The sequence below is a fragment of the Paraburkholderia sp. IMGN_8 genome (genome assembly GCF_038050405.1).
Taxonomy (GTDB): Bacteria; Pseudomonadota; Gammaproteobacteria; order Burkholderiales; family Burkholderiaceae; genus Paraburkholderia.
Window position 1 is genome coordinate 451,747 of sequence record NZ_CP150900.1, and the last position, 57,671, is coordinate 509,417.

The 57,671-nt window shown below is 61.2% G+C and carries 48 protein-coding genes, 2 tRNA genes and 3 rRNA genes (2 of these 53 only partly in view); 33 read left to right on the forward strand and 20 right to left on the reverse strand.

What is annotated here, in order from left to right:
* Positions 1–138, forward strand: the 3' portion of a protein-coding gene (locus WN982_RS02260) for an NAD(P)H-dependent oxidoreductase (protein ID WP_341314192.1). Its footprint begins 459 nt before the window's first position; the window shows 138 of its 597 coding nt (coding positions 460–597); the start codon falls outside the window, past its left edge; its stop codon occupies positions 136–138.
* A 104-nt stretch (positions 139–242) separates the two neighbouring features.
* Here WN982_RS02260 and WN982_RS02265 read toward each other — a convergent pair whose 3' ends face one another.
* The 8 genes from WN982_RS02265 to rpe all read right to left on the reverse strand — a co-directional run bounded on the left by WN982_RS02265 (position 243) and on the right by rpe (position 7,679).
* Positions 243–1,079 (reverse strand): uracil-DNA glycosylase, encoded by an 837-nt coding sequence (locus WN982_RS02265; protein WP_341314193.1) that lies wholly within the window; start codon positions 1,077–1,079, stop codon positions 243–245.
* A gap of 195 nt (positions 1,080–1,274) precedes the next feature.
* On the reverse strand, positions 1,275–1,901 hold the full coding sequence (locus WN982_RS02270) for a CYTH domain-containing protein (RefSeq protein ID WP_341314194.1): 627 nt from the start codon (positions 1,899–1,901) through the stop codon (positions 1,275–1,277).
* A gap of 37 nt (positions 1,902–1,938) precedes the next feature.
* On the reverse strand, positions 1,939–2,724 hold the full coding sequence (gene trpC, locus WN982_RS02275) for an indole-3-glycerol phosphate synthase TrpC (RefSeq protein ID WP_341314195.1): 786 nt from the start codon (positions 2,722–2,724) through the stop codon (positions 1,939–1,941).
* An 18-nt stretch (positions 2,725–2,742) separates the two neighbouring features.
* Positions 2,743–3,774, reverse strand: coding sequence for an anthranilate phosphoribosyltransferase (gene trpD, locus WN982_RS02280; RefSeq protein WP_341315698.1), 1,032 nt, complete (start codon positions 3,772–3,774; stop codon positions 2,743–2,745).
* A gap of 17 nt (positions 3,775–3,791) precedes the next feature.
* On the reverse strand, positions 3,792–4,385 hold the full coding sequence (locus WN982_RS02285; RefSeq protein WP_341314196.1) for an aminodeoxychorismate/anthranilate synthase component II: 594 nt from the start codon (positions 4,383–4,385) through the stop codon (positions 3,792–3,794).
* A 13-nt stretch (positions 4,386–4,398) separates the two neighbouring features.
* Complete coding sequence (trpE, locus tag WN982_RS02290; RefSeq protein ID WP_341314197.1) at positions 4,399–5,892, reverse strand: anthranilate synthase component I; 1,494 nt, start codon at positions 5,890–5,892, stop codon at positions 4,399–4,401.
* 371 nt (positions 5,893–6,263) lie between these two features.
* Entirely contained in the window at positions 6,264–6,980 is a 717-nt protein-coding gene (locus tag WN982_RS02295) for a phosphoglycolate phosphatase (protein WP_341314198.1), read from the reverse strand.
* Between the two features lie 15 nt (positions 6,981–6,995).
* Positions 6,996–7,679 (reverse strand): ribulose-phosphate 3-epimerase, encoded by a 684-nt coding sequence (gene rpe / locus WN982_RS02300; RefSeq protein ID WP_341314199.1) that lies wholly within the window; start codon positions 7,677–7,679, stop codon positions 6,996–6,998.
* Between the two features lie 276 nt (positions 7,680–7,955).
* On the opposite strand from rpe, the gene apaG reads away from it, so the two are divergent.
* Positions 7,956–8,330 (forward strand): Co2+/Mg2+ efflux protein ApaG, encoded by a 375-nt coding sequence (apaG, locus tag WN982_RS02305; RefSeq protein ID WP_341314200.1) that lies wholly within the window; start codon positions 7,956–7,958, stop codon positions 8,328–8,330.
* 46 nt (positions 8,331–8,376) lie between these two features.
* Here the strand turns inward: apaG and WN982_RS02310 are convergent, their stop codons facing one another.
* On the reverse strand, positions 8,377–8,622 hold the full coding sequence (locus tag WN982_RS02310; protein WP_341315872.1) for a hypothetical protein: 246 nt from the start codon (positions 8,620–8,622) through the stop codon (positions 8,377–8,379).
* Here WN982_RS02310 and WN982_RS02315 point away from each other — a divergent pair.
* A complete protein-coding gene (locus WN982_RS02315; RefSeq protein ID WP_341314201.1) occupies positions 8,567–9,691 on the forward strand; it encodes an MltA domain-containing protein in 1,125 nt (374 codons plus the stop codon). The genes WN982_RS02310 and WN982_RS02315 overlap by 56 nt on opposite strands.
* Positions 9,692–9,815: 124 nt before the next feature.
* On the opposite strand, the gene paaK is transcribed toward WN982_RS02315, so the two are convergent.
* The 5 genes from paaK to paaN form a co-directional block, all read right to left on the reverse strand.
* Complete coding sequence (paaK, locus tag WN982_RS02320) at positions 9,816–11,120, reverse strand: phenylacetate--CoA ligase PaaK (protein WP_341314202.1); 1,305 nt, start codon at positions 11,118–11,120, stop codon at positions 9,816–9,818.
* A 110-nt stretch (positions 11,121–11,230) separates the two neighbouring features.
* A complete protein-coding gene (paaI, locus tag WN982_RS02325; protein WP_341314203.1) occupies positions 11,231–11,692 on the reverse strand; it encodes a hydroxyphenylacetyl-CoA thioesterase PaaI in 462 nt (153 codons plus the stop codon).
* 1 nt (position 11,693) lies between these two features.
* Positions 11,694–12,485, reverse strand: a complete 792-nt coding sequence (gene paaG, locus WN982_RS02330) for a 2-(1,2-epoxy-1,2-dihydrophenyl)acetyl-CoA isomerase PaaG (protein WP_341314204.1) — start codon at positions 12,483–12,485, stop codon at positions 11,694–11,696.
* A gap of 49 nt (positions 12,486–12,534) precedes the next feature.
* The gene (gene pcaF / locus WN982_RS02335; protein WP_341314205.1) at positions 12,535–13,737 is read right to left on the reverse strand and encodes a 3-oxoadipyl-CoA thiolase; all 1,203 of its coding nucleotides are present in this window, start codon (positions 13,735–13,737) and stop codon (positions 12,535–12,537) included.
* Between the two features lie 127 nt (positions 13,738–13,864).
* Positions 13,865–15,565 carry a phenylacetic acid degradation protein PaaN gene (gene paaN, locus WN982_RS02340; protein ID WP_341314206.1) on the reverse strand — a complete coding sequence of 567 codons (1,701 nt, stop codon included), beginning with the start codon at positions 15,563–15,565 and terminating at the stop codon, positions 13,865–13,867.
* 131 nt (positions 15,566–15,696) lie between these two features.
* On the opposite strand from paaN, the gene WN982_RS02345 reads away from it, so the two are divergent.
* The 6 genes from WN982_RS02345 (at position 15,697) to rrf (ending at position 22,317) form a co-directional block, all read left to right on the forward strand.
* A complete protein-coding gene (locus tag WN982_RS02345) occupies positions 15,697–16,473 on the forward strand; it encodes an enoyl-CoA hydratase (protein ID WP_341314207.1) in 777 nt (258 codons plus the stop codon).
* A gap of 501 nt (positions 16,474–16,974) precedes the next feature.
* A 16S ribosomal RNA gene (locus WN982_RS02350) occupies positions 16,975–18,505 on the forward strand.
* Between the two features lie 63 nt (positions 18,506–18,568).
* Positions 18,569–18,645 (forward strand) — tRNA-Ile (locus WN982_RS02355).
* 70 nt (positions 18,646–18,715) lie between these two features.
* A tRNA-Ala gene (locus WN982_RS02360) sits at positions 18,716–18,791 on the forward strand.
* A 328-nt stretch (positions 18,792–19,119) separates the two neighbouring features.
* A 23S ribosomal RNA gene (locus tag WN982_RS02365) occupies positions 19,120–21,998 on the forward strand.
* Positions 21,999–22,204: 206 nt separating this feature from the next.
* A 5S ribosomal RNA gene (rrf, locus tag WN982_RS02370) occupies positions 22,205–22,317 on the forward strand.
* The 16S, 23S and 5S rRNA genes sit together here with 2 tRNA genes alongside, the layout of an rRNA operon.
* Positions 22,318–22,495: 178 nt before the next feature.
* Here rrf and WN982_RS02375 read toward each other — a convergent pair.
* Positions 22,496–23,689 (reverse strand): M20 aminoacylase family protein, encoded by a 1,194-nt coding sequence (locus tag WN982_RS02375; protein ID WP_341314208.1) that lies wholly within the window; start codon positions 23,687–23,689, stop codon positions 22,496–22,498.
* Between the two features lie 179 nt (positions 23,690–23,868).
* On the opposite strand from WN982_RS02375, the gene WN982_RS02380 reads away from it, so the two are divergent.
* Together WN982_RS02380 and WN982_RS02385 are read left to right on the forward strand one after the other, a co-directional pair.
* Positions 23,869–25,947, forward strand: coding sequence for a molybdopterin oxidoreductase family protein (locus WN982_RS02380; protein WP_341314209.1), 2,079 nt, complete (start codon positions 23,869–23,871; stop codon positions 25,945–25,947).
* Between the two features lie 146 nt (positions 25,948–26,093).
* A complete protein-coding gene (locus WN982_RS02385; protein WP_341314210.1) occupies positions 26,094–27,767 on the forward strand; it encodes a long-chain fatty acid--CoA ligase in 1,674 nt (557 codons plus the stop codon).
* Positions 27,768–27,934: 167 nt separating this feature from the next.
* Here the strand turns inward: WN982_RS02385 and WN982_RS02390 are convergent, their stop codons facing one another.
* Positions 27,935–29,104: a porin gene (locus WN982_RS02390; RefSeq protein ID WP_341314211.1), complete on the reverse strand. Its 1,170-nt coding sequence runs from the start codon at positions 29,102–29,104 to the stop codon at positions 27,935–27,937.
* A gap of 301 nt (positions 29,105–29,405) precedes the next feature.
* Between WN982_RS02390 and coq7 the strand changes: the two genes are divergently transcribed.
* From coq7 to lpxC, 18 genes are all read left to right on the forward strand, one after another.
* Positions 29,406–30,038 carry a 2-polyprenyl-3-methyl-6-methoxy-1,4-benzoquinone monooxygenase gene (coq7, locus tag WN982_RS02395; RefSeq protein ID WP_341314212.1) on the forward strand — a complete coding sequence of 211 codons (633 nt, stop codon included), beginning with the start codon at positions 29,406–29,408 and terminating at the stop codon, positions 30,036–30,038.
* A 410-nt stretch (positions 30,039–30,448) separates the two neighbouring features.
* A complete protein-coding gene (gene mraZ / locus WN982_RS02400) occupies positions 30,449–30,877 on the forward strand; it encodes a division/cell wall cluster transcriptional repressor MraZ (protein ID WP_073431291.1) in 429 nt (142 codons plus the stop codon).
* 15 nt (positions 30,878–30,892) lie between these two features.
* Positions 30,893–31,846, forward strand: a complete 954-nt coding sequence (rsmH, locus tag WN982_RS02405) for a 16S rRNA (cytosine(1402)-N(4))-methyltransferase RsmH (RefSeq protein ID WP_341314213.1) — start codon at positions 30,893–30,895, stop codon at positions 31,844–31,846.
* Positions 31,843–32,193 (forward strand): cell division protein FtsL, encoded by a 351-nt coding sequence (gene ftsL / locus WN982_RS02410; protein WP_341314214.1) that lies wholly within the window; start codon positions 31,843–31,845, stop codon positions 32,191–32,193. Before rsmH ends, ftsL begins: the two co-directional genes overlap by 4 nt.
* Positions 32,190–34,055: a penicillin-binding protein 2 gene (locus WN982_RS02415; protein WP_341314215.1), complete on the forward strand. Its 1,866-nt coding sequence runs from the start codon at positions 32,190–32,192 to the stop codon at positions 34,053–34,055. The genes ftsL and WN982_RS02415 overlap by 4 nt, the downstream gene beginning before the upstream one ends.
* Complete coding sequence (locus WN982_RS02420) at positions 34,052–35,599, forward strand: UDP-N-acetylmuramoyl-L-alanyl-D-glutamate--2,6-diaminopimelate ligase (protein WP_341314216.1); 1,548 nt, start codon at positions 34,052–34,054, stop codon at positions 35,597–35,599. Before WN982_RS02415 ends, WN982_RS02420 begins: the two co-directional genes overlap by 4 nt.
* Positions 35,596–37,008, forward strand: coding sequence for a UDP-N-acetylmuramoyl-tripeptide--D-alanyl-D-alanine ligase (gene murF / locus WN982_RS02425; RefSeq protein WP_341314217.1), 1,413 nt, complete (start codon positions 35,596–35,598; stop codon positions 37,006–37,008). Before WN982_RS02420 ends, murF begins: the two co-directional genes overlap by 4 nt.
* A gap of 17 nt (positions 37,009–37,025) precedes the next feature.
* Entirely contained in the window at positions 37,026–38,195 is a 1,170-nt protein-coding gene (gene mraY / locus WN982_RS02430) for a phospho-N-acetylmuramoyl-pentapeptide-transferase (protein WP_341314218.1), read from the forward strand.
* 23 nt (positions 38,196–38,218) lie between these two features.
* Positions 38,219–39,760 carry a UDP-N-acetylmuramoyl-L-alanine--D-glutamate ligase gene (murD, locus tag WN982_RS02435; RefSeq protein WP_341314219.1) on the forward strand — a complete coding sequence of 514 codons (1,542 nt, stop codon included), beginning with the start codon at positions 38,219–38,221 and terminating at the stop codon, positions 39,758–39,760.
* Positions 39,757–41,046, forward strand: a complete 1,290-nt coding sequence (gene ftsW / locus WN982_RS02440) for a putative lipid II flippase FtsW (RefSeq protein WP_341314220.1) — start codon at positions 39,757–39,759, stop codon at positions 41,044–41,046. The genes murD and ftsW overlap by 4 nt, the downstream gene beginning before the upstream one ends.
* Positions 41,043–42,173, forward strand: coding sequence for an undecaprenyldiphospho-muramoylpentapeptide beta-N-acetylglucosaminyltransferase (gene murG, locus WN982_RS02445; RefSeq protein WP_341314221.1), 1,131 nt, complete (start codon positions 41,043–41,045; stop codon positions 42,171–42,173). The genes ftsW and murG overlap by 4 nt, the downstream gene beginning before the upstream one ends.
* Entirely contained in the window at positions 42,170–43,573 is a 1,404-nt protein-coding gene (murC, locus tag WN982_RS02450) for a UDP-N-acetylmuramate--L-alanine ligase (RefSeq protein ID WP_341314222.1), read from the forward strand. The genes murG and murC overlap by 4 nt, the downstream gene beginning before the upstream one ends.
* 1 nt (position 43,574) lies before the next feature.
* Positions 43,575–44,516, forward strand: coding sequence for a D-alanine--D-alanine ligase (locus WN982_RS02455; protein WP_341314223.1), 942 nt, complete (start codon positions 43,575–43,577; stop codon positions 44,514–44,516).
* 35 nt (positions 44,517–44,551) lie between these two features.
* Positions 44,552–45,304: a cell division protein FtsQ/DivIB gene (locus WN982_RS02460; RefSeq protein ID WP_341314224.1), complete on the forward strand. Its 753-nt coding sequence runs from the start codon at positions 44,552–44,554 to the stop codon at positions 45,302–45,304.
* Positions 45,305–45,331: 27 nt separating this feature from the next.
* Complete coding sequence (gene ftsA / locus WN982_RS02465) at positions 45,332–46,564, forward strand: cell division protein FtsA (RefSeq protein WP_341314225.1); 1,233 nt, start codon at positions 45,332–45,334, stop codon at positions 46,562–46,564.
* Positions 46,565–46,694: 130 nt separating this feature from the next.
* A complete protein-coding gene (gene ftsZ, locus WN982_RS02470; protein WP_064269249.1) occupies positions 46,695–47,891 on the forward strand; it encodes a cell division protein FtsZ in 1,197 nt (398 codons plus the stop codon).
* Positions 47,892–48,140: 249 nt separating this feature from the next.
* Entirely contained in the window at positions 48,141–48,644 is a 504-nt protein-coding gene (locus WN982_RS02475; protein ID WP_341314226.1) for a peroxiredoxin, read from the forward strand.
* Positions 48,645–48,933: 289 nt separating this feature from the next.
* On the forward strand, positions 48,934–49,851 hold the full coding sequence (gene lpxC / locus WN982_RS02480; RefSeq protein WP_085487919.1) for a UDP-3-O-acyl-N-acetylglucosamine deacetylase: 918 nt from the start codon (positions 48,934–48,936) through the stop codon (positions 49,849–49,851).
* Positions 49,852–49,930: 79 nt separating this feature from the next.
* Here lpxC and WN982_RS02485 read toward each other — a convergent pair whose 3' ends face one another.
* On the reverse strand, positions 49,931–50,416 hold the full coding sequence (locus tag WN982_RS02485) for a DciA family protein (RefSeq protein WP_341314227.1): 486 nt from the start codon (positions 50,414–50,416) through the stop codon (positions 49,931–49,933).
* A gap of 291 nt (positions 50,417–50,707) precedes the next feature.
* Here WN982_RS02485 and secA point away from each other — a divergent pair, with 291 nt between their 5' ends.
* The 4 genes from secA to WN982_RS02505 all read left to right on the forward strand — a co-directional run bounded on the left by secA (position 50,708) and on the right by WN982_RS02505 (position 56,239).
* Positions 50,708–53,515, forward strand: coding sequence for a preprotein translocase subunit SecA (gene secA / locus WN982_RS02490; RefSeq protein WP_341314228.1), 2,808 nt, complete (start codon positions 50,708–50,710; stop codon positions 53,513–53,515).
* A gap of 153 nt (positions 53,516–53,668) precedes the next feature.
* Positions 53,669–54,910: a bifunctional glutamate N-acetyltransferase/amino-acid acetyltransferase ArgJ gene (argJ, locus tag WN982_RS02495; protein ID WP_341314229.1), complete on the forward strand. Its 1,242-nt coding sequence runs from the start codon at positions 53,669–53,671 to the stop codon at positions 54,908–54,910.
* 40 nt (positions 54,911–54,950) lie between these two features.
* On the forward strand, positions 54,951–55,820 hold the full coding sequence (locus WN982_RS02500) for an ATP-binding protein (protein WP_341314230.1): 870 nt from the start codon (positions 54,951–54,953) through the stop codon (positions 55,818–55,820).
* Entirely contained in the window at positions 55,817–56,239 is a 423-nt protein-coding gene (locus WN982_RS02505) for an NUDIX domain-containing protein (protein WP_341314231.1), read from the forward strand. The genes WN982_RS02500 and WN982_RS02505 overlap by 4 nt, the downstream gene beginning before the upstream one ends.
* Before the next feature lie 73 nt (positions 56,240–56,312).
* On the opposite strand, the gene yacG is transcribed toward WN982_RS02505, so the two are convergent.
* The 3 genes from yacG to coaE form a co-directional block, all read right to left on the reverse strand.
* Positions 56,313–56,510, reverse strand: a complete 198-nt coding sequence (gene yacG, locus WN982_RS02510) for a DNA gyrase inhibitor YacG (protein WP_341314232.1) — start codon at positions 56,508–56,510, stop codon at positions 56,313–56,315.
* Positions 56,511–56,612: 102 nt separating this feature from the next.
* Positions 56,613–57,368: a cell division protein ZapD gene (gene zapD / locus WN982_RS02515; protein ID WP_091798841.1), complete on the reverse strand. Its 756-nt coding sequence runs from the start codon at positions 57,366–57,368 to the stop codon at positions 56,613–56,615.
* Positions 57,369–57,605: 237 nt separating this feature from the next.
* Positions 57,606–57,671 carry the 3' portion of a dephospho-CoA kinase gene (gene coaE, locus WN982_RS02520; RefSeq protein WP_341314233.1) on the reverse strand. 537 nt of this gene lie beyond the right edge of the window, so the window shows 66 of its 603 coding nt (coding positions 538–603); the start codon falls outside the window, past its right edge; it ends in the stop codon at positions 57,606–57,608.

Consider the following 57,671-nt stretch of genomic DNA (forward strand, 5'->3'; position numbering starts at 1 on the left):
ACCCCGTACCTGAAGAGCTTCCTCAGCTTCCTCGGCATGACCGACGTGAACTTCATCTACGCCGAAGGCCTGAACATGGGCCCGGACGCAGCTGGTGCAGCGCTGGCGAGCGCGCGCGAAGCGATCGCTGCTGCGTAAGGATTGCTCTGCCGCGTCAGTTTCATAGCGGTGAATGAAAAAACGCCACGGAATGTGAGTTCCGTGGCGTTTTTGTTTTTGCTTCAGCGCTGACGAACGCGGCTTTACGCGAGCATTTGCGCTTCGTCGGGCAAGCGCCAATCGATCGGTTGGCGGCCGTGGCTGGCGAGATACTCGTTGGCCGACGCAAAATGCCCGCACCCGAGGAAGCCGCGATGCGCTGACAGCGGCGACGGATGCGGCGCTTCCAGCACGTAATGCGACTTGCCACCGAGCAGCGCGCGCTTCGCTTGCGCGTGCGCGCCCCACAGCATGAAGACGAGGCTGTCGTGGCGCATCGCCAGTTCGTGAATCAAGGTGTCCGTGCATTTCTCCCAGCCGCGTTTCGCATGACTCGCGGCCGAATTGCGCTCGACCGTCAGCACCGTGTTCAGCAGCAGTACGCCTTGCCTGGCCCACGCGTCGAGGCAGCCGTGACGCGGCGGCTCGTAACCGAGGCTCGCGGCGATTTCCTTGAAGATGTTGCGCAGCGACGGCGGCGGACGCACGGCCGGCGGCACGGAAAACGCGAGTCCGTGGGCTTGCGGCGTGCCGCGGTCTTCGCCGTGGTACGGGTCCTGGCCGAGGATCACGACTTTTACTTCGTCGGGACTGGTCAGGCGCAGCGCGCGAAATACGTCGGCGGGGTAGACGGTTTTGCCGGCCGCGCGCTTACCGTCGACGAAGCGGCACAGCGGCGCGTAGGCGTCGCTTTCGGTGAACGGGCGGAGATGCTCGCGCCATGCGGGTGGCAGCGCGGCGAACTGGGCTTCTAGCGTTGGCGGGGCATCGGTGCTGGCTGATTGCATCTGCATTGCCGTTGCGTTGACGGGCGTGGCGGTGGCGTCGCCGAACAACGAGGCTTGCGACGGATTGGAGCGGTTGCGGGAAGCTGAGGTCATGGCGGGCAAGTGTCGCAGCAAACGCGCCGTTGCTCAAGATGCGTCTGCTGCGCGGCGTTGGGGCGCATAGGGCAGTCTGACGGGAAGCGGGCGGAGCGGGTGTCACGCGGCGGCGCGTGGTTGGCGTGTAAGGCGGAGACCCGAACTGCAGCCGGGCCGACAAGCGCGCCGCGTCGTCGCGCATGTCACCACCGCTCAGGCTGCCCGCAACTGATACCCGCGTTGTGCCTTGCTGATGTTGTCCGGCGCAAGGCCGGCGACCCGTTTGCCGAGTTCGCTCGCAAGCGTGTTGAGCGCGCCTTCGTCACCGGATTTCAGTTCGAGTTCGACTTCCGAGATCGGCGCGCGGCGGGTTTCGCCGTTCACTTCGGCGAGCACGTCGCCTTGGTCGATCGCGGCTTCGACTTCGGAGCCGTCCAGTTCGATATGCCAGAGCGTGCGCGTGAAATTCGTGCGGAACAGTTCGATCAACTCCGGCGCTGCCTGACGCAAAGCCTCAGCAGCAGCGGGTTCGTCGCACGCGTGCAGTAAAGCGTCGATCTCCAGTTTTTCACCGGCCACCGGCATTTCCCATTCATGCCGGCTGTGCAAACCATTCTTCGCATTGCCCACCGTCTTGAAGGTTTGCAGCCAGCCGTCCGGCGTGTGCCGCAGGCGCAGCGCGCTCTTTGCACTCGCTAAAGCCAGTTTGGGCGTATCGAAGTAAATATTTGCCAGTTTGATCGGGCAGCCCTCGTCGCCGGTGCGCGCGACGAACCATTGCGTCGCCGCTGTCACCTGCGCAGCCGGCAGCGCCAGCTTGATTTCACGTTCCATGCCCATGATTTGTTCCGCTACATGCTGCGTGTTGAAGCTGCGTTCAGAAAAACATCCGCGCCAGTTCTGCCCCCGGCTCTTCTGCGCGCATGAACGCCTCGCCGACGAGGAACGTATGCACGTTCAGCGCCCGCAACCGTTCGACATCGCCGCGTGACAGGAGACCCGACTCGGTGACGACGATCCGGTCGTCCGGGATCGAGTCGAGCATGCCGATGGTCGTGTCGATCGACGTCTCGAACGTGCGCAGATTACGGTTGTTGATGCCGATCAGCGGCGTCTTCAGCGTGAGCGCTTCAGCCAATTCGTTGCCGTCGTGCACTTCGACCAGCACCGCGAGACCCAGCGAATGCGCGAGCGCTTCGAGGTCCTGCATTTCCGAGGTGTCGAGCGCGGCGGCGATCAGCAGGATCGCGTCGGCGCCCATCGCGCGGGCTTCGACGATCTGATACGGATCGACGATGAAGTCTTTACGCAGCACCGGCAGGCTGCAGGCGGCGCGCGCTTGTTCGAGATACGCGACGCTGCCCTGGAAGAACTGCACGTCGGTGAGAACGGAGAGACAGGCTGCGCCGTGTTTTTCATACGAGCGGGCGATATCCGCCGGCACGAAATGCTCGCGCAGCACGCCTTTGGATGGGCTCGCCTTTTTCACCTCGGCGATCACGGCGGCAAGACCTGCTGCGTGTTTCGCGCGCAATGCGCCGACGAAATCGCGGATATCGCGCGACGACGCCTCGAGGCGCAGTTCTTCAAGCGGCGCGCTCTGTTCGGCCGCGCGGACTTCTTCGCGTTTGACCGCGATGATGCGGTCGAGGATGTCGCTCATGAGTGTCTCGCTACGTAGTTACTGCTTGAATTGCTGGGTGAAGCGGATCAGTTCGTCGACCTTCGCGCGTGCTTTGCCGCTCGCGATCGCTTCCCGCGCCAATTGGATGCCGTCCGCAATCGATGCCGCCACGTTCGCCGAATACAGCGCCGTGCCCGCATTCAGCGTGACGATTTCGCGCGCGACGCCAGGTTTGTTGTCGAGCGCTTCGAGCAGCATGACTTTGGATTCGGCCGCGTCGGCCACTTTCAGCGTGCGGTTCGACACCATCTGCATGCCGAAGTCTTCCGGATGGATCTCGTACTCGTGCACCTCGCCGTCGCGCAGTTCGCCGACTTGCGTGGCTGCGCCGAGCGAGACTTCATCCATGCCGTCCATACCGTACACCACCAGCACGTGTTTCGCGCCGAGGCGCTGCATCACGCGCACCTGAATGCCGACGAGGTCGGCGTGGAATACGCCCATCAGCTGATTCGGCGCGCCGGCCGGATTGGTCAGCGGCCCGAGAATGTTGAAGATGGTCCGCACGCCGAGTTCGCGGCGCACCGGCGCGATGTTCTTCATGGCCGGATGATGGTTCGGCGCGAACATGAAACCCATGCCGGTTTCCGCAATCGACGCCGCCACCTGTTCCGGCTGCAGGTCGATATTCACACCGAGCGCTTCGAGCACGTCCGCGCTGCCGGACTTGCTCGACACGCCGCGATTGCCGTGCTTCGCAACCTTCGCGCCGGCTGCGGCGGAGACGAACATCGTCGCCGTGGAAATGTTGAAGGTGTGCGAACCGTCGCCGCCGGTGCCGACAATATCGACGAAGTTCGAGTTGTCCTGCACCTCGACGTGCCGGGCAAATTCACGCATCACCGTGGCGGCAGCGGTGATTTCGCCGATGGTCTCTTTTTTGACGCGTAAGCCGGTGATGATCGCCGCCGCCATCACGGGCGACAGTTCGCCGCGCATGATGAGGCGCATCAGGTGCAGCATTTCGTCGTGGAAAATTTCGCGGTGCTCGATCGTGCGCTGCAACGCTTCCTGGGGCGTAATCGTCATGATGTCGTCTCTCTTCATCAAGCGTTGCGTGGTGTTGCGGCGGCCTTCGACTGCTTCAAGAAATTCTCGAGCAGCGCGTGGCCGTGTTCGGACAGGATCGACTCCGGATGGAACTGCACGCCTTCTACAGCCAGTTCCTTGTGACGCACGCCCATGATTTCGCCGTCCTCGGTCCATGCGGACACTTCGAGGCAGTCGGGCAGCGATTCGCGTTCGATCGCGAGCGAGTGGTAGCGAGTTACGACGAAATGCTTCGGCAGGTCGGCGAATACGCCTTTGCAGTCGGTTTCGATAGTGCTCACCTTGCCGTGCATGATGGTTTGCGCACGCACCACGCGGCCGCCGAACGCTTCACCGATCGCCTGATGGCCGAGGCAGACGCCGAGAATCGGCATCTTGCCGGCGAATTCGCGCAGTACGTCCAGCGTAATGCCCGCGTGTTGCGGGTTGCTCGGGCCAGGCGACAGGCAGATGCGCTCGGGGTTGAGCCTGGCGATTTCGTCCAGCGTGATTTCGTCGTTCCGATAGGTGCGCACGTCTTCGCCGAGTTCGCCGAAGTACTGCACCAGGTTGTAGGTGAACGAGTCGTAGTTGTCGATCATTAGCAGCATGGTCTGTCTCCGGTCAGAAGTCGCTATCGAGGCCGTCTTGCACTTGCTCGGCGGCGCGCAATACCGCACGCGCCTTGTTCTCGGTCTCTTGCCATTCGGATTCCGGCACCGAATCCGCGACCACACCCGCTGCCGCCTGCACATACAGATTGCCGTTATGGATCACGCCGGTGCGAATTGTGATGGCCATGTCCATTTCGCCCGTGAACGACAGATAGCCGACCGCGCCGCCATACAAACCGCGCTTCACGGGTTCCAGTTCGTCGATCAACTCCATTGCGCGGACCTTCGGCGCGCCGGACAGCGTGCCGGCCGGGAAGGTGGCGCGCAGCACGTCGAAATTGGTGGTGCCGGGCTTCAGCTTGCCTTCGACCGAACTCACGATGTGCTGCACGTGCGAGTACTTTTCGATCACCATCTGATCGGTGACGGTCACCGAGCCGATCTGCGAAATACGGCCGACGTCGTTACGCGCGAGGTCGATGAGCATCACGTGCTCGGCGATTTCCTTCGGATCGTTCAGCAGTTCGGTGGCGAGTTCCGCATCGCGTTCCGGCGTATTGCCGCGCGGCCGCGTGCCGGCGAGCGGGCGGATCGTCACGATGCGGTCTTCGCCGCGCTTTTCCTGGCGCACCAGGATTTCCGGCGACGCACCGACCACGTGGAAGTCGCCGAAGTTGTAGTAATACATATACGGCGACGGATTCAGCGAGCGCAGCGCGCGATACAGCGACAACGGATTGTCGCGATACGGCTTGGTCAGACGCTGGCCGACCTGAACCTGCATCAATTCGCCGGCGGCGATGTATTCCTTCGCCTTGCGCACGGCGGCCAGATAGTCGTCTTTCGCGAATTCGCGGTAGGTCTCGGTGCGCACGCTGGCCGACGTGACCGGCGGCTGCACGGTCGTGCGCAAACGCTGACGCAATTCACGCAGACGTTGTTTGGCCTTTGTGTAGGCCTCGGGCTGCGTCGGATCGGCGTAGACCACCAGATAGAGCTTGCCCGCGAGGTTATCGATCACGGCGACTTCTTCGGTCAGCAGCAACTGGATATCGGGCAGGTTCAGATCGTCTTTCGGCGCGGTGTGAGCGAGCTTTTTTTCGATGTAGCGCACTGCGTCATAGCCGAAGTAACCAGCGAGCCCGCCCGCGAAACGCGGCAAGCCCGGGCGTTGCGCGACTTTGAAGCGGCTCTGGAATTGCTGGATGAACTCGAGTGGATCGCCTTCGTGCGTTTCGACGATCTTGCCGTCCCGCACCACTTCCGACACGCCGTTGCGGGTGCGCAGCAGCGTGCGCGCCGGCAGGCCGATGAACGAATAGCGGCCGAAGCGTTCGCCGCCCACCACCGATTCCAGCAGGAACGAGTTGGCGCCGTTGCGTTCGCTTTGCGCGAGCTTCAGGTAGAGCGAGAGCGGCGTTTCGAGGTCGGCGAGCGCCTCGGCGATCAGCGGAATGCGGTTGAAACCCTCGTTGGCGAGGGACTGGAATTCGAGTTCGGTCATGTTCCGATCCTGTTCGTACGTCCGGCGGCGGCGTGCGTCGGACAAAGCGGGGCGTTGCGCGGCCGGTCAGGCGTTCGTTCGACGTTTCGACACGATCATACCGACCGGCGCGAGTTTCCCATCGACGCATGCAACGGGTTTCAGCACATAGCGGTACTTTGCGGGTACACGAAGGCCGAATCAACCGATACAGCGAAACAAGGTGATGGAAAAAACGCGTGAGCGCAGCGAAGTAAAAAACGGTTGCCGAAGACGAGCTTCAGCGTACCTCAGGCGAGGTTAGCGCGACCAGCGACGCCAGGGCCAGGCTCCCCGGTCGATGCTAATCAGACTCCGTTTTTTATTCAGAAACATGAGGATGAAGGGACTTTTCAAGTCGTGGATTGGTGCGCTGCGATAGCCTTCGCGGCATCGAGCAGCGAGGCAACTATACCATCGGATTTTATTGTTTGTATAGCTTGGCCGTGGTTGTAGCCGTAAGGCACCGTCAGCGTCGCCATGCCCGCGGCGCGGCCCGCCAGCGCGTCGTTTTCCGAATCGCCGATGGCTACCGTGGCTTGCGGCTCGACACCTAACTGTGCCGCGGCGGTGAGCATCGGCAACGGATCCGGTTTCTTTTTCGGCAGGCTGTCGCCGCCGAGCACGACGTTGAAATACTGGTTGAGCCCGTACTGCTGGAGCAATTCAACCGCGAAACGATGCGGTTTGTTGGTGACGCAGGCGAGCTTGAGGCCGGCATCGCGCATGGCGATCAGGCCGGCTTCGACGTCGGGATACAGCCGCGTGTGCAAGCCATTGATCTTCGCGTACTCCGCCTGATAGATCGCAAGCGCCTCGTCGAAACGGTCCTGCGCATGGGCCGTTTCGAAGCGTGGCGCCAGCACGCTGCGGATCAGATGCTCCGAACCCTTGCCGACATAGCCGACCACTTCCTCGCGCGAAGTCTCTGTCGCGTCGAGTTGCGCGAGCATGCCGTTCAGGCCGGCGGTGAAATCGTCGGCGGTGTCGATCATCGTGCCGTCGAGATCGATGAGCGCGGCTTGCAGGCGCGGACCGGTGAAAGTCGGGGCAGGGAATGCAGACGTCATGCTCAGTATTCGATCTCAGTGCTGGATGTTGGCGAGCGCGCTACGCATCTTGTCGATCACGGCCTTGTGATCCGGCGCGCCGAAGATCGCCGAGCCGGCCACGAACGTGTCCGCGCCAGCCGCCGCGATTTCGGCGATGTTGTCGACCTTCACGCCGCCGTCCACTTCGAGATGAATCTCGCGGCCGGTCTTTTCCTTGTACGCGTCGATCCGCTTGCGTGCCTCGCGTAGCTTGTTGAGCGCCTCGGGAATGAACGATTGACCGCCGAAGCCCGGGTTCACCGACATGATCAGCACCAGGTCGAGCTTGTCCATCACGTGATCCAGATAATTCAGCGACGTAGCCGGATTGAACACGAGACCGGCCTTGCAGCCGTGGTCGCGAATCAGCGACAGCGTGCGGTCGATATGGTCCGAGCCTTCGGGATGGAAGCTGATCAGGTTGGCGCCGGCCTTGGCGAAATCCGGCACGATGCGGTCGACCGGGCGCACCATCAGATGCACGTCGATCGGCACGTCCACGTGCGGGCGGATCGCTTCGCAGACGAGCGGGCCGATCGTCAGATTCGGCACATAGTGGTTGTCCATTACGTCGAAGTGAATCCAGTCGGCGCCGGCGGCGACAACGTTACGGACTTCTTCGCCGAGGCGCGAAAAATCGGCGGAAAGGATGCTGGGAGCGATGCGGAATTGCGTCATGGCAGGGGCGGAGGCAGGCGGGAAAACGCCATTTTACCGGTTTGCGCGGTTGCGAACTGGCTCGCGGGCGCTTCGATGTGGGTTTCGAATGGCGTGCCGCACGTGACAAAACACCCTAAAACCCCTTGGCCGAAGGGATTTGTCCGGTTGCGGGCGTGCCGCGCATCAAGCAGAATGCCAAACCATAAGCGCCGCTTCGCCTATGTGCCCGCAAACCATTGGCGTTCGGGCCTCCCCGCGATTTTCCCGCCCCCGTTTCACTAGACCGGAATCAGGATGAGCCAGTACGAATTCAGCGTCTCGGCGCAGGTGCAGTATCTGCCCGAAGAGTCGGACCCGGAGCGCCGCCAGTATGCGTTTGCATACACGCTGACTATCCGTAACAGCGGCCAGGTGCCTGCGCAACTGATTGCGCGCCACTGGGTGATCACCGATAGCGACAAGAACGTGCAGGAAGTGAAAGGTCTTGGCGTGGTCGGCCATCAGCCGCTGCTCAAACCCGGCGAGCAGTTCGAATATACAAGTTGGGCGGTGATCGCCACACCCGTTGGCACGATGCGCGGCGAGTATTTCTGTGTGGCTGAGGACGGTGAACGCTTCGACGCACCCGTGCCCGAGTTCATCCTGCGCATGCCACGCACGTTGCATTGAACCGAGGGCGCGGCCCGCGGTCTTTAAAGAGCTTTACTGTGCAGCGTTACTGCGGTTTTTGCTGCTTTTGCTGTTCACTACTGTTGGCGCGCGCGGCTTTTTTCTTGCCGGACGACGTCCACACAACGATAAAGACGAGCAGGAAGAGCGCGAGGAGCGATTCCAGCGCGAAGATGAGCATCGGGTATTCGTCGAACAGATCAGACATGGCGGTTTCCATCAAGAACGAACATTGTATGCGTTTTGTCCGCACGGCCGGGGCATGGCTCGGGGCGCTTTCGGTTGCTGTCATGCTGGCTTCCTGCGGCGGCGGCGGTGCAGTCCGGCCTTCAGTTTCGCCACCCACAGGCGCCGCGATCATACCCGGACAGATTGCCCCGGCGCGGCTCACAGCAGTGGCCTGGCAGCAAGTGCCGGGCTGGCAGGACGACTCGCTGATCGGCGCAACGGCCGCGTTACGGCAAAACTGTCTGAGGCTGGCGCGACAACCGAACTGGGCGCGCGCATGTGCGGCGGCCGCGCAGATCGACGACCTCGACGTCACCAGCGCGCGTGCATTTTTCGAGGCCTATTTCACGCCTTTCCAGCTAGCCAACAACGACGGCACGCTCGACGGTCTCGTCACCGGTTACTACGAGCCGTTGCTGCGCGGTTCGCGCACGCGGCACGGCGTGTACCAGATTGCGCTGTATCGCTGGCCGTCCGGTTATCGCGCCGGCGCGCCGCTGCCGGCGCGTGCGCAACTCGAGCGCGCGGGCGTGCTAAACGGGAATGAACTGGTGTGGGTCGACGATCCGATCGAAGCGTTCTTCCTGCAAGTGCAAGGGTCCGGGCGCGTCGTGATGGAAGACGGCAGCGTGATGCGGGTCGGCTTTGGCGGCACGAACAATCAGCCGTACAAGTCGATCGGACGCTGGCTGCTCGATCGCGGCGAACTCACGCCGGCGCAGGCGACCATGCAGGGCATCAAGGCATGGGCTCGTGCTAATCCGGCACGGGTCGACGCGCTGCTCGACACGAATCCGCGTTTCGTGTTCTTCCGCGAAATGCCGTCCGGCGAGAGCGTACCGAGTGGTGGCGCCGACGGTCCGATCGGTGCGTTGGGCGTGCCACTGACGCCGGAACGGTCGATTGCCGTTGACCCGTCTTCGATTCCGCTCGGTACGCCGGTGTTTTTGCAGACCACGCGTCCGTTGACGAACTCGCCGATGAATCGCCTCGTATTTGCGCAGGACACGGGTTCCGCGATCAAAGGCGGCGTGCGCGCCGATTACTTCTGGGGCCTCGGCGACGACGCGGGCGATCTGGCCGGCAAGATGAAGCAGGGTGGCCGGATGTGGTTGCTGCTGCCGAACTCCTGAGGGATTGGCGGCGCGCGGGCGGCATTGTCCTGATTGGAAATGCCGCCCTTGCCCGATCTTTTACTCTGGTGTGTTGCGGTTGCGGTTGCCTTCTGCTTTCACTCACCAGCGGCCGTCCGCCGGTTCAAGGCCCGGACTTGCGCTTGTCCACGACTCGTCGCGCCTTGCCCACCGAACGCTCGATCCCGTTCACAGCCAGCACATTGACTACCGCGCTGACGCCGATCAGCGCCTTGATGTCATAGGTCAGCGCTTGTTTTGCCGTGTGCAGCGCGGCTGTATCCGGCGCTGTTTCCGGGCAGGGCTCGACGTTCAGCGTCAATACATCGAGCGGACCCTCCTTCGTCAGCACGATTTGATAGTGAGGCGCAAGGGCGTGCTGCTTGAGCAGCAATTCTTCGATCTGCGTGGGGAACACGTTGACGCCGCGTACGATCATCATGTCGTCCGAGCGGCCGGTGATCTTTTCCATCCGGCGCATGGTGCGGGCGCTGCCCGGCAAGAGGCGCGTCAGATCGCGCGTCCGGTAACGGACGATGGGCAGTGCTTCCTTGGTCAACGATGTGAACACCAGTTCGCCGAGTTCACCGTCCGACAACACCTCGCCGGTTTCGGGATCGATGATCTCGGGATAGAAATGATCTTCCCAGATGGTCGGGCCGTCTTTGGTCTCGACACACTCCGATGCCACGCCAGGTCCCATTACTTCGGATAAACCGTAGATATCGACCGCGTCGATACCCATGCGTTTTTCGATTGCATGCCGCATGTCGTTGGTCCACGGCTCCGCGCCGAAGATGCCGATGCGCAGCGAGCAGCTGGCCGGATCGACGCCTTGCCGCTCGAGTTCATCGGCGATCGACAACATGTAGCTCGGTGTCACCATGATGATGTCCGGGCGGAAATCCTGGATCAGTTGCACCTGCTTTTCAGTCTGGCCGCCGCCGAACGGGATCACTGTCAAGCCCGCGCGCTCAGCACCGTAGTGCGCGCCGAGGCCGCCCGTGAACAGGCCATAGCCGTAGCTCACGTGTACCTTGTCGCCACGCTTCGCGCCGGCGGCACGGATCGAACGCGCCACGAGATTCGCCCACGTGTCGATATCGCGCGCGGTGTAGCCGACCACCGTCGGCTTGCCCGTCGTTCCCGACGATGCGTGAATCCGCGATATCTGTTCCTGCGGCACTGCGAACATGCCGAAAGGGTAGTTGTCGCGCAGATCCTTCTTGGTTGTGAAGGGGAAGCGCGACAGGTCGGCGAGGGTCTTCACGTCGCTCGGATGAACGCCAGCTTCATCGAATTTGCGCCGATAGACTGGCGAATTTTCGTAAGCGTGGTTCAGCGACCATTTGAGCCGTTCGAGCTGAAGCGCAGCAAGTTCGTCACGGCTGGCTGTCTCGATAGGATCGAGTGGGAGGGCGGTAGTCATCGAATGTCTCCTTGCTGCTTCAATGCTTGAGTCTGGTGAGCGGTGCGCGATCGGGTGTGAAAATCGGGGCTGGTCGGCGGGCTGTTATGCATGCGCGATTAATGTGCCGTTCAGTCACCCGTAGGAATCAGGTGGCCTTTGATTCGCGCCGATTTGCCGCGAAACATCGCCACGGTTTCCTGAGCGCGATTCGTCACGCGAATATCGTAAATGCCGGTGCGGCCGCTCAGCGTTTGCTCGATGGCTTCAGCCGTCAGCACGTCGCCGCCGTGTACCGGCCGTAGAAACTCAATCGAGCAGCCCGCCGCGACTGTGTTGATGTTGTACGTGTTGCAGGCGAAGGCGAACGTGGAATCAGCGAGTGTGAAAATCAGGCCGCCATGGCAGATCTGATGGCCGTTGAGGAAGTCGTCGCGCACGGCCATGCGCAAGCGCGCATATCCTGCGCGTACTTCCTCCACTTCTAGTCCGAGCGCACGGCTGCACGTGTCGTTTTCGTACATCGCAGCAGCGGTCGCGCGGGCGAGTTCGTCCGGCGTCATGTGGGCGGGGCGGTTCGGTTGTGTGGACATGTCAGCGCCCCTCGAAGCGCGGCGCACGCTTTTCCACGAACGCTTGCACTCCTTCGGCATAATCGTGCGACGCACCGAGTTCGCGCTGCAAATCGCGTTCGAGATCGAGCTGCTGGTCGAGGGTTTGTGTTGCACCCGCACGCATGGCCTGCTTGATCGCGGCGATGGCGCGCGTGGGCTGCTGTGCGAGTTGGGCCGCTAGCCTGGCCGCGGCGGCGGCGAGCTCCGCGTCATCGACCGTCTGCCAGATCAGCCCCCAGCTTTCGGCCTTCTCCGCGCTCAGTTTGTCGCCGGTGATGGCGAGGCCCAAGGCGCGCGCCATGCCTACACGCTGCGGTAGAAACCACGTGCCGCCCGAGTCCGGCACGAGACCAATCTTCACGAACGCCTGAATGAAGCTGGCCGAGCGAGCGGCAAGCACGAGATCGCAAGCCAGCGCGAGATTGGCGCCGGCGCCGGCAGCCGTGCCGTTGACCGCTGCGATCACCGGCAACGGCAGCGCCTGCAGCCGGCGAATCAGCGGATTGAAATGCTCGTCGATCAGCTCGCCGAGATCGGTCATCGCGCCCGGCGTGAAGTCGAGATCCGCGAGATCCTGCCCGGCGCAGAAGCCGCGCCCCGCGCCGGTCAGCACGAGTGCGCGTGCGCCGGATGTTTCGACCTGGCCGAGCGCGACAGTCAGTTCCTGATGCATCGCGCGCGTAAAGCTGTTGAGCTTGTCCGGGCGGTTTAGCGTGATGGTCGCTACGTGGCTCGAGGCGTCGACGTCGACGCGAATCGCTTCATATGACATTGGGTGTCTCCTCAAAGTCTCTTTGACCGGTGGTCGCGGCGGCTCGATGTCAGAGCCGCTCGATCACCAATGCGATGCCTTGGCCGACGCCGATGCACATCGTGCAAAGCGCAAAGCGGCCGTTGGTTCGTTCCAGCTGATACAGCGCTGTGGTAATCAAACGGGCGCCCGACGCGCCAAGCGGATGGCCGAGTGCAATCGCTCCGCCGTTCGGATTGACCCGTGGATCGTCGTCGCGCAGCCCAAGCGTGCGTAGAACTGCAAGTCCTTGCGATGCGAAGGCCTCGTTCAGTTCGATCACGTCGAATTGGTCGAGCGACATGCCCAGTTGCTTCAGCAGCTTTTGCGTGGCCGGCGCCGGGCCGATGCCCATGATGCGCGGCTCGACCCCCGCCGTTGCCATGCCCACCACGCGTGCGCGGCGACGCAGTCCGTATTGATCGGCAGCCTCCTGATTCGCGAGCAACAGCGCGCAGGCGCCGTCGTTCACGCCCGATGCGTTGCCGGCGGTCACGCTGCCGTCGGCGCGGACCACGCCTTTGAGCTTGCCGAGGCTTTCGAGCGAAGTCTCGCGCGGGTGTTCGTCAAGCGTTACGCGCACGGGGTCGCCTTTCTTCTGCGCGATTTCGACGCCGACGATTTCCTGAGCCAGCGTGCCGTCGCGCTGCGCGCGAGCCGCCTTTTGCTGGCTCGATAGCGCAAAGGCATCCTGATCCGCGCGGCTTATGCTGAATTCGACGGCGACGTTTTCCGCGGTCTCCGGCATCGAATCGACGCCGTATTGGCGCTTCATCAGCGGATTGATAAAGCGCCAGCCGATGGTCGTGTCGTGAATTTCAGCTTGCCGCGAAAACGCGCTACCGGCCTTGCCCATCACGAACGGCGCGCGCGTCATGCTTTCGACGCCGCCCGCGATCATCAGACGCGCTTCGCCCGCCTTGATGGCGCGCGCTGCAGTGCCGACCGCGTCCATGCCCGAGCCGCACAGGCGGTTGATGGTCGCGCCGGGCGCGTTGGTCGGCAAACCAGCCAGCAATGCCGACATACGGGCAACGTTGCGATTGTCTTCACCGGCCTGATTGGCGCAGTCATAGATCACGTCGTCCAGCGCGAGCCAGTCCACCCCTGGATTGCGTTCGATCAGCGCCTTGATCGGTACCGCACCGAGATCATCGGCGCGGACATCCTTCAGGGCGCCGCCGTAGCGGCCGATAGGGGTGCGAATCGCGTCGCAAATGAAGGCGTCGTTCATGTGAAGTTCCTGCTGGGACGGATCGGCGCGAAATGTCAATCCGATGTCTCATGTTAGTTGGGGGGCACGGTGCGGTCCATTCGGCCAAACGGCATAGGACGACAGCCGCGCTTTTGTCTTACGCCGTTCAGCTAGCTACCGCGGGTGCCGCTTTCGGTTCAACATGAACGCGGCTCTGAACTACGCGGAAGCGGTTCGCGACGAATGCGGCGTCGGCTAGCGCGGCGTTTGCTGCCGGATTCGCACCCGTGCCGTGGAAGTCGGAGAAGGCCGCCGATTGATTGACGAATACGCCACCCGTCAAGTTGATCGACAGTGCCACGCCGCCGCGAATCGACGCTTCATGAGCCTCGTCGAGCACAGCTTCGTCCGTGCTGTAGACCGACAGCGTCAGCGCGCCGTGTTCGGCGGCAATCGCGCCGGCGAGATCGAGCGACTGCGCTGTCGAGTCCGTCGCGATTACGAACGAGATCGGGCCGAACCATTCCTTGGTGAACTGTGCCTGGTCCGTGGCGGCATCCAGTTGGAGCACGAGTGGTGTGCGCACGCGTGCGCCGGCAAAAGCAGGGTGCTCGAGCGACTGGCTCGCTACGAGAACGCGGCCGAGCTTGCTCGCTTCGTCGATACGTTGGGTTACGCCGTCGTTCTGAATAGCGCCGAGCAGTTCCACGGCACGGGCTGGGTCGGCAACCAGTTTTTGCACGGCGCCGGCAATGGCTTGAGCGACTTCGTCGAAACCGAGTGCGCCGTCAGCGGTGCGGATGCCGTCGCGCGGCACATAGATGTTTTGTGGTGCAGTACACATCTGGCCCGAGTACAGCGCGAGCGAGAACGCGATATTGCGGGCGGCGGCTTTGATGTCGTCGACCGAGTCGATCACGATCTGGTTGACGCCGGCTTTTTCGGTGTAGACCTGCGCCTGATGCGCATTGCGCTCGAGCCAGGTGCCGTTTTGCGTGCTGCCCGTGAAGTCGATCAGCTTGATTTCCGGGCGCAAGGCCAAATCCTGGACGAGCGGGCCATCGTTCGGTTCGGTCGCCAGCAGGGTGACGACGTTCGGATCGAAACCGGCTTCGCGCAGCACGTCGCGCGCGATTCGCACGGTCAGTGCGAGCGGCAGGATTGCGCCCGGATGCGGTTTGACGATGACCGTGTTGCCGGTGGCCAGATCGGCGAACAGGCCGGGGTAGCCGTTCCATGTCGGGAAAGTGCAGCAACCGAGCACAAGGCCAGTGCCGCGTGGCACAACGGTATAGCGCTTGTGCATTGCAAGCGGCGGATTTTTGCCCTGCGGCTTTTCCCAGTGGGCGTCCGCGGGGATACGGCGCAATTGGTCCCATGCATATACGACGGCTTCGAGCGCGCGGTCCTGTGCATGCGGGCCGCCGGCCTGGAAAGCCATCATGAATGCCTGGCCGGTTGTGTGCATCACGCTGTAGCCAATTTCGAAGCTGGCGCGATTCACGCGGGCGAGGATCTCGAGGCACACGCCGATCCATGCCTGAGGGCCGGCGGCGCGCCATTCGCGCTGTGCGGCACCGGCGGCTGCGATCAGCGCGTCGGGATCGGTTTTCGGATAGCAGACGCCAAGCGCAAACCCAAACGGCGAGACTTCAGCCCCGACGGTTTCGCCGGTCGACGGCTGGTCAAGTTCGAAGGTCTTGTTCAGGTGTGTTTTGAACGCGGCTTCGCCGTCGGCGTTAGCTGTTTCCCCGTACACTTTCGGACTGGGCATCTCGACGAATGGGCTCCAGTAGCCGCGCGTTTCAGCCGCGGTGAGTGCCTTTTGCAGCGTGTCTTCGTGTTTGGTGAATAGCGGATGTGTCATGGCAGAGGGGCTTGGCTGTACGTTGGGAAAAGCCTGTCGAATAATTGACCGACCGGTTGGTTGGGGAATGTTAGCATTATTAAGACGGCCGCGCGAAGCGTTTTCGCGCGCCATTCACACTAGGAGGTGGCATGGCTTACGAGAACATTCTGGTTGAGACGCGGGGGCGGGTCGGGTTGGTCACGCTGAATCGCCCGAAGGCGTTGAACGCTTTGAACGATGCGCTGATGGACGAATTGGGTGCTGCACTACGTGAGTTCGACGCTGATGAAGCGATCGGTGCAATCGTAGTGACGGGCAGCGAGAAAGCGTTCGCCGCCGGCGCCGACATCGGCATGATGGCAACCTATTCCTATATGGATGTCTATAAAGGCGACTACATCACTCGCAACTGGGAAGCGGTGCGCTCTATCCGCAAGCCGATCATCGCCGCGGTGGCCGGCTTCGCGCTTGGCGGCGGCTGCGAGCTGGCGATGATGTGCGACATCATTTTTGCCGCTGACACCGCGAAGTTCGGCCAGCCGGAAATCAAGCTCGGCATCATGCCGGGCGCCGGCGGCACGCAACGTCTGCCGCGAGCCGTCTCGAAGGCGAAAGCAATGGACCTCTGCCTGACCGCCCGTTTCATGGATGCGGCTGAAGCCGAGCGCGCTGGATTGGTCTCGCGCGTGATTCCGGCTGCGTCCTTAATTGATGAGGCAATCGCTGCGGCCGCGACCATCGCAGAGTTTCCTTTGCCTGCGGTGATGATGGTGAAGGAGTCGGTGAATCGCGCATATGAAACAACGCTGGCGGAAGGCGTGCATTTCGAGCGCCGCATGTTCCACTCCCTGTTCGCGACTGAGGATCAGAAAGAGGGAATGGCCGCGTTCGTGGAGAAGCGGAAGCCTGTTTTCAAGCACCGTTAATACGCTTGTCAAAATAACGCTTGCAAGCCGCGGTCCGGCTCGCTAGAATCTCGCTCTTTCGCGCTTCGGACAACGGGGCGCGGGAGGCGGGAGAGCCAGCAATGGCGGGGGTTTCCGAGAGGTCGGGCAGGTTCAGGAAGTTAAAAAAACCTGTTGACGACGTAGCGAAAGTTCTCCATAATCTCGCTTCTCTGCTGCTGATGCAGCGACGCAGAACGAAGCGGTGCCGGGTGGTTGTGAGGTTGACGACGCGCGGTGGCGGTTTGGTGGTGAATGCGCACTCGATCTTTAAAAATTAACAGCCGATAAGTGTGGGCGCTTGATGCGCGACGCGACGATGGATTCTTCGGGGTCTGTCGACAAGCGAAAGTATCAAGTCTCACACTGGTATCAAGGAAAGGTTTTCCTGCTGGAGTGGATTCACGCCGGCAGGAGGATCATTCGTCAGTACGTTGAGTGAGCGACCGGTTGGTAAAACAACCGAAAAACAGTAACAGGTTTGAACTGAAGAGTTTGATCCTGGCTCAGATTGAACGCTGGCGGCATGCCTTACACATGCAAGTCGAACGGCAGCACGGGAGCAATCCTGGTGGCGAGTGGCGAACGGGTGAGTAATACATCGGAACGTGTCCTGTAGTGGGGGATAGCCCGGCGAAAGCCGGATTAATACCGCATACGCTCTACGGAGGAAAGGGGGGGATCTTCGGACCTCCCGCTACAGGGGCGGCCGATGGCAGATTAGCTAGTTGGTGGGGTAAAGGCCTACCAAGGCGACGATCTGTAGCTGGTCTGAGAGGACGACCAGCCACACTGGGACTGAGACACGGCCCAGACTCCTACGGGAGGCAGCAGTGGGGAATTTTGGACAATGGGCGCAAGCCTGATCCAGCAATGCCGCGTGTGTGAAGAAGGCCTTCGGGTTGTAAAGCACTTTTGTCCGGAAAGAAAACCTCTGGGTTAATACCCCGGGGGGATGACGGTACCGGAAGAATAAGCACCGGCTAACTACGTGCCAGCAGCCGCGGTAATACGTAGGGTGCAAGCGTTAATCGGAATTACTGGGCGTAAAGCGTGCGCAGGCGGTCCGCTAAGACAGATGTGAAATCCCCGGGCTTAACCTGGGAACTGCATTTGTGACTGGCGGGCTAGAGTATGGCAGAGGGGGGTAGAATTCCACGTGTAGCAGTGAAATGCGTAGAGATGTGGAGGAATACCGATGGCGAAGGCAGCCCCCTGGGCCAATACTGACGCTCATGCACGAAAGCGTGGGGAGCAAACAGGATTAGATACCCTGGTAGTCCACGCCCTAAACGATGTCAACTAGTTGTCGGGTCTTCATTGACTTGGTAACGTAGCTAACGCGTGAAGTTGACCGCCTGGGGAGTACGGTCGCAAGATTAAAACTCAAAGGAATTGACGGGGACCCGCACAAGCGGTGGATGATGTGGATTAATTCGATGCAACGCGAAAAACCTTACCTACCCTTGACATGTATGGAATCCTGCCGAGAGGTGGGAGTGCCCGAAAGGGAGCCATAACACAGGTGCTGCATGGCTGTCGTCAGCTCGTGTCGTGAGATGTTGGGTTAAGTCCCGCAACGAGCGCAACCCTTGTCCCTAGTTGCTACGCAAGAGCACTCCAGGGAGACTGCCGGTGACAAACCGGAGGAAGGTGGGGATGACGTCAAGTCCTCATGGCCCTTATGGGTAGGGCTTCACACGTCATACAATGGTCGGAACAGAGGGTCGCCAACCCGCGAGGGGGAGCCAATCCCAGAAAACCGATCGTAGTCCGGATCGCACTCTGCAACTCGAGTGCGTGAAGCTGGAATCGCTAGTAATCGCGGATCAGCATGCCGCGGTGAATACGTTCCCGGGTCTTGTACACACCGCCCGTCACACCATGGGAGTGGGTTTTACCAGAAGTGGCTAGTCTAACCGCAAGGAGGACGGTCACCACGGTAGGATTCATGACTGGGGTGAAGTCGTAACAAGGTAGCCGTATCGGAAGGTGCGGCTGGATCACCTCCTTTCTCGAGCTAACGTGTCAAACGTTGAGCGCTCACGCTTATCGGCTGTGAAAAAGACAGACTCAGGGGTCTGTAGCTCAGTCGGTTAGAGCACCGTCTTGATAAGGCGGGGGTCGATGGTTCGAATCCATCCAGACCCACCACTGTTTCTGCGGTGGCTGATCAACTGAAACCTCTGGGTATGAGTACAGGTAGTGATATCTGTGTATGACTGGGGGATTAGCTCAGCTGGGAGAGCACCTGCTTTGCAAGCAGGGGGTCGTCGGTTCGATCCCGTCATCCTCCACCAATCCTCAATGCCGGTTTTACTGCGGTGAACATTGAAAGATGTTTGCGGTGTAGTGAAACAGGCATTGGCGATTGAGCCAGTCAGAGTGATATGAAGCAGAGCTTTATATCGGCTGTCGTTCTTTAACAATCAGGAAGAAGTAGTAAAGAGATTCACGAAAGCATACTTAGAGATGGGTGTGTGAGTAGGTGAATCAGGGTTGTGATTGTATCAATGTATTTTATAAGTGATCGAAAGATTGCTTTGGAATACGGCGCAACACGAATACTCAACCTGTAACGATGTGATGAAGTCATGCGCAAGCGTGGCGGAGACACACCCGTTATAGGGTCAAGCGAACAAGTGCATGTGGTGGATGCCTTGGCGATCACAGGCGATGAAGGACGCGGTAGCCTGCGAAAAGCGGTGGGGAGCTGGCAAACGAGCTTTGATCCACCGATATCCGAATGGGGAAACCCACTCCGTATGGAGTATCCATGGCTGAATACATAGGCTATGCGAAGCGAACGCGGTGAACTGAAACATCTAAGTAACCGCAGGAAAAGAAATCAACCGAGATTCCCAGAGTAGTGGCGAGCGAAATGGGACCAGCCTGTACTCTTTATCTTCATTGTTAGTCGAAGGCTCTGGAAAGTGCCGCCATAGCAGGTGATAGCCCTGTAGACGAAAACAGCGAGGAAGAACTGGGTGTACGACAAGTAGGGCGGGACACGTGAAATCCTGTCTGAAGATGGGGGGACCATCCTCCAAGGCTAAATACTCGTGATCGACCGATAGTGAACCAGTACCGTGAGGGAAAGGCGAAAAGAACCCCGGGAGGGGAGTGAAACAGATCCTGAAACCGCATGCATACAAACAGTCGGAGCCTCGCAAGGGGTGACGGCGTACCTTTTGTATAATGGGTCAGCGACTTACATTCAGTGGCAAGCTTAACCGATTAGGGCAGGCGTAGCGAAAGCGAGTCCGAACAGGGCGTTCAGTCGCTGGGTGTAGACCCGAAACCAGGTGATCTATCCATGGCCAGGATGAAGGTGCGGTAACACGTACTGGAGGTCCGAACCCACTAACGTTGAAAAGTTAGGGGATGAGCTGTGGATAGGGGTGAAAGGCTAAACAAACCTGGAAATAGCTGGTTCTCTCCGAAAACTATTTAGGTAGTGCCTCGTGTATCACCTTCGGGGGTAGAGCACTGTCATGGTTGTGGGGTCCATTGAGGATTACTACGCCATAGCAAACTCCGAATACCGAAGAGTGCAATCACGGGAGACAGACATCGGGTGCTAACGTCCGGTGTCAAGAGGGAAACAACCCAGACCGCCAGCTAAGGTCCCCAAATATTGCTAAGTGGGAAACGAAGTGGGAAGGCTAAAACAGTCAGGAGGTTGGCTTAGAAGCAGCCATCCTTTAAAGAAAGCGTAATAGCTCACTGATCGAGTCGTCCTGCGCGGAAGATGTAACGGGGCTAAGCAATATACCGAAGCTGCGGATGCACAGTAATGTGCATGGTAGGAGAGCGTTCCGTAAGCCTGCGAAGGTGCATTGAAAAGTGCGCTGGAGGTATCGGAAGTGCGAATGCTGACATGAGTAGCGATAAAGGGGGTGAAAGGCCCCCTCGCCGTAAGCCCAAGGTTTCCTACGCAACGTTCATCGGCGTAGGGTGAGTCGGCCCCTAAGGCGAGGCAGAAATGCGTAGCTGATGGGAAGCAGGTTAATATTCCTGCACCATTGTTAAATGCGATGGGGGGACGGATCGCGGAAGGTTGTCCGGGTGTTGGAAGTCCCGGTTCCTGTGTTGGAGAAGGCGCTTTGGCAAATCCGGGCGCGCAATTCAAGGGCATGGGACGAGTGATCCAGGTCACGAAGCAACTGGAAGTGGTTCCAAGAAAAGCCTCTAAGCTTCAGTTTAACAAGACCGTACCGCAAACCGACACAGGTGGGCGAGATGAGTATTCTAAGGCGCTTGAGAGAACTCGGGAGAAGGAACTCGGCAAATTGGTACCGTAACTTCGGGATAAGGTACGCCCCTGTAGCTTGACTGGCCTGCGCCAGAAGGGTGAAGGGGTTGCAATAAACTGGTGGCTGCGACTGTTTAATAAAAACACAGCACTCTGCAAACACGAAAGTGGACGTATAGGGTGTGACGCCTGCCCGGTGCCGGAAGATTAAATGATGGGGTGCAAGCTCTTGATTGAAGTCCCGGTAAACGGCGGCCGTAACTATAACGGTCCTAAGGTAGCGAAATTCCTTGTCGGGTAAGTTCCGACCTGCACGAATGGCGTAACGATGGCCACACTGTCTCCTCCCGAGACTCAGCGAAGTTGAAGTGTTTGTGATGATGCAATCTCCCCGCGGCTAGACGGAAAGACCCCATGAACCTTTACTGTAGCTTTGCATTGGACTTTGAACCGGTCTGTGTAGGATAGGTGGGAGGCTGTGAAGCGTGGACGCCAGTCTGCGTGGAGCCGTCCTTGAAATACCACCCTGGTTTGTTTGAGGTTCTAACCTTGGCCCGTGATCCGGGTCGGGGACAGTGCATGGTAGGCAGTTTGACTGGGGCGGTCTCCTCCCAAAGTGTAACGGAGGAGTACGAAGGTACGCTAGGTACGGTCGGAAATCGTGCTGATAGTGCAATGGCATAAGCGTGCTTAACTGCGAGACCGACAAGTCGAGCAGGTGCGAAAGCAGGTCATAGTGATCCGGTGGTTCTGTATGGAAGGGCCATCGCTCAACGGATAAAAGGTACTCTGGGGATAACAGGCTGATACCGCCCAAGAGTTCATATCGACGGCGGTGTTTGGCACCTCGATGTCGGCTCATCTCATCCTGGGGCTGTAGCCGGTCCCAAGGGTATGGCTGTTCGCCATTTAAAGAGGTACGTGAGCTGGGTTTAAAACGTCGTGAGACAGTTTGGTCCCTATCTGCCGTGGGCGCTGGATATTTGAAGGGGGCTGCTCCTAGTACGAGAGGACCGGAGTGGACGAACCTCTGGTGTACCGGTTGTCACGCCAGTGGCATCGCCGGGTAGCTATGTTCGGAAGAGATAACCGCTGAAAGCATCTAAGCGGGAAACTCGCCTTAAGATGAGATATCCCCGGGGCTTCGAGCCCCTTGAAGGGTCGTTCAAGACCAGGACGTTGATAGGTCAGGTGTGGAAGCGCAGTAATGCGTTAAGCTAACTGATACTAATTGCCCGTAAGGCTTGATCCTATAACAGGTGTGTGTCGGCAGCCGTTAGTGCTTTGGCACTTATGGATGCCCCACCCTGCGCCACGCGCAGGGTCTCCAGAACACACAGGTTGAGATCAGTGTTGTGCCGGAAACAACACAGCCCAACGCATTACCGAGAGACATCCTCTCAGCTACTTCTTCCAGATTGGCGGTATTGCCCCAGGGCAGTACGGCAACAAGTCATGCCTGATGACCATAGCGAGTCGGTCCCACCCCTTCCCATCCCGAACAGGACCGTGAAACGACTCCACGCCGATGATAGTGCGGATTCCCGTGTGAAAGTAGGTAATCGTCAGGCTCCCCTGCAGCAACAGAAACCCCACCCCGAAAAGGTGGGGTTTCTGCGTTTACGGCGAAAAAAACCATCAGCTCGTGGCCGTCAAACCGGTCAACCCGCTCGCCCCAGGTAACCCCCGCATCGGTAGCGCGGCAGGAAGCGAAGCATATACACGTCGTCGCCCCACACCCAACTGCTCCTATTCTTGCGACAAGAATCGTTGAGCCAACTTGACCCAGTACGTCGATCCAATCGGCAATAGCTCATCGTTGAAGTCGTAGCTCGCGTTATGCAGCATGCACGGCCCGGCACCGTGGCCAGAATCCCGATGGCCGCCGTCGCCATTGCCCAGAAATGCATAACAGCCCGGTTTCGCCAGCAGCATGAAGGAGAAATCCTCGGCGCCCATCGTCGGTTCAACTGCGTCGTCTACGTTTTCCGCTCCGACAATCTCCTTCATAAGCGCCGCCGCAAAGCGCGTTTCTTCGCTACTGTTGATGGTCGGCGGATAGTTGCGATGGAAATGGATGTCGACGGAGCAATCATAGGCATCGGCGGTACTTTCGGCGATCTTGCGCATGCGCGCTTCGATCAAATCGAGCGTTTCCGTCGTAAAAGTTCGCACCGTGCCCGCAATCCACGCGTCGTCCGGGATGACATTGAGGGCGTCGCCGGCGTGAATCTGGGTGATCGACAGTACCGCGGTGTCGAGCGGCTTTTTGTTGCGCGTGATGATGCTTTGCAAACCGTTCGCAATTTGCACAGCCGTAAATACCGGGTCACGGCCGTTATGCGGTAGCGCAGCGTGCGATCCTACGCCTTTGATTTCAATGCGAAATTCGTTGCTCGATGCCATGATCGGGCCTTCGGTCACGCCGAAGTGGCCCGCCGGCATGCCCGGCCAGTTATGAATGCCGAACACCGCATCGACTGGAAACCTGGTGAACAGGCCATCGTCGATCATCGCCTGTGCGCCAGCGCCGCCTTCCTCGGCGGGTTGGAAAATGAAGACGATCGTGCCGTCGAAGTTGCCATGCTTTGCCAGATGCTGCGCCGCGCCGAGCAGCATCGCCGTGTGCCCGTCATGGCCGCACGCGTGCATTTTGCCGTCGTTACGCGAGCGGTGATCGAAGCTATTCAGTTCCTGAATCGGCAGCGCGTCCATGTCAGCTCGCAGACCAATCGCGCGCGAACCGTTGCCGCGTTTCAATACGCCCACCACGCCTGTTTTGCCCAACCCGCGGTGCGTTTCGATGCCCCATGCCTCAAGGGTTTTGGCAACCAGATCTGCCGTTGCTGTTTCTTCGTAACGAAGCTCTGGGTGGGCATGAATTGTTCGTCGAAGGGTCTGAATTTCGCCGTGAGCGGCCTGGATTTCGGGGATCAGTTTCATGATGGGATGATGGTGCGCTTGTGCTTTGCTTGGCGTGGGATCGCTCGGGGCGATTTTGCCCGGGCACTGTGATAACCGATTCTACGCCGAAGGCATTTTTGGCGGCACCGCACCGGCTAAGCGGCTGCGGACGTAAAATTCGACATTGCTCCCACACCGCTCTCGTGAACCAATCGCCGATGAATGCTCCGACCGAATTCGCCCGCGCGGTGTGCCCGCATGACTGCCCTGATACTTGCGCGATGCGTGTGACTGTCGAAGATGGCCGGGCGATCAAGGTTGTCGGCGATCCTGATCATCCGCCGACACAAGGCGCGCTGTGTACTAAAGTCAGTCGCTATGCCGAGCGCGTGCATCATCCGCATCGGCTGACGACACCGATGAAGCGCGTCGGCAACAAGGGCGAGGGCCGCTTTGAGCCGATCAGTTGGGACGAGGCGTTCGAACTGGCTGCAGCGCGTCTGTCTGAGATCGCTAGCCGCGCACCCGAAGCGATCCTGCCGTACAGCTACGCGGGCACGATGGGTTTGGTCCAGGGCGATAGCATTGCGCAACGGTTCTTCCATAAGCTCGGCGCGTCGCAGTTGGACCGTACGATCTGCGCGGCCGCCGGCGCGGCGGGGCTGAAATACACCTACGGCGCAAGCCTCGGCATGCTCACCGAGTTTTTCGCCGAGAGTGAGCTCATCCTGATCTGGGGCTCGAATCCGATCGCGTCGAACCTGCATTTCTGGACACGCGCGCAGGAAGCCAAGCGTCGCGGCGCGCGTCTGATCGCGATCGATCCCTACCGCTCGCTGACGGCGGAAAAGTGTCATCAGCACATCGCCATCAAGCCTGGCACCGACGGCGCTTTCGCGCTTGGCATGATAAACGTGCTAATCGCGGAGAACCTGCTCGATCACGCTTACATCGCGACTCACACGTTGGGGTTTTCTGAACTGAAGGTCCGCGCACTCAGCTATCCGCCGTCTCGCGTCGCTGAAATATGCGGCGTCGACGAGCAGGTGGTTGTCGACCTTGCGCGCCTTTACGGCAGCACGAAGAAGGCCGCGATCCGAATGAACTACGGCCTGCAAAGGGTCCGTGGCGGCGGTAACGCGGTGCGCGCAATTGCTTGCCTGCCTTCACTAACAGGCGCGTGGCGCGAGCGGGCGGGCGGTGTGTTGCTGTCGTCGGGGGGATGGGCACCGGTCAATTCGCACGCGCTGCAGCGTCCTGATCTGATGCCGGGCTGGCCGGCCAAGGCAGCGCGCGTCATCAATATGAATGCGATCGGCGACGCGTTGCTGCATCCGGGCGACGCCGCGTTCGGCCCCAAGGTTGAAGCGGTCATCGTCTACAACTCGAACCCGGTGGCGGTAGCGCCGGATTCGGAGCGGGTCGCAGCCGGTTTCGCGCGTGAAGATCTGTTCACGATTGTCCTCGAGCATTTTCAGACAGACACCGCGGACTACGCCGATCTACTCCTACCTGCCACTACGCAACTCGAGCATCTCGATGTGCACAAGTCGTACGGGCACACGCACGTGATGGTCAATCTGCCGGCCATTGCCCCGGTCGGCGACGCGCGTCCGAATACGGAGATTTTCCGTGGTATCGCGTGTCACATGGGATTGGAGGAGCCGGCGCTGTACGACAGTGACGAAACGGTGGCGCAAGCGGCATTCCGTTGGGACGACACAGCGCTAGAAGGCGTCGACTGGAACTCGCTGAAGGAAACGGGCTGGGCGAAGCTGAACCTGCCCGACGCGCCGTTCGCCGAAGGCGGCTTTCGAACGCCGTCTGGTAAATGCGAGTTTTTCAGTGAGCGCCTTGCGCAACAGGGGCTAGATCCACTGCCTGATTATTTGCCACCCTACGAGTCCGTTGACGGCGCGCCGGAACTCGCCGCACGTTATCCGCTGGCGATGATCTCGCCGCCCGCGCGTAACTTCCTGAACAGCACCTTCGTGAACATCGAAAGCCTGCGCTCGACGGAAGGCGAGCCGCACCTGGACATTCACCCGGCCGATGCACAGGCGCGAAAGATCGTCGACGGCGATCAGGTACGTATTTTCAATGACCGCGGCTCGATGCAGGCACGCGCCCGTGTCACCGACAAAGCGCGCGAAGGCCTCGTCGTCGGCCTGTCTATCTGGTGGAAGAAACTCGCACCCGACGGCCGCAACGCCAACCAGGTCACAAGCCAGGCCCTAACCGATCTCGGTGGCTCGGCCACCTTCTACGATTGCCTCGTCGAGGTTGAACGGGCGTGAAAAGCCACGAAGAATCACGCCGCCATTGTCCACAACCGGTTCGAGGCTTGCGTCTAACCCAGCCGCTTTTCGCGAATAACACAGGCGTCTGCATGCTACGATGCATTTTTAGCACGACCATTCGAAAATAAGGGAGGAGACACTGCATGGAAAAAATCTGGCTGAAATCTTATCCGCCCGGCATTCCGGCAGAGATCGACCCGAGCCGTTATTCGTCTGTCGCCGAACTGCTCGAAGAAGCCTTTCGCGAGCATCGCGCCAAACCGGCGTTCGTCTGCATGGGCAAAGAGATCAGCTATGGCGAGCTCGACACGCTCTCGAGCAAGCTGGCCGCGTGGTTTCAGTCGAAGGGCATTGTCCGCGGCGCGCGCATCGCGATCATGATGCCGAACGTGCTGCAATATCCGGTTGCGATTGCCGCGATCTTGCGCGCGGGCTACGTGGTCGTGAACGTGAATCCGCTCTATACCCCGCGCGAACTCGAGCATCAGCTCAAGGACTGCGGTGCGGAAGCGATCATCCTGCTCGAAAACTTCGCCGTCACGCTGCAGGCGATTGTCCGCAATACGTCGGTCAAGCACGTCGTTGTCGCCGCGATGGGCGATCTTATGGGGGTGAAGGGCGCACTTGTGAACTTCGTCGTGCGGCGCGTGAAGAAGATGGTGCCAGCGTGGAGTCTGCCGGGGCACGTCAAATTCAACACCGCGATCGCAGAGGGTGGCCGTCAGAGCTTCAAACCGGTCAAGCAAGGTCCGGACGACATCGCGTTCCTGCAATACACGGGCGGCACGACCGGCGTGGCCAAGGGCGCGACGCTGTTGCATCGGAACCTGATTGCTAACGTGCTGCAGTCGGAAATCTGGCTCAATCCGGTCCGCTCAAACCGCACGGACATCGATCAATTCATCACCGTTGTCGCCTTGCCGCTTTATCACGTGTTTGCGCTGACGGTTTGCGGTCTGCTGACGATTCGTACCGGCGGTCTTGGCGTGCTGATTCCGAATCCGCGCGACATCCCCGGAATGATCAAGTCGCTGCAAGGCTATCCGATCACGACGATTCCTGCCGTCAACACGCTGTATAACGCGCTTCTGAACAGTCCGGACTTCCACAAACTCGACTTTTCGAAGCTGATCGCGGCGAACGGTGGCGGCATGGCGGTGCAGGAAGCGGTGGCCAAGCGCTGGTACGAGCAGACACATACGCCGATCATCGAAGGATACGGTTTGTCGGAGACGTCACCGTGCGTGACCTGCAATCCGGTCACCGTCACCGAATACAGCGGTACGATCGGCTTGCCGCTGCCGTCGACGGAAATCTCGATTCGTGACGACGAAGGCAACGAAGTGCCGCTCGGCCAGCCGGGTGAAATCTGCATCCGTGGTCCTCAGGTGATGGCAGGTTACTGGAACCGGCCGGACGAAACAGCCAAGGTCATGACGCCGGATGGCTTCTTCAAATCGGGCGACGTCGGCTTGATGAACGAAGGCGGTTTCGTCAAGATCGTCGACCGCAAGAAGGACATGATTCTGGTGTCCGGCTTCAATGTCTATCCGAACGAAATCGAGGATGTGGTCGCGAAGTTGCCTGGCGTGTTCGAAGTCGCCGCGGTCGGCGTGCCGGATCAGCACTCGGGCGAAGCGGTGAAGTTGTTCGTCGTGAAGAAGGACCCGGCGCTCACCGATGCGGACATCTTCGCGTACTGCAAGCAGCAGTTGACCGGCTACAAGCGGCCGAAGATCGTCGAATTCCGTACGGAACTGCCCAAGAGCAATGTCGGCAAAATTCTGCGCCGCGAATTGCGCGATGGCCGGGCATAAAAACGCCGGCGTAACGTAAGGCAATTCAGAAAAAGGCCCGGCAGACGAAAGTCTGTCGGGCCTTTCCCTTTGAGCCGCCGCCTCGAACGCAAACCAGTCGGCGCGCGCGTGCCATAAAAAAGGGCGCCCGAAGGCGCCCTTGAGGCAAACTGCTTTATTACGACTTATTAGAACTTGTGGCGGATGCCGACGCGAGCCGCGAGCTGGTTCTGGTTCGACGAACCCGACAGGCCGTTGATGCCTGCGGTTGCAGCAACCGTAGCGCCCGCTGCGTTCAGCGTGTTGCCCAAAGCGTGTTGGTACACACCGATCACGTACACGTCGGTGCGCTTGGACAGGAAGTAGTCCACGCCAACCGAGCCTTGGTGGTACTGGGCACGCGATGCGCCGTTGATTTCCGCGCCGCGCGTGTAGTCGTATGCAGCACCGACCAGCAACGCCGGGGTCAACTGATACTTGAAGTTGACTTCCGCGTTGTTGAACGTAGCCGATTGGCCCTTGAACGGCGATGCGTACGACGAACCCAGGTTTGCGAAACGGATGTTCGAGTACGTTGCACCGATCGTTGCTGCGCCGAACGTGTATGCGCCGCCTGCACCGATCACCTGGTACGTGTTAGCCGAAGCGAAGCCGGTGTAGACCGGCGACGACACTGCTGCGTTCGCTGCTGCAATCGTGCCGCTGTTGTTGAACAGGCCGCCCGATGCTGCCGGCGTACGTGCGTTCAAGTAGCCAACGCCCAAGACCAACGGACCGTTGTTGTAGCCAGCGCCCAACGACCAGATCTGGTTGCCGCTGAAGTTGCCTGCCTGGCCGCCGAAGCTGTACGTGCCGCCGAACTTGAGGCCGCTGTAGTCCGCGCTCGTGTACTTGACCGTGTTGTTGGTGCGGTACGCGTTGTTGAAGTTGTCGATGTCACCCGGGTGAGCAGCGATGTAGCCGCCCCACTGGTCGCCGGCTTCCAGCGGACCGACGTAATCGACCACGGAGTCGTACTGACGACCCAGCGTGACCGTGCCGAACTGGCTCGACAGACCGACGTAAGCTTGACGACCGAACATCAGGCCGCCTTGACCCAGCTTGCCGTTGTTCACGTCAAAGCCGTTTTCCAACACGAAGATTGCCTTCAGGCCACCACCGAGATCTTCCGTGCCGCGCAGGCCGAAACGCGAGCCCTGCATAACGCCGCTCGACAGGTTGTACAGGTGCTTGCCACCCGAATTGGTGTTGATGTTGAAGCCTTCGTCAATGATACCGTACAGGGTCACGCTGCTCTGCGCATGAGCGACGCCTGCAAATGCGCCCAGTGCTGCGAGAGCGAGAAGCGACTTTTTCATCGAATGATCTCCAAGGATTGCGAATCTTTTATACAAGGCGAATATTTATGTTGCGTTGAGGCCTTGCGGTCCAACTTCGCGAGAAGTTGCACGTAATGTAACAAAAGGCATACATGGCACAAAGAAAAAGGAGACGGCGACGAAGGCTCCTGTTTCGTTTACGCAACATGGTCTAAAATCACAAATTGGCCGCCAAGTTCGTTCGGGTCCAAGGTCTTCGTGAGTCCGGTTTTGCGCTGCAAAGCCTTGTCGAGCAGACCTGTCAGCGCGGTGGGCGGTTGTCGAATCACGGGAGTGCTGCATGTTTCTGGACGAATTGATCAGCGAGTTTGATCGGGGTTTACGCTCGATGACGGGCGTGTCGCGGATGAGCCGTCCGTTGCCGGTTCCGCAAGAATCGGCGGCGGAGACCGCGGAGCTCTCGCCGGCGGAACGCGCGCACGCGGCCGGCTTGATGCGGGTGAACCATGTCGGCGAGGTGTGCGCCCAGGCGCTTTATCAGGCTCAGAAACTGTCGACAAAATCGCCGTCTTTGCGGGCGGTCTTCAATCACGCGGCGATCGAAGAAGAGGATCACCTGGCGTGGACCGCAAAGCGCCTCCAGGCGCTCGATTCGCGTCCTAGTCTGTTGAACCCGCTTTGGTACACCGGCGCGTTGGCAATCGGGCTGGCAGCAGGCCGCCTGGGCGATCGCGTCAGCCTCGGCTTCATGGCGGAAACCGAGCGCCAGGTGGAACAGCATCTGGATAGTCATCTGGATCAGCTGCCCGCAGCCGATCGCGAGTCGCGCGCGATTGTCGAGCAGATGCGTGTAGACGAAGTAGAGCACGGTAAATCAGCGATGGATGCAGGCGGCGTCGAGTTGCCGTTTCCGGCACGCGCACTGATGCGTGCGGTGTCGAAGGTCATGACTCGCACGGCCTATTACATATAAGTTCGACCCATAAATTCACGCCGCCTCCCTAAAGTGGGACGGCGCATCGAGCGCCCCTTCTGAAGCGCCAAAACCTCCGCAAAACATCCCACGATTCCACTTCACGATCTCTTACATTCCGCGCCTTTCCCCCGCACTTTTCACGTATCACCTTCACAAGTTGCACTAGCTCATTCATTTATAACGGTTTTCCGTTTTATGTCTGATGTGAAGGAGTGGCGCTAAGTCCTTGTTCTAACAAACAAAATTCGCTCGAAAAGCGCGTATCTCCCTTGACCCCTGTTTAGCGTTCCTCTAAAGTGGGAGACAGTGTGAGAAAGTGTATTTTTGTGTGATCTCGCAGGCGAATTCGGGTAGATTTTCACAGATCGGGCAGTCGGCGCTAAAGCGTCGTAAGAGGGGAGAGCGAAGTGTTCCAAGGGGCGTCGGCGCTGACACTCGATGCGAAAGGGCGGATGTCGATTCCCTCTCGTTATCGGGATGCGCTGCAGACACAGGCAGAAGGCCGGGTGACGATCACCAAGCACCCGGACGGCTGCCTGTTGCTCTTTCCACGTCCTGAATGGGAAATCTTCCGCGAGAAGGTTGGCAATCTGCCCATGAACGCGACCTGGTGGCGCCGCATTTTCCTCGGCAATGCAATGGACGTCGACATGGATGGCGCGGGTCGCGTGCTCGTGTCGCCGGAGCTGCGCATGGCCGGCTCGCTGGAAAAAGAAGTGACCTTGCTCGGCATGGGTCGTCACTTCGAATTGTGGGACGCACAAACTTACGCCGCGAAGGAACAGGCGGCGATCGCCGAGGGCATGCCCGAAGCGTTAAAGAATTTCACGTTCTGATCGCGGCATACATATATGGCACCTGCGATGGGAAACGAATTGCAGCATCGCACGGTGCTGCTGGAAGAGGCGGTCAATGCGCTGGTGACACGCGCGGACGGCGTTTATGTGGACGGTACGTTCGGGCGCGGCGGTCATAGCCGGCTGGTGTTGGAGAGGTTGGGGGAATCGGGGCGTCTGATCGCGTTCGACAAAGACCCGCTCGCCATTGCCACAGCCCAGCAGATTACCGATCCGCGCTTCAGCATCGTGCACGAGAGTTTTGCTTCACTGCGTAGCGCAATTGCGGAGCGCGGGGTAGGGCGTGTGTCGGGCGTTTTACTGGATCTGGGTGTGTCGTCGCCGCAAGTCGACGATCCGGAGCGGGGCTTCAGCTTCCGCGCCGACGGCCCGCTAGACATGCGGATGGACCCGACGCGCGGCGAGTCCGCTGCTGACTGGCTGGCGCGGGCCACGGTGCAGGAACTGACGGAGGTGATACGAGATTATGGGGAAGAACGGTTTGCTTTTCAGATTGCAAAGGCGCTTGTTGCTCGCCGGGCAGAGTCCGACCGTCTTGGGCCTCTCGTCAGCACGGGCGAGCTTGCCCAAATCGTGGCTAACGTCGTCAAAACCCGTGAGAAGGGCAAGGATCCGGCAACCCGCACCTTTCAAGCTATACGGATTCACATCAATCAAGAGCTTGCGGAGTTGCAAGTCGTTTTAGAAGCAGCGTTGTCGTTGCTGGAGCAAGGGGGGCGGCTGGTGGTCATCAGCTTTCATTCGCTCGAGGACCGGATCGTCAAACGATTCATGCAGGCGCACGCCAGTACGCCTGCAGTCGATCGCCGTCTGCCGATTCGCGCAGTCGATCTGCCGAGCCCTCCGCTCAAAATCATCGGCCGCGTGTTCGCAAGCGACGCTGAAGTCGCCGCGAACCCGCGCGCCCGTTCTGCCGTGATGCGCGTGGCGGAGCGGATCGCACCATGAATCGCCTCAATATCTTCCTGCTGATGATCGTGATGGGTTGCGCCTTGTCGGTTGTCAACGCCACCAATCAGCAGCGTCAGATTTTCATCCAGTTGCAGCGCGCCCAATCTCAGGAGCGCCAGCTGCAGCAGGACTATTCGCAGCTTCAATATCAGCAGAGCGCGCTGTCGAAGACCTCGCGCATCGAGCAGGTCGCCACAGCCTCGCTGAAAATGCAGGCGGTGGGCACCGGTCGCACCCAATATCTGACGCTCGATCCGGGCGCGGCCAAGGCTGAAGACGCGCCGATCGCGACCTCAGAACCGGCGTCGGCACCGCTCACGACCCGTCGCGGAGGCGCGCGATGAAAAAATCGTCGACTCGCAAAAGCGTTGCCTTCTCGGCGAATCCGATCCTGTCGGTGCGCCTGCCGATGTGGCGCTCGAAACTCGTCGTGTTCCTGCTGTTCATGGCGTTCGTCGCGCTGACCGCGCGCGCCTTCTGGATTCAGGGCCCAGGCAACGCGTTCTATCTGAAGCAGGGTGAAATCCGCTATCAGCGCCGGCTCGAACTGCCTGCCACGCGCGGCAAGATTCTCGACCGCAACGGTCTCGTGCTCGCCACGAGTCTGCCGGTGCGCGCCATCTGGGCGATTCCCGAATCGGTGCCGGACGATCTCGGCGCCGACAAGCTGACCGCGCTCGGCAAGCTGCTCGGCATGACTAATAAGGAACTGCGTGCCAAGCTGTCGGAAGACAAGACCTTTGTCTACGTGAAGCGGCAGGTGCCGGTCGACGTCGCCGCGCAGGTCACCGCGCTCGACATTCCCGGCATTTATGCACGCGACGAGTACAAGCGCTTCTATCCGGAAGGCGAGATCACGGCTCACCTGATCGGCTTCACGAACGTCGAAGACGAGGGTCAGGAAGGCGTCGAACTCGGCGACCAGAAGCTGCTGGCCGGCATGTCGGGCAGCCGCCGCGTGATCAAGGACCGGATGGGCCACATCATCGAAGATGTGGACGAACAGGTCGTGCCGCACAACGGCCAGGACGTCGATCTGTCGATCGACAGCAAGATCCAGTACATCGCGTACACGAACCTGAAAGCGGCCGTCGAGAAATTCAAGGCGAAAGCCGGCGCCGCGATGGTGATCGACGTGCGCACCGGTGAAGTGCTGGCGCTCGTCAATTACCCGACGTACAACCCGAACGACCGTTCGCACCTGACTGGCGATCAGTTGCGCAACCGCATCCTGACGGACACCTTCGAGCCCGGCTCGATCATGAAGCCCTTCACGGTGTCGCTCGCGCTCGATCTGCACCGCGTGACGCCGACTACACTGGTAGATACGGGGCCGGGCCGCTTTGTGCTCGACGGTGCGCCGATTACCGACGACAGCGCGTTCGGCGTGCTGACGGTGGGCGGTGTGATCCAGAAGTCGAGCAACATCGGCGCGACGAAGATCGCCATGCAGCTCAAGCCCGAAGAGATGTGGAATATGTATACCAGCATCGGTCTCGGCCAGGCGCCGAAGGTCGGGTTCCCAGGCGCGGCGGCGGGCCGTCTGCGTCCGTGGAAGGGCTGGCGCCGTATCGAGCAGGCGACCATGTCGTACGGCTACGGCCTGTCGGTGTCGCTGTTCCAGCTGGGCCGCGCGTACACCGCGATCGCGCATGACGGCGAGATCATGCCGGTGTCGATTTTCCGCACGCCTGGCGATCAGCCGGCGACGGGGCCGCAAATCTTCGCACCGACCACCGCCCGCGAAGTGCGCGCGATGCTCGAAACCGTGACGGCGCCGGGCGGCACGTCGCCGGATGCGGCCGTGCCGGGCTATCGGGTCGGCGGCAAGAGCGGTACCGCTTACAAGCACGGTGCTCACGGCTACGACCACTCGAAGTACCGCGCATCGTTTGTCGGCATGGCGCCGATGCCGAATCCGCGCATCGTCGTGGCTGTGTCGGTCGACGAACCGACCGCGGGCAGCCACTTCGGTGGTCAGGTCTCAGGTCCGGTGTTTTCGGCGATCGTCGGCGATACGCTGCGCTCGCTGAATGTGCCGCCGGATATGCCGGTCAAGCAGATGGTGGTGTCGGACGATTCAGCGCCTGCTGCGCCGAGTGCACCGCCCTCGGCCGCAACGGTGAAAAAACTCTCCACCAGCGGTGGCGCGAAGAAAATGACGATCGCCGCCAACGCAAAAAGCCATCCCGGAGTTGTGCGATGAGCGCGCTGCGTAAGAAACATCCAGCGCACCGGCAGATTGCCGACGCATTGACCTGGCTGCACGCGCGCGTGCAGCCAGGCGCACATCTGCACGCCGACACGCGCTCGCTTGCGGCGGGCGACGCGTTTTTCGCGTACGCAGTCGACGGGGCGGACAACCGTCCGTTCATCGACGGCGCGATCGAGCGTGGCGCGGCAGCGGTGCTGGTTCAGCCGGAAGGTTTCAGCGGCACGATCGATCCGTCCACGATGTTGGCCGTACCGGCGCTGAGCGAACTGGCAGGCTCGATCGCGAGCGCCTGGTATAACGATCCGAGCGACGCGATGCTGGCCGTCGGCGTCACCGGCACCAACGGCAAGACCTCGTGCAGCCAATGGATCTCGGCGGCGCTGACCGCGCTCGGCACGCGTTGCGCAATCATCGGCACGCTCGGCACCGGTCTGCCGGGCCAACTCGTCCACACCGGCTTCACGACGCCCGACGCGCCGCAGCTTCAGCGCAGTCTCGCGCAGTTGCGCGACGCGGGTGCGCAGGCGGTGGCGATGGAAGTGTCGTCGCATGCGTTGCATCAAGGCCGTGCGAACGGCACCGCATTCGACATCGCCGTGTTCACGAATCTCACGCAAGACCACCTCGACTATCACGGCACGTTCGACGCCTACGAAGCCGCGAAGGCGCACCTGTTCGTGTGGCCGGAACTACGTGCCGCGGTGATCAACCGCGACGATGCAGCCGGCCGGCGCCTGCTCGCAAGCACGCAAGGCCATGCACGCACGATTGCGTACGGGCTCGACGAAACGCTGCAGGACGTGCCACAAGCCGATGCGTTGTTGCTCGCATCGAACGTCCGCGCCACGGCCACCGGCACCGCGTTTCATCTGACCACATCCGATTGGGGCAACGCTGAAGTCGAAGTGCAAACGCTTGGTGCGTTCAACATCAGCAATCTGCTCGGCGTGCTCGGCGCGTTGCTCGCTGCCGACGTGCCGTTCGAAGCCGCGCTCGCCGAGCTGGCGAAGCTCGAGCCGGTGAGCGGCCGCATGCAGCGTCTGGGTGGCCGCTTGCAGAACGACGAACCGCTTGTCGTGATCGATTACGCGCACACGCCGGACGCGCTGGAAAAGACTTTAGAAGCATTGCGCCCGATGGCGGCAGCACGGGGCGGCGAACTCATCTGCATGTTCGGCTGCGGCGGCGACCGTGACGCGACCAAGCGTCCGCTAATGGGCGCGATTGCCGAGAAGCTCGCCGACGGTGTCGTCGTGACCAGCGACAACCCGCGCAGTGAAGATCCGCAAGCGATCATCGAACAGATTGCCGCCAGCATGAAAGACGCGTCGAAGGCCCGCTGCATCGAGGACCGCGCGAGCGCGATCCTGCAAGCGATCCGCGGCGCAGCGCGCGAAGACGTCATCGTGCTGGCCGGCAAGGGGCACGAAGCAACACAGGAAATCATGGGTAAGAAACGCGCTTTCTCCGATCAGGACCACGCTCGCCTCGCGCTCGCCGCGCGGGCGACGCACGCACGCGGAGGTGGCGAATGACGATGTTCTCGCTGCGAGACGCCGCCGCGCTGATCCCCGGCGCTACCGTACTCGGTGACGACAGCGTCACGTTCGAACGCGTGTCGACCGATAGCCGCAGCGCCGGTCCGGGCGATCTGTTCGTCGCGATCAAGGGGGAGCGTTTCGATGCGCACGACTTCCTGCCGGAAGTGGCCTCGCGCAACGTCACGGCCGCGTTGGTCGCGCGCAGTCCCGCTGACTGGCGCATGCCCGCCTTGCGTGTGGCTGATACGCGCGTTGCATTGGGCGCCCTTGCACGCGGCTGGCGTCGCAAGTTCAGCATGCCGCTCGTCGCGGTGACGGGCAGCAACGGCAAGACCACGGTCAAGGAAATGATCGCGTTGATCTTCGCCGCCGCGGTCGGCGCGGATGCTCGCCTCGCGACCGCGGGCAATTTCAACAACGACATCGGCTTGCCGCTGACGCTGTTCCGTCTGCACGCCGCGCATCGCCTCGCGGTGGTCGAACTCGGCATGAACCATCCGGGGGAAACGTTGTTGCTCGCGAAGATCGCCGAGCCCACCGTCGCAGTAGTGAACAACGCGCAGCGCGAGCATCAGGAATTCATGGCGACCGTCGAAGCGGTCGCGCTCGAACACGCGAGCGTGATTCACGCGCTATCCCCGGAAGGCGTCGCCGTGTTCCCGGCTGACGACGCATATGCAAGCATCTGGCGCGTCGCGGCGACCGGCAACCGGATCATCGACTTCGCTTTGAACTTCGACGAGCGCGTCACCGAAGCTGCGGTAACAGGCACGTTCGCAGGCAACGTTCTGAACATCGACACGCCGGAAGGCAACATTGATCTCACGCTGCAAGTGCTAGGCAACCACAACGCGCACAACGCGTTGGCAGCGACTGCCGCAGCGCTCGCCGCGGGCGTTCCGCTCGACACGATCAAACGCGGCCTCGAATCGTTCGGCGCGGTGAAGGGCCGTTTGCAGGTAAAGCGCGCCGCGCTCGGCACGCTTGCCGACGCAACGGTGATCGACGACACCTACAACGCGAATCCCGACTCGATGCGCGCCGCGATCGACGTGCTCGCGTCGCAAGCGTCGCCGCGCGTGCTGGTGATGGGCGACATGGGCGAAGTCGGCGACAACGGTCCGGCGTTTCACCGCGAAATCGGTGCATACGCGAAAGAACGCGGTATCGACGCGCTGTATGCACTGGGCGACGCCTCGCGCGATGCCTGCACTGCGTATGGCGCGGGCGCGTATCACGTCGCCGATGTCGGCACGCTGGTCGCGCAATTGCAGCAGGCCGGTTTCGGTCCCGCTGCAACGCTTCTCGTGAAAGGCTCGCGCTTCATGCAAATGGAGCGCGTGGTGGACGCCGTAACGAGTCCACAACCCAACGCAGCGGGCAGTGCGCCCGCTGCACATTGAAATAGAAGGACCGAAGCATGCTACTGGCGCTGGCGCAATGGCTGCAGAATGACGCAAGCTTCTTGCGCGTGTTCAGTTATCTGACTTTCCGTGCAGTGATGGCTACCATCACCGCGCTGCTGATCGGGCTCGTCTGCGGCCCGTGGGTGATCCGCAAGCTGACCGCGATGAAGGTCGGCCAGGCCGTTCGTAAGGACGGTCCGCAAACGCACCTCGTCAAATCCGGTACGCCGACGATGGGCGGCGTGCTGATTTTGCTGGGTATCGCAGTGGCGACGCTGCTGTGGGCCGATCTGACCAACCGTTTCATCTGGATCGTGATGCTCGTCACGTTCGGCTTCGGCGTGATCGGCTGGGTCGACGATTACCGCAAGGTGGTCTACAAGGACCCGCGCGGTATGTCGTCGCGCGAAAAGTACTTCTGGCAATCGGTGATTGGCTTGTTCGCCGCGGTTTATCTGGCGTTCAGCGTGTCCGAAGCCAGCAATGTGCGCGTGTTCGACCTGTTCATGGCGTGGGTGCGCAGCGGCTTGTCGATGGGCTTGCCCGCACGTGCCGACCTGATGCTGCCGTTCGTGAAATCAATTAGCTATCCGCTCGGCGTGTGGGGCTTCATCGTGTTGACGTATCTGGTGATCGTCGGCGCGAGCAACGCGGTCAATCTCACCGACGGCCTCGACGGCCTCGTGATCATGCCGGTCGTGCTGGTCGGCGCGTCGCTCGGGGTGTTCGCGTATGTGATGGGCAGCTCGGTCTACTCGAAGTACCTGCTGTTTCCGCATATCGCCGGCGCCGGCGAACTGCTGATTTTCTGTTCGGCGATGGGCGGGGCAGGGCTCGCGTTTCTGTGGTTCAACACGCACCCCGCGCAGATGTTCATGGGCGACGTCGGCGCGCTGGCGCTGGGCGGCGCGCTCGGCACCGTCGCGGTGATCGTGCGCCAGGAAATCGTGCTGTTCATCATGGGCGGCATTTTCGTCGCGGAGACGCTCTCCGTGATGTTGCAGGTTACATGGTTCAAGTTCACCAAGCGCCGCTTCGGCGAAGGGCGGCGGCTCTTCAAGATGGCGCCGCTGCATCACCATTTTGAGTTGTCGGGCTGGAAGGAAACGCAGGTGGTCGTGCGTTTCTGGATCATCACACTGATGTTGTGTTTGTTCGGTTTGTCCACGCTCAAGTTGCGTTAAGAAGGAAATAGGGGAAGCAGGCGATGTTTGGCGAGAAGTTTCGGGATCGGCAAAAGCCGATGGTGCTCGTGCTGGGACTCGGTGAATCCGGTCTCGCGATGGCGCGCTGGTGCGCGCGGCACGGCTGTCGGCTGCGTGTGGCCGATACGCGCGAGGTGCCGCCGAACCTGTCCGCACTGGAAGCGCACGGCGTCGATGCCGAGTTCATCGGCGGCCCGTTTTCGCCGGTGCTGCTCGAAGGCGTCGAACTGGTTGCGATCAGCCCGGGTTTGTCGCCGCTTGCCGCCGATCTGCTGCCGCTGATCAGCGCTGCACGTGAGCAGGAGATCCCCGTGTGGGGCGAACTCGAGTTCTTCTCGCAAGCACTGAAGACGCTCGGCGAAAGCGGTTACGCGCCGAAGGTGATCGCGATCACCGGCACCAATGGCAAGACGACAACGACGAGCCTGACCGGCCTGCTGTGCGAACGCGCGGGCAAGAAGGTCGCGGTGGCGGGCAACATCAGTCCGGCCGCGCTGGACAAACTGACCGAAGCGATCGACAACACCGCATTACCCGACGTATGGGTTCTGGAATTGTCCAGCTTCCAGCTGGAAACCGCGCACACGTTTACTCCGGACGCAGCGGTCGTTCTGAACATCACGCAAGATCACCTGGATTGGCACGGCGGCCTCGATGCGTACGCCGCTGCGAAGGGCCGCATCTTCGGTACACAAACCGTGCGTGTGCTGAACCGCGACGACGCACGCGTGATGGCACTCGCGCCGTCCGTGGGCGGCGAGGCGGCGATGATCACGTTTGGCGTGACCGAGCCGAAGAACGACGGCGACTACGGTTTGCTGCGCGATAACGGTATCGTCTGGCTGGTCGAAGCGCACGATCGCGATGCCGGCGACGAATCCCCTAGGGGGGCTTCCTTAGGGGCGCCGGCGCCGACGCGCCGTCGCAAGAATGAAGTGAGCGCAGCGCCGAATATCGCGCTCAAGCGCCTGATGCCCGCCGACGCCTTGCGTATTCGCGGTCTGCACAATGCCGCGAACGCGCTGGCAGCATACGCGTTGACGCGTGCGATCGGTCTGCCCGGCGCGCCGCTGCTGCACGGCTTGCGCGAATACCGTGGCGAGCCGCATCGGGTCGAATTGATCGCATCGATCGAAGGCATCGATTACGTCGACGACAGCAAGGGCACCAACGTCGGCGCGACAGTTGCCGCGCTCGACGGCCTAGCCCAGCGCGCGGTGCTGATCGCCGGCGGCGACGGCAAGGGCCAGGATTTCGATCCTCTCGCCGAGCCGGTCATGCGCTGGTGCCGCGCCGTGATGCTGATCGGCCGAGATGCGCCGCAGATTCGCGCCGCGCTGGAACACACCGGCATCGCGCTGACCGATCATGCGACGCTCGAAGAAGCCACGCGTGCGGCTACAGCGCTGGCGCAACCGGGCGACGCCGTGCTGCTGTCGCCGGCCTGCGCGAGCTTCGACATGTTCAAGGGTTACGCGCATCGTGCGGCGGTGTTCCGCAGCACGGTGGAAGACATCGCTGCCGAACGGGGGACGATGATATGAGCTGGTCGGAACGTTTCGGTTCGCGCCTCGCCGGGTCCCGTGCCGGTCAAGGCGACGCAGGCAGCGCAAGCAGCACCGGTCGCCCGTCTGGCCGCACCGGCGGCAGCGGTCTATCGAGCGCCGTCAACGGCGTACGTCCGCTGCGTTCGCGGATGCTCGACTACGATCACTCGCTGCTGTGGGTGGTCGTCGCGTTGCTGGGTCTTGGTGTCGTGATGGTGTATTCGGCGTCGATCGCGATGCCCGATTCGCCGAAGTACGCGTCGTATCGCGACTACGCGTTCCTCGTGCGCCAGATCATCTTCGTGGTGATGGGCTCGGTGATTGGCGTCGTGTCGTTCCGCATTCCGATCTCGACGTGGGACAAGTACGCGCCGAAGCTCTTCCTGATTTCGCTGGTCGCGCTGGTGATCGTGCTGATCCCGCACGTCGGCAAAGGCGTGAACGGCGCGCGCCGCTGGATTCCGCTCGGCATCACGAACATGCAGCCGTCGGAAATCATGAAGCTCGCCGTGACGATCTACGCGGCGAACTACACGGTGCGCAAACAGGAATATATGCATAGCTTCGCCAAGGGCTTTCTGCCGATGGCGGTCGCGGTGGGTCTTGTCGGCGCGTTGCTGCTGCTCGAGCCGGACATGGGCGCGTTCATGGTGATCGCCGCGATCGCGATGGGCGTGCTGTTCCTCGGCGGCGTGAACGGCAAGCTGTTCGGTGGTCTCGTGGCTACCGCGGTGGGCACGTTCAGCTTGCTGGTGTGGGCGTCGCCGTGGCGTCGCGAGCGGATTTTCGCTTACCTCGATCCGTGGGACGACCGTTACGCGCAAGGCAAGGCTTATCAATTGACGCACTCGTTGATCGCGTTCGGGCGCGGCGAGTGGTTCGGCGTGGGTCTCGGCGGCAGCGTCGAGAAGCTCAACTATCTGCCGGAAGCGCATACCGACTTCATCCTCGCGGTGATCGGCGAGGAACTCGGTTTTGTCGGCGTGCTGGTCGTGATCCTGATGTTCTACTGGATCGTGCGCCGTTCGTTCGAGATCGGCCGTCAGGCGCTCGCGCTCGACCGCACGTTTGCGGGTTTGGTGGCGAAGGGCGTCGGCATCTGGTTCGGCGCGCAGACCTTTATCAACATGGGCGTGAACCTCGGCTTGCTGCCCACCAAAGGCCTCACGTTGCCGCTCGTCAGCTACGGCGGTTCGGGCATCGTGCTGAACTGCGTCGCGGTGGCCGTTTTGATGCGTGTCGATTACGAAAACCGGGTGCTGATGCGTGGGGGGAAGGTATGACCGCTCTGCCGCAACGCACGCTGATGGTGATGGCCGGGGGCACCGGGGGACACGTGTTCCCGGGGCTCGCGGTCGCGCACCTGATGCAGGCGTGGGGCTGGAAGGTCGTCTGGCTCGGCAACCCCGCCGGCATGGAAGCGACGCTGGTGCCGAAGCACGGTATCCCGATGGAATACGTGCGCTTCGGCGGTCTGCGCGGCAAGGGCATAAAAACCAAGCTGATGCTGCCGCTGAATTTGCTTCGCGCCTGCACGCAAAGCTTGAGCGTGCTGCGTCGCGTGAAGCCGGACGTCGTGCTCGGCATGGGCGGTTACATCACGTTCCCCGCAGGGCTGATGACCGCGTTGAGCGGCCGGCCGCTGGTGCTGCATGAACAGAATTCGATTGCGGGTCTGACGAACAAGGTGCTCGCGAAGGTCGCCAAACGTGTGCTGGTTGCGTTCCCGAACGCGCTGCCGCACGGCGAATGGACCGGAAACCCGATTCGTGCGGAACTTGCGCGCGCAATTGCACCCAAAGCACGCTACGCGCAGCGCAGCGGTCCGCTGAATGTACTGGTCGTAGGCGGCAGTCTGGGCGCGGCGGCGTTGAATGAAGTGGTGCCGCGCGCGGTCGCGCTGCTCTCGCCGAACGAACGTCCGCACATCGTGCATCAGGCGGGCGCGAAGCATATTGAAGCGCTGCGTGAGCACTACGCGGCAGCGGGTTTGCAAATCGCTGACGGTGAGCAATCCGACGTAGAACTCGTGCCGTTCATCGACGACATGACGAGCGCCTACGCGAAAGCAGATCTGGTGATCTGCCGTTCGGGCGCGATGACGGTGTCGGAGATTTCAGCCGTAGGGGTGGCGGCATTTTTCGTGCCGTTCCCATTTGCAGTAGACGATCACCAAACAACTAATGCAGCGTTTCTCGCCGACAACGGCGGGGCGCTGGTCGTGCAGCAACGCGATCTGTCGGCGGACAAGCTCGCCGACTGGTTGCGCAGCCAGACGCGAGAGACCCTCGCGGAGATGGCGGAGCGTTCGCGCTCGCTCGCGAAACCCGACGCCACCGAACAGGTCGCACAGATTTGCGCGACCGTGGCGGGTTGGACCCCGAGCCCGAGCCTGGAAGGAAAGCAATGAAACACATCGTCAAACACATTCATTTTGTCGGCATCGGCGGTGTCGGCATGAGCGGCATCGCAGAGGTGCTGGTTAATCTCGGCTATCAGGTGAGCGGCTCGGATCTCACGAGCAACCCGGTCACCGATCGCCTCGCCGCGCTCGGCGCGCGCATCGCCATCGGCCATGCGGCGGAGAACATCGAGGGTGCGAATGCGGTGGTCGTTTCCACGGCCGTGCGCAGCGACAACCCGGAAGTGTTGGCCGCGCGTCATCGCCGGATTCCGATCGTGCCGCGCGCGGTGATGCTCGCGGAACTGATGCGCCTGAAGCAGGGCATCGCGATTGCCGGCACGCACGGCAAGACCACCACCACCTCGCTGGTGGCGAGCGTGCTGGCGGCCGGCGGCCTCGATCCGACTTTCGTGATCGGCGGTCGTTTGATCAGCGCGGGCGCGAATGCGCGTCTGGGTACGGGCGACTTCATCGTCGCCGAAGCGGACGAGTCGGATGCGTCGTTCCTGAATCTGTTCCCGGTGATCGAAGTCATCACGAACATCGACGCCGATCACATGGACACCTACGGCCACGACTTCGCTCGGCTCAAGCAGGCGTTCATCGAATTCACGCACCGTTTGCCGTTCTACGGTATCGCGGTGCTGTGTGTCGACGATCCGAACGTGAAAGAGATCCTGCCGTTCGTGTCGAAGCCGATCATCCGTTACGGCTTCGCGCCGGATGCGCAGGTGCGCGCGGTCAACGTCGAGGCACGCGGCGGCAAGATGCATTTCACGGCATTGCGCGAAGACGCGCCGCCGATCGACATCGTGCTGAACCTGCCCGGCGAGCACAACGTGCAGAACGCTTTGGCCGCGATCGCAATTGCGACTGAACTTGAAGTGAAAGATGCCGATATCCAGCGAGCGCTGGCGGATTTCAACGGCGTGGGCCGGCGCTTCCAGCGCTATGGCGAAGTGCCGGTTATGTCAGAAGGGAAAGCTGCCGGCGCGTACACGCTGGTCGACGACTACGGCCATCACCCTGTCGAAATGGCGGCGACGGTGGCGGCGGCGCGCGGTGCGTTTCCGGGGCGGCGTCTGGTGCTGGCATTCCAGCCGCACCGCTTCACGCGCACGCGCGATTGCTTCGAAGATTTTGTGAAGGTGCTGTCGACGGTCGACGCACTTGTGCTGACCGAGGTCTATTCAGCGGGCGAAGCGCCGATCGTCGCCGCTGATGGCCGCGCATTGGCGCGTGCGCTGCGCGTCGCAGGCAAGGTCGAGCCGGTGTTTGTGGATACGGTGGATGAAGTGCCGGACGCGCTCTCAGCAGTGGTGCGCGACGGCGATGTGGTGATCACGATGGGCGCGGGTTCGATCGGCGGTGTGCCGGGACGCCTCGCGCAAGAAACGAAGGTGTGAGATGAGCGGCATCGATCCAAAACAATTCGGCAAAGTGGCAGTGCTGCTCGGTGGCGATTCCGCCGAGCGCGAGGTGTCGCTCAATTCCGGCCGCCTCGTGCTGCAAGGTCTGCGCGACGCCGGTATTGACGCGCATCCGTTCGATCCGGCCGAGCGTCCGCTCGCCGCGTTGAAGGAGGAAGGCTTCATACGCGCGTTCAACGCGCTGCACGGTGGCTACGGCGAAAACGGCCAGATTCAAGGCGCGCTCGATTTCTACGGCATCCGTTACACGGGTAGCGGCGTGCTCGGTTCGGCGCTCGGTCTCGACAAATTCCGCACCAAGCTCGTGTGGCAGCAACTCGGTATTCCGACGCCGTCGTTCGAAGCTGTGCTGCGTGGCGACGACTACGAATCACGCGCTAAAGACATCGTCGCGAAGCTCGGCTTGCCACTGTTCGTGAAGCCGGCCAGCGAAGGTTCGAGCGTCGCCGTGATCAAGGTGAAAAATGCCGGCGCATTGCCGGCGGCGCTGCTCGAAGCCGTGAAGTACGACAAGATCGTCGTGGTCGAAAAGAGCATTGAAGGCGGTGGCGAATACACCGCGTGCATCGCCGGCGATCTGGATCTGCCGGTGATCCGCATCGTGCCGGCCGGCGAGTTCTACGACTACCACGCGAAGTACATCGCCAACGACACGCAGTACCTGATTCCGTGCGGCCTGGAACCGGACGAGGAAGCGCGTCTGAAAGTGCTGGCGCGTCGCGCATTCGACGTGCTCGGCTGCACCGATTGGGGCCGTGCGGATTTCATGCTCGACGCGCACGGCAATCCGTATTTTCTTGAAGTGAACACGGCGCCTGGGATGACCGATCACTCGCTGCCGCCGAAAGCGGCGCGTGCGGTGGGCATCAGCTACCAGGAACTGGTTGTCGGCGTGTTGGCGCTGACGCTCAAGGACTAACAAAGGACTAACCGGGGCGACCCGAAAGCAACACCATGTGGAACAACGTTCGCCAGCTCAATCTCGCCGCCAACGCATTGCATGCGTTGCTGGTGCTCGTGCTGCTGGCGGCGGGCGGTTACTGGCTGATCCAGCGCCCGAATTTCGCGCTGCGCGAAATCCAGATCGATGGAGACACCGAGCACATCAATTCGCCGACGGTGCGCGCCGGTGTAGTAGGGCGGTTGAAGGGCAACTTTTTTACGGTGGATCTCGACGTCGCACGGCAGGCGTTCGAGCAGATGCCGTGGGTGCGTCATGCGAGCGTGCGGCGCGTCTGGCCGAATGCACTAGCTGTCACGCTCGAAGAGTACAAACCGCTGGGAACGTGGGGCAGCGATCAGCTGGTCAGCGTCGACGGCGAGCTGTTCACCGCGAACCAGGGCGAGCTCGAAGAAGAGCTGCCTGCGTTCGACGGCCCGGACGGCACGGCAAAAGAAGTTGTCGCGCGTTATCGCGACTTCAGGAAGTGGTTTGCGCCGCTGGGCGCGACGCCGGATGAAGTGACACTGTCGCCGCGCTACGCGTGGACCGTGAAGCTGTCGAACGGCATGCAGGTGGAACTTGGGCGCGAACGCAATCAGGACACGCTGCTCGATCGCAGCAAGCGCCTGACCGCGGCGTGGAACGCGGTGACGCAACGTTGGGGAAAGGATATCGAGTATGCGGACTTGCGCTATCCGAACGGTTTCGCGATTCGTGCCGCTGGCATGCGCTTTATCAGCGAACCCGACAAGGGCAAGAAGTAAACGGACATCACACGCAATGAGCACGCTATGAGTAAAGACTATAAAGATCTGCTGGTCGCCCTCGACATTGGGACGGCGAAGGTGGTGGCCATCGTCGCCGAACTGAAAGGCGAAGGTCACTACGAGGTGATCGGACTCGGCCAGAGCGAATCGAAGGGGCTCAAGAAAGGCGTCGTGGTGAACATCGAGGCCACCGTGCAGTCCATTCAGCGTGCGCTCGAAGAAGCCGAGCTGATGGCCGACTGCAAGATCACTAACGTATTTACCGGGATCGCCGGCAGCCATATCCGCAGCTTCAATTCGAGCGGCATGGTGGCGATCAAGGAGAAAGAAGTCACGCAGACAGATGTGGCGCGCGTGATCGAGACGGCCAAGGCGATCAACATCCCGACCGATCAGCAGGTGCTGCACATCCTGACGCAGGAATTCATCATCGACGGTCAGGAAGATGTGCGCGAGCCGATCGGCATGAGCGGCATCCGGCTGGAAGTGAAGGTGCACATCGTGACCGGCGCGGTGAGCGCGGCGCAGAACATCGTCAAGTGCGTGCGCCGTTGCGGGCTCGAAGTGAACGATCTGATCTTGCAGCCGCTGGCATCGTCGCTGGCGGTGCTGACGGAAGATGAAAAGGAACTGGGCGTGGTGCTGGTCGACATCGGCGGCGGCACGACGGACATCGCGATTTTCAGCGAAGGCGCGATTCGTCATACGGCGGTGATTCCGATCGCCGGCGACCAGATCACCAGCGACATCGCGATGGCCTTGCGTACGCCGACGCCGGATGCGGAAGACATCAAGGTCGATTACGGCATCGCCAAGCAGGCGCTGGCCGATCCGGACGAGATGATCGAAGTGCCGGGGCTGGGCGAGCGCGGTCCGCGCACGCTGTCGCGCCAGGCATTGGCGGCGGTGGTCGAACCGCGTGTCGAAGAACTGTTTTCACTCGTGCAGCAAGTGGTGCGCGAGTCGGGTTACGAGGAACTGCTGAGCTCCGGCGTGGTGCTGACCGGCGGCGCGTCGATGATGCTCGGGATGGTCGAACTCGGCGAGGACATTTTCCTGAAGCCGGTGCGTATCGGCGTGCCGGAATACGCGGGTGGTCTTGCGGACGTGGTGCGTAACCCGCGTTACTCGACGGCAATGGGGCTGCTCGTCGAAGGACGCTCGCAACGGATGCGCGGGCGCAAGGTCGCGGTGCAGTCGGGGTCGATGGGGCAGGTCTTCACGCGAATGAAAGACTGGTTCCTCGGCAACTTCTAACGAATTCGCTTTTGAACGGTTTTACGTAAACACGCGCTGGTGCCGGCGGCTGGCGCGCGACAGGGGGTTGCCCGATCTCCTGCCGAATAACGGCCGAGTGGCTGCAATTTTTTATCTTGACGGAGGCAACATGGAATTCCAGATGCTGGAAACCGAAACGAACGGCACCATCATCAAGGTGGTCGGAGTAGGTGGCGCTGGCGGCAATGCCGTTCAGCACATGATCAACAAAGGCGTGCAAGGCGTCGATTTCATCGTGATGAACACGGACGCCCAGGCACTGTCGCGTTCGCGTGCAACTGCGGTGATCCAGCTCGGCAATACGGGTCTTGGCGCTGGTGCCAAGCCGGAAATGGGCCGCGCGGCAGCAGAAGAAGCACGTGAACGCATCGCCGACGCACTGCTCGGCGCGCACATGGTGTTCATCACCGCCGGCATGGGCGGCGGCACGGGTACGGGCGCCGCGCCCGTGGTCGCGCAGATCGCCAAGGAAATGGGTATCTTGACTGTTGGCGTGGTCAGCAAGCCGTTCGAATTCGAAGGCGGCAAGCGGATGCGCGTTGCAGAAGCAGGTTCGCAGCAACTGGAGGATCACGTCGACTCGCTGATCGTCGTTCTGAACGACAAGCTGTTCGAGGTGATGGGCGATGACGCCGAGATGGACAAGTGCTTCCAGTGCGCAGACGACGTTCTGAACAACGCAGTTGCCGGTATCGCCGAAATCATCAATGTCGACGGTCTGGTGAACGTCGACTTCGAAGACGTGAAGACGGTGATGGGCGAGCAAGGCAAGGCGATGATGGGCACGGCGACGGTTGCCGGCGTCGATCGCGCGCGTCTGGCCGCAGAGCAGGCTGTTGCCAGCCCGCTGCTGGAAGGTGTGGATCTGTCGGGCGCGCGTGGCGTGCTGGTCAACATCACGTCGAGCCGTTCGCTGCGTCTGTCGGAAACGCGCGAAGTGATGAACACCATCAAGAGCTATGCTGCAGAAGACGCTACGGTGATCTTCGGTGCGGTGTACGACGATGCAATGGGCGACGCGCTGCGCGTGACGGTCGTGGCAACGGGTCTGGGCCGTGCGGCGAAGAAGCAGCAATCGGCACCGATGACGCTGCTGCGCACCGGCACGGACAATCAGCCGATCAGCACGATGCAACACGCAGCGTACGCACCGTCGCACGCCAGCACGGCCGATTACGGCGCGCTGGACACGCCGGCTGTGTGGCGCACGTCGCGCGATACGGCGGCTTCGCACGTGCAGGCGCTGCAGGAAAAGGGTGTCGATACGTACGACATTCCGGCGTTCCTGCGCAAGCAAGCGGACTGAGCGCACGAGCAGGCTTTCGCTGCGGCGCCGTTTTTTAGCGCTGGCAGACGAATGCACGAGCGTGGCGGGTGAACGGCGAACAGGCCGCGTATCGTCAGATTCGCGGCAAGGACAGGTGCCCTCTTCGGATTCGCGAAGCGGAATGGGCGACTGTCGCCGGATGACGGAGTCTTCAATCGGACAACCGTCGCATTTCACTGCGACACGACAACGTGCGAGCGTGCTTCGCATCGATGCAAAGGACTGAGCATGATTCAGACAGGTGAAAGGCTGCCCGACGCGACGCTCTTCGAGTTCGTCGAAGACGCGCGGGCGGGCTGCACGGTCGGGCCTAACAGCTTCGACGTGCGCGAGCAGACGGCGGGCAAGCGCGTGGTGATCTTCGGATTGCCGGGCGCGTTCACGCCGACCTGTTCGGCCAAACATGTGCCGGGTTACGTCGAGCACGCCGAGCAGTTGCGCGCTCTTGGCATCGACGAGATCTGGTGCGTGTCCGTCAACGACGCGTTCGTAATGGGCGCGTGGGGACGCGATCAGCACGCCTCGGGCAAGGTGCGCATGATGGCGGACGGCAGTGCGGCTTTCACGAAGGCGCTCGGTCTTGAGCAGGATTTGTCGGCGCGCGGCATGGGGATCCGTTCCCAGCGCTACGCAATGGTGGTCGACGACGGCGTGGTCAAGACGTTGAACGTCGAGGCTGCCGGCAAATTCGAAGTCAGCGATGCAGGGAGTATCCTCGCTACGTTGAGCTAGTTGCTGTGCGTCTGAAGCCTTTGCCCTGAGTTTGCGCGGTAAGCGCGTTGTAGCAGGGCAACGGATAATAAGACGCTTTTGTGACAGGCCGTTACGCGGGCCGATGACCGGGAACGCCTCCGTTCCGGACATCGGCCCGTCACGCTTTCCCTGACGAGTGCCCATCGAGTAATGCGGCGAAACAGATTGATACGTTCCGCGCAAAGACGCTCCTTAGGGTATTGGAGTATAATTCGCGCTATGGAATAAAAAGTCCCGATTGGGATTTTCAATCGAATAGAAGATCGCCATGTTGAAGCAGCGCACTATCAAATCAATCGTCAAGACAGTCGGCATCGGCTTGCACTCCGGCCGCAAAGTCGACTTGACGCTCCGCCCGGCGGCGCCGGACACAGGCATCGTGTTTTCGCGCGTGGATTTGCCCACGCCGGTGGATATTCCCGCGTCGGCGATGGCGATTGGCGACACGCGTCTGGCTTCCGTGTTGCAGAAAGACGGCGCGCGGGTGTCGACGGTCGAGCATTTGATGTCCGCTTGCGCGGGTCTCGGCATCGACAATCTGTATGTCGATGTCACCGCCGAAGAAATCCCGATCATGGACGGTAGTGCAGGGTCTTTCGTGTTTCTGATTCAATCGGCCGGTATTGAAGAGCAGAACGCGGCGAAGAAATTCATTAAGGTCACCAAGCCGGTCGAAATCCGCGACGGCGACAAGTTCGCGCGGCTCGACCCGTATTTCGGTTTCAAGCTGAAATTCACGATCGATTTCCGTCACCCGGCTGTCGATAAAACCGGTCAGGCGCTGGAAGTGGATTTTGCCAATACGTCGTACGTGCGGGAAATTGCCCGTGCGCGCACGTTCGGCTTTGCGCATGAAGTGGAAATGATGCGAGAACTGGGTTTGGCGCGCGGCGGCAGCATGGATAACGCGATCGTGCTGGACGAATACCGTATTCTGAATAACGACGGCCTGCGTTACGACGACGAATTCGTGAAGCACAAGATGCTCGACGCGATCGGCGATCTGTACGTGGTCGGCCATCCGTTGCTGGCATCGTACACGGCGTACAAGTCGGGCCACGGCCTGAACAACGCGCTGCTGCGCGAACTGCTGGCGCATGAAGATGCGTACGAAATCGTCACCTTCGACGACACGCAGAAGGCGCCTCGCGGCTTTGCGTACGAAACGCAGACGGCATTTGCATGACGTTGTCACCGCTTCGGGTGAATTTCCCGAAGCGAATGGATGAAAAATAAGCGGCCCATCTGGGCCGCTTATTTTTTGTTCAGCGATTTCTCCTATGCCGCGCGGCCATTTTCGCCAGCGCCTCCTGCAACGGCGACGGCGCGAGCGATTCGGAAAGCGCGTGCAAGGCGTCCGCGCCAGCCGGTGTCATGCGCGCCTGCTTGACCGGAGGCGGTTCTTTGGCGGGCTGCGGGCGCACGCGAATTCTCAGCGCATTGACCGGCCAGCCGCGCTGCTGCAAGTCTGATAACAGCCGCGGTTCCATATGTCGCAGCCGCGCCGCCAGCGCGTTGTGTCCGGCAAACAGGGCCAGTACACCTTCCTTGATGAAGCTCGGCTCGACGCTGGTTGCCAGATAATCGGGGAGCAACTCCCGCAGATCCTTTTCGAGCGCGGCAATCTGTTCGACGCCCGCGCGCAGGGCCGCGAACGCGTCGGTGCGATTGAGCACTTCGGCGACGGGTTGCGGGCGGCGCGCGTTGAACTGCTTGGACGGCGGCCTTGAAAAGGACGGAAAACGGCTCATGTTTGGTGATGACGGCGTGTTCGCGCCCAATGCGCGTTCACGCCGCGATTGTACCGCGCAGGATGCACGCGGGCCTGCCTCAATGCGTACCGTCAGAGGGCGCTGCGGCGGGCTTCGGATGCGTTGCCGCCGTCGCGCTGCTGTCACAGGCGCGGGCGGGGGCGCGTGCTAAAATGCCCGATTCGAATTCACTCTTGGACTAAGCCGCCGAGGCACTTCCGACCCCGGAGCGCACGTGCACGAACTGCACGCCGCGAACCCAGCCGAAGCCGCGACGCAGACACCGATCCGATGACCACCGGTTTTCTACAGAAGATTTTTGGCAGCCGTAACCAGCGGCTAGTCAAGCAATATCAAAAGACCGTCGCGGCGATCAATGCGCTCGAGCCGCAGATCGAGCAATTGACGGACGATCAACTGCGCGCGAAAACGGGTGAATTCCGCCAGCGCATAGCGAGCGGGGAGTCGCTCGACAAGCTTCTGCCGGAAGCCTTCGCGGTCTGCCGCGAGGCCAGCAAGCGGACGCTGAAAATGCGCCACTTCGACGTGCAGCTGATCGGCGGCATGGTCCTGCACTATGGCAAGATCGGTGAAATGCGCACCGGCGAAGGCAAGACGCTCGTCGCTACGCTGCCGGTGTACCTGAATGCGCTGTCCGGTCGCGGCGTGCACGTCGTGACGGTCAACGATTACCTCGCGCAACGCGACGCCGAGTGGATGGGGCGCCTTTACAACTTCCTCGGTCTGTCGGTCGGCATCAATTTGTCGCAGATGGATCACGCCGCGAAGCAGGAAGCGTACGCCGCGGACATCACGTACGGCACCAACAACGAATTCGGCTTCGATTACCTGCGCGACAACATGGTCTACGAGACCGACGCGCGCGTGCAGCGGGCGTTGAATTTCGCGGTGGTCGACGAGGTCGACTCGATCCTGATCGACGAAGCCCGTACGCCGCTGATCATTTCCGGCCAGGCCGAAGATCACACGGAACTCTACGTGCGGATGAACGCACTGCCGCCGCTGCTCGAACGCCAGATCGGCGAAGAGAAGGCTGACGGCACCGGCGTCGAAAAGCCGGGCGACTACACGCTGGACGAGAAAGGCCGCCAGGTGTTCCTCACGGAATCGGGCCACGAAAAGGCCGAGCGTCTGCTCGGCGAGTGGGGCCTGATCGGTGAGGGCGAGAGCCTGTACGCACCGCAGAACATCACGCTGATGCACCACGTGTACGCCGCGCTGCGCGCACACACGCTGTTCTTCAAGGATCAGCACTACGTCGTGCAGAACGGCGAAGTGGTGATCGTCGACGAATTTACCGGCCGTCTGATGTCAGGCCGCCGCTGGTCGGACGGTCTGCACCAGGCCGTCGAGGCGAAGGAACACGTCAAGATCCAGAGCGAGAACCAGACGCTCGCGTCGATCACGTTCCAGAACTACTTCCGTATGTACGCAAAGCTGTCCGGCATGACCGGCACGGCCGATACCGAAGCGTACGAATTCAACGAGATCTACGGTCTCGAGACGGTCGTGATCCCGACCAACCGTCCGCCGAAACGGATCGATAAGCAGGATCAGATCTACAAGACCGCGAAGGAACGCTACGACGCGGTGATCCGCGACATCCGCGATTGCCACGAGCGCGGTCAGCCGGTGCTGGTCGGCACGACGTCGATCGAAAACTCCGAGTTGCTGTCGCATCTGCTGAAGCAGACCGGTTTGCCGCACGAAGTGCTGAACGCCAAGCAGCACGCGCGTGAAGCGGAAATCGTCGCCGAAGCGGGCCGTCCGAAGCGCATCACGATCGCCACCAACATGGCCGGTCGCGGTACCGACATTGTGCTCGGCGGCAACGCGGAAAAGCAGGCGTCCTTCATCGAACTCGATGAATCGATTCCTGCGGATGAGAAACAACGCCGTATCCAGAAGCTGCACGACGAATGGCAGGCATTGCACGATCAGGTAAAGGTCGCGGGCGGTCTGCACATCATCGGCACCGAGCGCCACGAATCGCGCCGGATCGACAACCAGTTGCGCGGCCGTGCCGGCCGTCAGGGCGACCCGGGTTCGTCGCGTTTCTATCTGTCGCTGGAAGATCCGCTGCTGCGCATCTTCGCCGGCGACCGCGTGCGCGCGATCATGGATCGCCTGAAGATGCCGGAAGGCGAAGCGATCGAAGCGGGCATCGTCTCGCGTTCGATCGAATCGGCGCAGCGCAAGGTCGAAGCGCGCAACTTCGATATTCGCAAGCAATTGCTCGAATACGACGATGTGTCGAACGATCAGCGCAAGGTGATCTACCAGCAGCGCAATGAATTGCTCGAAGCGAATGACATCACTGAAACCATCGGCGCAATGCGTCATGGCGTGATCAGCGATGTCGTTCACCAGTTCGTGCCGGCCGGCAGCATTGAAGAGCAATGGGATGTGCCCGAACTGGAGGAAGTGCTGCGCAACGAATGGCAGCTCGACCTCGCGATTCAGGAAATGATCAACGAGTCGAACTCGATCAGCGCGGACGAAATTCGCGAAGCGGTTCAGGCCGCGGCGGACGAAGCATACGAATCGAAGGTCGAGCAGGTCGGCCGCGAATCGTTCAGCGCGTTCGAGCGCTCGATCATGCTGCAAACGCTGGACCGCAGCTGGCGCGAGCATCTGGCGGCGCTCGATCACCTGCGTCAGGGCATCCATCTGCGCGGTTATGCGCAGAAGAATCCGAAGCAGGAATACAAGCGCGAGGCGTTCGAACTGTTCGCCGCGATGCTCGACGCCGTGAAGCTCGAAGTCACCCGCGTGGTGATGAACGTGCAGATCCAGTCGCCGGAACAGCTGGAGCAGGCTGCCGAGCAGTACGAAGAGCAGGGCAGCCACCTCGAAAACGTCGAGTTCCGTCACGCCGAATTTGCCGAAGCGGCCGCAGGGCCTGCCGCCGCGGAAGCGGCCACTGCCGCAATGATCGGCGACGCGATGAGCCACGGCTTGTCGCATGCCGCCGCGCCGGATGTCGGTGCGGAGAACGTGCCGAAGGTCGGCCGCAACGACCCGTGCCCGTGCGGTAGCGGCAAGAAGTACAAGCAGTGCCACGGCAAGATCGCGTAAAGGCGAAAGCGGCGCGCTTCATGCGCGCCGCGTCGTTTTTTTGCGGTGCTTTGCTGGTAATTTCGCGGTGGTTTGGCAGCACGCCCGAGCCATCAGTTTCCGTTTCCCTCGATGCCGGCGCTCTGCCGGCATTTTCTTCGACAGGTCGCGACCATGGCTGTCAATTTCCCCTCGATCGATCCCGCTCAACTCCATCCCGTCGCCGGCGTTACGCTAGGCTGGGCGGAGGCGAACATCCGCAAGCCGAACCGCAAGGACGTACTGGTCATTTCCGTCGACGAAGGCGCGACGGTAGGCGGCGCGTTCACGCAGAACCGCTTTTGCGCCGCGCCCGTCACGGTGTGCCGGGAGAATCTGGAACGTGTGCGCGCGGGCGGCAAGCCGATTCGCGCGCTGGTAATCAACACTGGTAACGCGAACGCGGGTACGGGCGAACCGGGGCTCGCGCATGCACGCGAAACCTGCGCGGAACTCGCGCGTCTGGCCGATATTGCGCCGGAACAGGTGCTGCCGTTTTCGACAGGCGTGATTCTGGAACCGCTGCCGGTCGATCGTCTGAAAGCGGGTCTGCCGGCCGCGCTGGCGAACCGCAAGGCTGCTCACTGGTACGACGCTGCGCAGGCGATCATGACCACGGATACGCTGCCTAAAGCCACTTCGCGCCAAGTCACGATCGACGGCCATACGGTGACACTGACCGGCATCAGCAAGGGCGCCGGCATGATCAAGCCGAACATGGCGACCATGCTCGGCTTCCTCGCGTTCGACGCCGCCGTGGCGCAACCCGTGCTCGACGCGCTGGTCAGGCACGTCGCGGACCGCTCGTTCAACTGCATCACGATCGACGGCGATACGTCGACCAACGATTCTTTCATTCTGATCGCGTCGGGCAAATCGAGCCTGCCGGCAATCACGTCTACCGATTCGCCCGCTTATGCAGCGCTGCGCGATGTGGTGACCGAAGTCGCCCAGACGCTCGCACAACTGATCGTGCGCGATGGCGAAGGCGCGACCAAATTCATGACGGTGCACGTTGAAGGCGGTTCGAGCGTCGGTGAATGCCGCCAGATCGCGTACGCGATCGGCCATTCGCCACTCGTGAAAACGGCCTTCTATGCATCGGACCCGAATCTCGGCCGCATTCTCGCGGCCATCGGCTATGCCGGCGTAGACGATCTCGACGTCGGCAAGATCGATCTGTATCTGGACGACGTGCTGGTCGCGACGGCCGGCGGCCGCAATCCGGCCTACCGTGAAGAAGACGGCCAGCGCGTCATGAAAAAGAGCGAGATCGGCATTCGCGTCGTGCTCGGGCGCGGCAATGCGCAAGCCACGATCTGGACTTGCGATCTGTCGCACGACTACGTGAGCATCAACGCCGACTATCGTTCGTAACCAGGTTCATCATGCGGCGCCTTGTCGCTTACTCACAGCCATGGACAAACTCGAACAGTTTCTGACCCGTGCCGAAGCCGTGCTCGGCCGTCTGGAAGCGATGCTTCCGCCCGCCGAGCCGGATATCGACTGGTCAGCCGCGGTCGCTTTTCGCTGGCGCAAGCGCCAGGGGCGCGGCTACCTGCAGCCGGTGCCCGCCATCTCGGCGATCACGCTCGACGACCTGCAAAACATCGATCGCCAGAAAGGTCTGATCGAGCAGAACACGCGTCAATTCGTGGACAAGCAACCGGCCAACAACGTGTTGCTGACGGGCGCGCGCGGCACCGGCAAGTCGTCGCTGATCAAGGCTTGCCTGAACGCGTATGCGAAAAACGGCTTACGTCTGATCGAAGTGGATAAAGACGACCTGCACGATCTCGGCGACATCGTCGACCTGATCGCGCATCGGCCGGAGCGCTTCGTCGTGTTTTGTGACGACTTGTCGTTCGAAGACGGCGAGTCGGGCTACAAGGCGCTCAAAGTTGCGCTCGACGGCTCGATCGCGGCACAGTCGGACAATGTGCTGATCTATGCAACGTCGAACCGCCGCCATCTGCTGCCCGAGTACATGAGCGACAACGAAACGTACAAGCACATGGCCGACGGCGAGATTCATCCGGGCGAACTGGTCGAAGAAAAGATCTCGTTGTCCGAGCGTTTCGGGCTGTGGGTCAGCTTCTATCCGTTCAAGCAGGACGACTACCTGTCGATCATCGGCCACTGGCTGCGGCATTTCGGCTGCGATGACGCGGAAGTCGAAGCCGCGCGCGGCGATGCGCTGGTGTGGGCGCTAGAACGCGGTTCGCGCTCGGGGCGCGTCGCGTGGCAGTTCGCCCGCGACTGGTCGGGCCGGAAGACCCAGGCATGAGCGACGCGCAGAAGAATGCCGCCGGGCGGCCAGTGACGGAAGTCGCCGTCGGCGTGCTGATTCAGCCGGACGGGCGCTATTTGCTGGCCCAGCGCCCGGCTGGCAAGCCGTACGAGGGCTATTGGGAGTTTCCGGGCGGCAAGCTGGAGGCGGGCGAGTCGGTCGAGGCGGCGCTCGCTCGCGAGTTGCACGAGGAATTGGGGATCGACGTCAAGGCGAGCCACCTGTGGCACACGCTCGAACACGATTACCCGCATGCCTATGTGCGGCTGTTTTTCTGCAAGGTAACGGACTGGACCGGCGAGTTGCACGGGCGTGAGGGTCAGGCGTTTGTCTGGCAGGCATTGCCCGCGGATGTTTCGCCGCTGTTGCCGGCGACGATTCCGGTGCTGGATTGGCTCGCGGCTGAGAAAAACTAGACAGAACGGCGCGCGGTGGCGGGCGCTGCGCTAGCAGCGTCGACCCGCGCGTTCATACATACGGCTGGTGCGTCTAGTGCGGGTTGTAATCGCCACTCGGCGATTCATCCGGAGGCGCTTCTTCATCCGTGCCGCCGATCTTGTACTTCTCGGCGGCCCAGGCGCCGAGGTCGATCTGCTTGCAACGGTCGGAGCAGAACGGGCGAAAGCGGTTTTCAGGGGTCCAGCGGACATCCTTTCCGCAAGTAGGGCATTTGACGACAGTAGGCATACGGTCAGGCGGTTAATCGCAAACGGAACATGTCTCGAATATAGGGGCGTTTCGCGCCGCTTTAAAGGCGCGGCCCTTCAGTGCGGTTTTACATGGCGAACGTTACAAGCTGCACAAAGTGAGCTGGAAGGGCACGTCGACATCCACCGCACGCGGGCGCAAATCGCCGTCCTGCACGGTAAAGCGTACCCACAGCATGTACTTGTTGGCGCTTGCCTCGGGGATCACACGCAATTCGGGTGCAACCCGTACCTGCATCAATTGATAAGAACGGCCTGACAGCATTTGCTGATAGCTGCCCTGCATCGCCATCACCTTGGACGCCTGACCGGATTCGCGCGCGAGACGCAAGACGATCGTGGCGGCATCGCGCAGCGGCAGCAAGGGCGTCACCCACTTGGCGATGTCCTGGCGGCGCTGATCGGGATGGATCTGCTGCCAGGCATAGTAGGAGGGCAAATCGAACTTGCAGGTGCCGCCCGGGATGATCGCGCGGCTGCGGATGCTGGCGAGCCATTCGTTATCTGCAAGATGCTGGCCGGTTTTGCCCTGCATCTGCGACAGCCCCGCAAGAGTCTGCTCGATTTCGCCGAGAACAGCTTCGAGCGCGTTCTGCTCGATGCCAGGATTGCCACGGAACGGCGCCAGCGTCTGCCGTTGCCGCTCGAGTTCCTTCATCAGATCCGACTTCAGATCCGCGCGACCCGCGACTTCAGAGATTTCGAACAACGTGGTCAGTGCGACGTGATGTTCCCTGGCATCTTCCTGAGTCAGAAAGAACGTGAAGCGCTCGAACAGATCTTCGAGGCGCAAAAGCGTCCGGATTCGCTCGTTGAAGGGATACTCGTAAAGGATCAAGCGGGCTCGCCTCGGGCGTGGTCGGTGACGGGAATGCAGAACATTCTAATGCCGCGAGACTACCCTAGCAATCACGCACTTTTTCAGCGCGCTTTTGCAACTTTTTTTGCGTGTTTTAGGCGGTTTTCTGCGTGCTTCGGCTCTCTCATCGCTGCAAAGTTCCAAAGTTCAATGGTTCGCGCGGATACGTTTCCGTCACGTGCTCGTCACGTGGCGCTCACGCGCGCGCATGTCTGCTCACGCGCCTGCGAGCGACAAATACATACGATGCTGCGCGTCGACCTGCGCCGTGAGCGCATCGAG

Bases quoted from the DNA above. Each gene is read 5' to 3' on its own strand.
- WN982_RS02265 (WP_341314193.1), bottom strand. From the start codon at position 1,079: ATGACCTCAGCTTCCCGCAACCGCTCCAATCCGTCGCAAGCCTCGTTG.
- WN982_RS02270 (WP_341314194.1), bottom strand. From the start codon at position 1,901: ATGGGCATGGAACGTGAAATCAAGCTGGCGCTGCCGGCTGCGCAGGTG.
- trpC (WP_341314195.1), bottom strand. From the start codon at position 2,724: ATGAGCGACATCCTCGACCGCATCATCGCGGTCAAACGCGAAGAAGTC.
- trpD (WP_341315698.1), bottom strand. From the start codon at position 3,774: ATGACGATTACGCCCCAGGAAGCGTTGCAGCGCACGATCGAGCACCGC.
- WN982_RS02285 (WP_341314196.1), bottom strand. From the start codon at position 4,385: ATGCTGCTAATGATCGACAACTACGACTCGTTCACCTACAACCTGGTG.
- trpE (WP_341314197.1), bottom strand. From the start codon at position 5,892: ATGACCGAACTCGAATTCCAGTCCCTCGCCAACGAGGGTTTCAACCGC.
- WN982_RS02295 (WP_341314198.1), bottom strand. From the start codon at position 6,980: ATGACGTCTGCATTCCCTGCCCCGACTTTCACCGGTCCGCGCCTGCAA.
- rpe (WP_341314199.1), bottom strand. From the start codon at position 7,679: ATGACGCAATTCCGCATCGCTCCCAGCATCCTTTCCGCCGATTTTTCG.
- apaG (WP_341314200.1), top strand. From the start codon at position 7,956: ATGAGCCAGTACGAATTCAGCGTCTCGGCGCAGGTGCAGTATCTGCCC.
- WN982_RS02315 (WP_341314201.1), top strand. From the start codon at position 8,567: ATGCGTTTTGTCCGCACGGCCGGGGCATGGCTCGGGGCGCTTTCGGTT.
- WN982_RS02310 (WP_341315872.1), bottom strand. From the start codon at position 8,622: ATGACAGCAACCGAAAGCGCCCCGAGCCATGCCCCGGCCGTGCGGACA.
- paaK (WP_341314202.1), bottom strand. From the start codon at position 11,120: ATGACTACCGCCCTCCCACTCGATCCTATCGAGACAGCCAGCCGTGAC.
- paaI (WP_341314203.1), bottom strand. From the start codon at position 11,692: ATGTCCACACAACCGAACCGCCCCGCCCACATGACGCCGGACGAACTC.
- paaG (WP_341314204.1), bottom strand. From the start codon at position 12,485: ATGTCATATGAAGCGATTCGCGTCGACGTCGACGCCTCGAGCCACGTA.
- pcaF (WP_341314205.1), bottom strand. From the start codon at position 13,737: ATGAACGACGCCTTCATTTGCGACGCGATTCGCACCCCTATCGGCCGC.
- paaN (WP_341314206.1), bottom strand. From the start codon at position 15,565: ATGACACATCCGCTATTCACCAAACACGAAGACACGCTGCAAAAGGCA.
- WN982_RS02345 (WP_341314207.1), top strand. From the start codon at position 15,697: ATGGCTTACGAGAACATTCTGGTTGAGACGCGGGGGCGGGTCGGGTTG.
- WN982_RS02375 (WP_341314208.1), bottom strand. From the start codon at position 23,689: ATGAAACTGATCCCCGAAATCCAGGCCGCTCACGGCGAAATTCAGACC.
- WN982_RS02380 (WP_341314209.1), top strand. From the start codon at position 23,869: ATGAATGCTCCGACCGAATTCGCCCGCGCGGTGTGCCCGCATGACTGC.
- WN982_RS02385 (WP_341314210.1), top strand. From the start codon at position 26,094: ATGGAAAAAATCTGGCTGAAATCTTATCCGCCCGGCATTCCGGCAGAG.
- WN982_RS02390 (WP_341314211.1), bottom strand. From the start codon at position 29,104: ATGAAAAAGTCGCTTCTCGCTCTCGCAGCACTGGGCGCATTTGCAGGC.
- coq7 (WP_341314212.1), top strand. From the start codon at position 29,406: ATGTTTCTGGACGAATTGATCAGCGAGTTTGATCGGGGTTTACGCTCG.
- rsmH (WP_341314213.1), top strand. From the start codon at position 30,893: ATGGCACCTGCGATGGGAAACGAATTGCAGCATCGCACGGTGCTGCTG.
- ftsL (WP_341314214.1), top strand. From the start codon at position 31,843: ATGAATCGCCTCAATATCTTCCTGCTGATGATCGTGATGGGTTGCGCC.
- WN982_RS02415 (WP_341314215.1), top strand. From the start codon at position 32,190: ATGAAAAAATCGTCGACTCGCAAAAGCGTTGCCTTCTCGGCGAATCCG.
- WN982_RS02420 (WP_341314216.1), top strand. From the start codon at position 34,052: ATGAGCGCGCTGCGTAAGAAACATCCAGCGCACCGGCAGATTGCCGAC.
- murF (WP_341314217.1), top strand. From the start codon at position 35,596: ATGACGATGTTCTCGCTGCGAGACGCCGCCGCGCTGATCCCCGGCGCT.
- mraY (WP_341314218.1), top strand. From the start codon at position 37,026: ATGCTACTGGCGCTGGCGCAATGGCTGCAGAATGACGCAAGCTTCTTG.
- murD (WP_341314219.1), top strand. From the start codon at position 38,219: ATGTTTGGCGAGAAGTTTCGGGATCGGCAAAAGCCGATGGTGCTCGTG.
- ftsW (WP_341314220.1), top strand. From the start codon at position 39,757: ATGAGCTGGTCGGAACGTTTCGGTTCGCGCCTCGCCGGGTCCCGTGCC.
- murG (WP_341314221.1), top strand. From the start codon at position 41,043: ATGACCGCTCTGCCGCAACGCACGCTGATGGTGATGGCCGGGGGCACC.
- murC (WP_341314222.1), top strand. From the start codon at position 42,170: ATGAAACACATCGTCAAACACATTCATTTTGTCGGCATCGGCGGTGTC.
- WN982_RS02455 (WP_341314223.1), top strand. From the start codon at position 43,575: ATGAGCGGCATCGATCCAAAACAATTCGGCAAAGTGGCAGTGCTGCTC.
- WN982_RS02460 (WP_341314224.1), top strand. From the start codon at position 44,552: ATGTGGAACAACGTTCGCCAGCTCAATCTCGCCGCCAACGCATTGCAT.
- ftsA (WP_341314225.1), top strand. From the start codon at position 45,332: ATGAGTAAAGACTATAAAGATCTGCTGGTCGCCCTCGACATTGGGACG.
- ftsZ (WP_064269249.1), top strand. From the start codon at position 46,695: ATGGAATTCCAGATGCTGGAAACCGAAACGAACGGCACCATCATCAAG.
- WN982_RS02475 (WP_341314226.1), top strand. From the start codon at position 48,141: ATGATTCAGACAGGTGAAAGGCTGCCCGACGCGACGCTCTTCGAGTTC.
- lpxC (WP_085487919.1), top strand. From the start codon at position 48,934: ATGTTGAAGCAGCGCACTATCAAATCAATCGTCAAGACAGTCGGCATC.
- WN982_RS02485 (WP_341314227.1), bottom strand. From the start codon at position 50,416: ATGAGCCGTTTTCCGTCCTTTTCAAGGCCGCCGTCCAAGCAGTTCAAC.
- secA (WP_341314228.1), top strand. From the start codon at position 50,708: ATGACCACCGGTTTTCTACAGAAGATTTTTGGCAGCCGTAACCAGCGG.
- argJ (WP_341314229.1), top strand. From the start codon at position 53,669: ATGGCTGTCAATTTCCCCTCGATCGATCCCGCTCAACTCCATCCCGTC.
- WN982_RS02500 (WP_341314230.1), top strand. From the start codon at position 54,951: ATGGACAAACTCGAACAGTTTCTGACCCGTGCCGAAGCCGTGCTCGGC.
- WN982_RS02505 (WP_341314231.1), top strand. From the start codon at position 55,817: ATGAGCGACGCGCAGAAGAATGCCGCCGGGCGGCCAGTGACGGAAGTC.
- yacG (WP_341314232.1), bottom strand. From the start codon at position 56,510: ATGCCTACTGTCGTCAAATGCCCTACTTGCGGAAAGGATGTCCGCTGG.